The 56,842-nt window shown below is 56.6% G+C and carries 55 protein-coding genes (2 of these 55 running past the window's edge); 28 read left to right on the plus strand and 27 right to left on the minus strand.

Translation table 11 applies throughout. The features are described 5' to 3' along the window. The 3 genes in view from SK50_RS13595 to SK50_RS13605 are tightly spaced (at most 9 nt apart) and all read right to left on the minus strand, a layout consistent with a single transcriptional unit that may run on beyond the window. Positions 1-589: the 5' portion of a DUF2891 domain-containing protein gene (locus SK50_RS13595; RefSeq protein ID WP_045345181.1), read on the minus strand. It extends 407 nt beyond the left edge of the window; the window shows 589 of its 996 coding nt (coding positions 1-589); its start codon is at positions 587-589; its stop codon lies beyond the left edge, outside the window. Positions 590-598: 9 nt separating this feature from the next. Beyond that, positions 599-1,585, minus strand: coding sequence for a DUF979 domain-containing protein (locus SK50_RS13600; protein ID WP_017382341.1), 987 nt, complete (start codon positions 1,583-1,585; stop codon positions 599-601). Next, positions 1,582-2,304: a DUF969 domain-containing protein gene (locus SK50_RS13605; protein WP_003857121.1), complete on the minus strand. Its 723-nt coding sequence runs from the start codon at positions 2,302-2,304 to the stop codon at positions 1,582-1,584. The genes SK50_RS13600 and SK50_RS13605 overlap by 4 nt, the downstream gene beginning before the upstream one ends. Positions 2,305-2,528: 224 nt before the next feature. Between SK50_RS13605 and SK50_RS13610 the strand changes: the two genes are divergently transcribed. After that, positions 2,529-3,077 (plus strand): winged helix DNA-binding protein, encoded by a 549-nt coding sequence (locus SK50_RS13610; RefSeq protein ID WP_045345179.1) that lies wholly within the window; start codon positions 2,529-2,531, stop codon positions 3,075-3,077. Here SK50_RS13610 and glgX read toward each other — a convergent pair. From glgX to treZ, 3 genes are read right to left on the minus strand one after another with little or no spacing between them, the layout of a single operon-like run. Next, positions 3,074-5,149 carry a glycogen debranching protein GlgX gene (glgX, locus tag SK50_RS13615; protein ID WP_045345177.1) on the minus strand — a complete coding sequence of 692 codons (2,076 nt, stop codon included), beginning with the start codon at positions 5,147-5,149 and terminating at the stop codon, positions 3,074-3,076. The two genes, SK50_RS13610 and glgX, sit on opposite strands and share 4 nt — an antisense overlap. Positions 5,150-5,164: 15 nt before the next feature. Beyond that, positions 5,165-7,633, minus strand: a complete 2,469-nt coding sequence (treY, locus tag SK50_RS13620; RefSeq protein ID WP_045345175.1) for a malto-oligosyltrehalose synthase — start codon at positions 7,631-7,633, stop codon at positions 5,165-5,167. Then, positions 7,630-9,417, minus strand: coding sequence for a malto-oligosyltrehalose trehalohydrolase (treZ, locus tag SK50_RS13625; protein WP_045345171.1), 1,788 nt, complete (start codon positions 9,415-9,417; stop codon positions 7,630-7,632). The genes treY and treZ overlap by 4 nt, the downstream gene beginning before the upstream one ends. Before the next feature lie 131 nt (positions 9,418-9,548). Between treZ and SK50_RS13630 the strand changes: the two genes are divergently transcribed. From SK50_RS13630 to SK50_RS13640, 3 genes are all read left to right on the plus strand, one after another. After that, on the plus strand, positions 9,549-10,076 hold the full coding sequence (locus tag SK50_RS13630; protein ID WP_045345169.1) for a GNAT family N-acetyltransferase: 528 nt from the start codon (positions 9,549-9,551) through the stop codon (positions 10,074-10,076). A 111-nt stretch (positions 10,077-10,187) separates the two neighbouring features. Then, complete coding sequence (locus SK50_RS13635; RefSeq protein ID WP_017382335.1) at positions 10,188-11,072, plus strand: SDR family oxidoreductase; 885 nt, start codon at positions 10,188-10,190, stop codon at positions 11,070-11,072. Positions 11,073-11,179: 107 nt separating this feature from the next. Then, on the plus strand, positions 11,180-12,157 hold the full coding sequence (locus SK50_RS13640; protein WP_032653619.1) for an MBL fold metallo-hydrolase: 978 nt from the start codon (positions 11,180-11,182) through the stop codon (positions 12,155-12,157). Positions 12,158-12,274: 117 nt separating this feature from the next. On the opposite strand, the gene SK50_RS13645 is transcribed toward SK50_RS13640, so the two are convergent. After that, the gene (locus tag SK50_RS13645; protein ID WP_015570507.1) at positions 12,275-12,859 is read right to left on the minus strand and encodes a nuclear transport factor 2 family protein; all 585 of its coding nucleotides are present in this window, start codon (positions 12,857-12,859) and stop codon (positions 12,275-12,277) included. Between the two features lie 109 nt (positions 12,860-12,968). On the opposite strand from SK50_RS13645, the gene SK50_RS13650 reads away from it, so the two are divergent. Both SK50_RS13650 and SK50_RS13655 read left to right on the plus strand, forming a co-directional pair. Beyond that, positions 12,969-13,850, plus strand: a complete 882-nt coding sequence (locus SK50_RS13650) for a LysR substrate-binding domain-containing protein (protein ID WP_023303752.1) — start codon at positions 12,969-12,971, stop codon at positions 13,848-13,850. 16 nt (positions 13,851-13,866) lie between these two features. Continuing rightward, complete coding sequence (locus SK50_RS13655; RefSeq protein WP_023303753.1) at positions 13,867-14,790, plus strand: LysR family transcriptional regulator; 924 nt, start codon at positions 13,867-13,869, stop codon at positions 14,788-14,790. On the opposite strand, the gene SK50_RS13660 is transcribed toward SK50_RS13655, so the two are convergent. Next, positions 14,781-15,665, minus strand: coding sequence for a LysR substrate-binding domain-containing protein (locus SK50_RS13660; RefSeq protein WP_017382331.1), 885 nt, complete (start codon positions 15,663-15,665; stop codon positions 14,781-14,783). The genes SK50_RS13655 and SK50_RS13660 overlap by 10 nt on opposite strands. 111 nt (positions 15,666-15,776) lie before the next feature. On the opposite strand from SK50_RS13660, the gene SK50_RS13665 reads away from it, so the two are divergent. From SK50_RS13665 to SK50_RS13675, 3 genes are all read left to right on the plus strand, one after another. Beyond that, the gene (locus tag SK50_RS13665) at positions 15,777-17,258 is read left to right on the plus strand and encodes a UbiD family decarboxylase (protein ID WP_045345167.1); all 1,482 of its coding nucleotides are present in this window, start codon (positions 15,777-15,779) and stop codon (positions 17,256-17,258) included. Between the two features lie 324 nt (positions 17,259-17,582). Further along, the gene (locus SK50_RS13670; protein ID WP_003857097.1) at positions 17,583-17,870 is read left to right on the plus strand and encodes a VF530 family protein; all 288 of its coding nucleotides are present in this window, start codon (positions 17,583-17,585) and stop codon (positions 17,868-17,870) included. A 7-nt stretch (positions 17,871-17,877) separates the two neighbouring features. Then, a complete protein-coding gene (locus SK50_RS13675; RefSeq protein ID WP_033487785.1) occupies positions 17,878-19,167 on the plus strand; it encodes a glycoside hydrolase family 10-like protein in 1,290 nt (429 codons plus the stop codon). 38 nt (positions 19,168-19,205) lie between these two features. Here the strand turns inward: SK50_RS13675 and dsbG are convergent, their stop codons facing one another. From dsbG to SK50_RS13730, 11 genes are all read right to left on the minus strand, one after another. After that, positions 19,206-19,982, minus strand: a complete 777-nt coding sequence (gene dsbG, locus SK50_RS13680; protein ID WP_039270741.1) for a thiol:disulfide interchange protein DsbG — start codon at positions 19,980-19,982, stop codon at positions 19,206-19,208. A gap of 41 nt (positions 19,983-20,023) precedes the next feature. Beyond that, positions 20,024-20,590 (minus strand): RNA polymerase sigma factor, encoded by a 567-nt coding sequence (locus SK50_RS13685; protein ID WP_048229552.1) that lies wholly within the window; start codon positions 20,588-20,590, stop codon positions 20,024-20,026. Then, positions 20,587-21,000, minus strand: a complete 414-nt coding sequence (locus SK50_RS13690; protein ID WP_015570500.1) for a hypothetical protein — start codon at positions 20,998-21,000, stop codon at positions 20,587-20,589. The genes SK50_RS13685 and SK50_RS13690 overlap by 4 nt, the downstream gene beginning before the upstream one ends. A 189-nt stretch (positions 21,001-21,189) precedes the next feature. Next, a complete protein-coding gene (locus SK50_RS13695) occupies positions 21,190-22,740 on the minus strand; it encodes a methyl-accepting chemotaxis protein (RefSeq protein WP_039270730.1) in 1,551 nt (516 codons plus the stop codon). Positions 22,741-22,835: 95 nt separating this feature from the next. Then, complete coding sequence (locus SK50_RS13700) at positions 22,836-23,852, minus strand: LacI family DNA-binding transcriptional regulator (protein WP_017693400.1); 1,017 nt, start codon at positions 23,850-23,852, stop codon at positions 22,836-22,838. Between the two features lie 28 nt (positions 23,853-23,880). Beyond that, positions 23,881-25,287: a sucrose-6-phosphate hydrolase gene (locus SK50_RS13705; RefSeq protein WP_045345159.1), complete on the minus strand. Its 1,407-nt coding sequence runs from the start codon at positions 25,285-25,287 to the stop codon at positions 23,881-23,883. Next, positions 25,287-26,657 (minus strand): sucrose-specific PTS transporter subunit IIBC, encoded by a 1,371-nt coding sequence (locus tag SK50_RS13710; protein ID WP_017382323.1) that lies wholly within the window; start codon positions 26,655-26,657, stop codon positions 25,287-25,289. Before SK50_RS13710 ends, SK50_RS13705 begins: the two co-directional genes overlap by 1 nt. A 66-nt stretch (positions 26,658-26,723) precedes the next feature. Beyond that, complete coding sequence (locus SK50_RS13715) at positions 26,724-28,241, minus strand: carbohydrate porin (protein ID WP_045345157.1); 1,518 nt, start codon at positions 28,239-28,241, stop codon at positions 26,724-26,726. 171 nt (positions 28,242-28,412) lie between these two features. Continuing rightward, entirely contained in the window at positions 28,413-29,309 is an 897-nt protein-coding gene (locus SK50_RS13720; protein ID WP_032648360.1) for an aminoimidazole riboside kinase, read from the minus strand. Positions 29,310-29,397: 88 nt separating this feature from the next. After that, positions 29,398-30,609, minus strand: a complete 1,212-nt coding sequence (locus SK50_RS13725) for a diguanylate phosphodiesterase (RefSeq protein ID WP_048229553.1) — start codon at positions 30,607-30,609, stop codon at positions 29,398-29,400. 87 nt (positions 30,610-30,696) lie between these two features. Next, complete coding sequence (locus SK50_RS13730) at positions 30,697-32,172, minus strand: alpha/beta hydrolase (protein WP_045345155.1); 1,476 nt, start codon at positions 32,170-32,172, stop codon at positions 30,697-30,699. A 267-nt stretch (positions 32,173-32,439) separates the two neighbouring features. Between SK50_RS13730 and SK50_RS13735 the strand changes: the two genes are divergently transcribed. The 7 genes from SK50_RS13735 to SK50_RS13765 are packed head-to-tail and all read left to right on the plus strand — an operon-like array spanning position 32,440 to position 39,268. Further along, positions 32,440-33,294, plus strand: a complete 855-nt coding sequence (locus SK50_RS13735; RefSeq protein ID WP_048229555.1) for a MurR/RpiR family transcriptional regulator — start codon at positions 32,440-32,442, stop codon at positions 33,292-33,294. Between the two features lie 12 nt (positions 33,295-33,306). Continuing rightward, positions 33,307-33,879, plus strand: a complete 573-nt coding sequence (gene ddpX, locus SK50_RS13740; RefSeq protein WP_045345154.1) for a D-alanyl-D-alanine dipeptidase — start codon at positions 33,307-33,309, stop codon at positions 33,877-33,879. A gap of 15 nt (positions 33,880-33,894) precedes the next feature. Further along, positions 33,895-35,427 (plus strand): ABC transporter substrate-binding protein, encoded by a 1,533-nt coding sequence (locus tag SK50_RS13745; protein WP_015570494.1) that lies wholly within the window; start codon positions 33,895-33,897, stop codon positions 35,425-35,427. 23 nt (positions 35,428-35,450) lie between these two features. Further along, positions 35,451-36,473, plus strand: a complete 1,023-nt coding sequence (locus SK50_RS13750; protein ID WP_003857077.1) for an ABC transporter permease — start codon at positions 35,451-35,453, stop codon at positions 36,471-36,473. Then, positions 36,470-37,366: a D,D-dipeptide ABC transporter permease gene (gene ddpC / locus SK50_RS13755; protein ID WP_006810694.1), complete on the plus strand. Its 897-nt coding sequence runs from the start codon at positions 36,470-36,472 to the stop codon at positions 37,364-37,366. The genes SK50_RS13750 and ddpC overlap by 4 nt, the downstream gene beginning before the upstream one ends. After that, positions 37,363-38,349, plus strand: a complete 987-nt coding sequence (locus tag SK50_RS13760; protein WP_032669851.1) for an ABC transporter ATP-binding protein — start codon at positions 37,363-37,365, stop codon at positions 38,347-38,349. Before ddpC ends, SK50_RS13760 begins: the two co-directional genes overlap by 4 nt. Continuing rightward, positions 38,342-39,268, plus strand: a complete 927-nt coding sequence (locus SK50_RS13765; protein ID WP_045345153.1) for an oligopeptide/dipeptide ABC transporter ATP-binding protein — start codon at positions 38,342-38,344, stop codon at positions 39,266-39,268. The genes SK50_RS13760 and SK50_RS13765 overlap by 8 nt, the downstream gene beginning before the upstream one ends. Here the strand turns inward: SK50_RS13765 and SK50_RS13770 are convergent. Continuing rightward, positions 39,265-40,014 (minus strand): SDR family oxidoreductase, encoded by a 750-nt coding sequence (locus SK50_RS13770; protein WP_045345151.1) that lies wholly within the window; start codon positions 40,012-40,014, stop codon positions 39,265-39,267. The two genes, SK50_RS13765 and SK50_RS13770, sit on opposite strands and share 4 nt — an antisense overlap. Before the next feature lie 137 nt (positions 40,015-40,151). Here SK50_RS13770 and SK50_RS13775 point away from each other — a divergent pair, with 137 nt between their 5' ends. Beyond that, positions 40,152-41,057, plus strand: a complete 906-nt coding sequence (locus SK50_RS13775) for a LysR family transcriptional regulator (protein ID WP_017693392.1) — start codon at positions 40,152-40,154, stop codon at positions 41,055-41,057. A gap of 23 nt (positions 41,058-41,080) precedes the next feature. Here SK50_RS13775 and SK50_RS13780 read toward each other — a convergent pair whose 3' ends face one another. Together SK50_RS13780 and SK50_RS13785 are read right to left on the minus strand one after the other, a co-directional pair. After that, a complete protein-coding gene (locus SK50_RS13780) occupies positions 41,081-41,509 on the minus strand; it encodes an OsmC family protein (RefSeq protein WP_003857069.1) in 429 nt (142 codons plus the stop codon). A gap of 69 nt (positions 41,510-41,578) precedes the next feature. After that, complete coding sequence (locus SK50_RS13785) at positions 41,579-42,466, minus strand: LysR family transcriptional regulator (RefSeq protein WP_023303768.1); 888 nt, start codon at positions 42,464-42,466, stop codon at positions 41,579-41,581. 111 nt (positions 42,467-42,577) lie between these two features. Here SK50_RS13785 and SK50_RS13790 point away from each other — a divergent pair, with 111 nt between their 5' ends. The 7 genes from SK50_RS13790 to adhP all read left to right on the plus strand — a co-directional run bounded on the left by SK50_RS13790 (position 42,578) and on the right by adhP (position 49,773). Continuing rightward, positions 42,578-43,477 (plus strand): MBL fold metallo-hydrolase, encoded by a 900-nt coding sequence (locus SK50_RS13790; RefSeq protein WP_048229981.1) that lies wholly within the window; start codon positions 42,578-42,580, stop codon positions 43,475-43,477. Positions 43,478-43,528: 51 nt separating this feature from the next. Beyond that, complete coding sequence (locus SK50_RS13795) at positions 43,529-44,050, plus strand: VOC family protein (protein WP_017693390.1); 522 nt, start codon at positions 43,529-43,531, stop codon at positions 44,048-44,050. 141 nt (positions 44,051-44,191) lie between these two features. Next, positions 44,192-44,407 (plus strand): biofilm-dependent modulation protein, encoded by a 216-nt coding sequence (gene bdm / locus SK50_RS13800; RefSeq protein ID WP_015570485.1) that lies wholly within the window; start codon positions 44,192-44,194, stop codon positions 44,405-44,407. A 95-nt stretch (positions 44,408-44,502) separates the two neighbouring features. Further along, positions 44,503-44,640, plus strand: a complete 138-nt coding sequence (gene sra, locus SK50_RS13805) for a stationary-phase-induced ribosome-associated protein (protein WP_000841561.1) — start codon at positions 44,503-44,505, stop codon at positions 44,638-44,640. Positions 44,641-44,816: 176 nt separating this feature from the next. Next, positions 44,817-46,514, plus strand: a complete 1,698-nt coding sequence (locus SK50_RS13810; RefSeq protein WP_045345150.1) for an NAD-dependent malic enzyme — start codon at positions 44,817-44,819, stop codon at positions 46,512-46,514. Positions 46,515-46,856: 342 nt separating this feature from the next. Continuing rightward, positions 46,857-48,566 carry an ABC-F family ATP-binding cassette domain-containing protein gene (locus tag SK50_RS13815; RefSeq protein WP_045345147.1) on the plus strand — a complete coding sequence of 570 codons (1,710 nt, stop codon included), beginning with the start codon at positions 46,857-46,859 and terminating at the stop codon, positions 48,564-48,566. Positions 48,567-48,762: 196 nt separating this feature from the next. Further along, entirely contained in the window at positions 48,763-49,773 is a 1,011-nt protein-coding gene (gene adhP / locus SK50_RS13820) for an alcohol dehydrogenase AdhP (RefSeq protein ID WP_006810706.1), read from the plus strand. A 39-nt stretch (positions 49,774-49,812) separates the two neighbouring features. Here the strand turns inward: adhP and SK50_RS13825 are convergent, their stop codons facing one another. After that, entirely contained in the window at positions 49,813-50,322 is a 510-nt protein-coding gene (locus SK50_RS13825; protein WP_015570482.1) for an RrF2 family transcriptional regulator, read from the minus strand. Positions 50,323-50,452: 130 nt separating this feature from the next. On the opposite strand from SK50_RS13825, the gene SK50_RS13830 reads away from it, so the two are divergent. After that, complete coding sequence (locus tag SK50_RS13830; RefSeq protein ID WP_048229557.1) at positions 50,453-51,655, plus strand: NAD(P)/FAD-dependent oxidoreductase; 1,203 nt, start codon at positions 50,453-50,455, stop codon at positions 51,653-51,655. 39 nt (positions 51,656-51,694) lie between these two features. Here SK50_RS13830 and araJ read toward each other — a convergent pair whose 3' ends face one another. After that, positions 51,695-52,870, minus strand: coding sequence for an MFS transporter AraJ (gene araJ, locus SK50_RS13835; protein ID WP_045345142.1), 1,176 nt, complete (start codon positions 52,868-52,870; stop codon positions 51,695-51,697). Between the two features lie 161 nt (positions 52,871-53,031). Between araJ and ppk2 the strand changes: the two genes are divergently transcribed. The 3 genes from ppk2 to SK50_RS23320 all read left to right on the plus strand — a co-directional run bounded on the left by ppk2 (position 53,032) and on the right by SK50_RS23320 (position 54,463). Beyond that, positions 53,032-53,850 carry a polyphosphate kinase 2 gene (gene ppk2 / locus SK50_RS13840; protein ID WP_048229558.1) on the plus strand — a complete coding sequence of 273 codons (819 nt, stop codon included), beginning with the start codon at positions 53,032-53,034 and terminating at the stop codon, positions 53,848-53,850. Between the two features lie 101 nt (positions 53,851-53,951). Continuing rightward, positions 53,952-54,140 (plus strand): hypothetical protein, encoded by a 189-nt coding sequence (locus SK50_RS23315; protein ID WP_072021781.1) that lies wholly within the window; start codon positions 53,952-53,954, stop codon positions 54,138-54,140. After that, on the plus strand, positions 54,140-54,463 hold the full coding sequence (locus tag SK50_RS23320) for a CcdB family protein (RefSeq protein WP_017382305.1): 324 nt from the start codon (positions 54,140-54,142) through the stop codon (positions 54,461-54,463). The genes SK50_RS23315 and SK50_RS23320 overlap by 1 nt, the downstream gene beginning before the upstream one ends. A gap of 51 nt (positions 54,464-54,514) precedes the next feature. Here the strand turns inward: SK50_RS23320 and fdnI are convergent, their stop codons facing one another. The 3 genes in view from fdnI to fdnG are tightly spaced (at most 11 nt apart) and all read right to left on the minus strand, a layout consistent with a single transcriptional unit that may run on beyond the window. Continuing rightward, positions 54,515-55,171 carry a formate dehydrogenase-N subunit gamma gene (gene fdnI / locus SK50_RS13845; RefSeq protein ID WP_045345138.1) on the minus strand — a complete coding sequence of 219 codons (657 nt, stop codon included), beginning with the start codon at positions 55,169-55,171 and terminating at the stop codon, positions 54,515-54,517. Further along, positions 55,164-56,048, minus strand: a complete 885-nt coding sequence (gene fdxH / locus SK50_RS13850; protein ID WP_045345136.1) for a formate dehydrogenase subunit beta — start codon at positions 56,046-56,048, stop codon at positions 55,164-55,166. The genes fdnI and fdxH overlap by 8 nt, the downstream gene beginning before the upstream one ends. A gap of 11 nt (positions 56,049-56,059) precedes the next feature. Beyond that, positions 56,060-56,842 carry the 3' end of a formate dehydrogenase-N subunit alpha gene (fdnG, locus tag SK50_RS13855; RefSeq protein ID WP_100244796.1) on the minus strand. Its footprint extends 2,265 nt past the window's final position, so 783 of the gene's 3,048 nt are visible here — the last part of the coding sequence; the start codon falls outside the window, past its right edge; its stop codon occupies positions 56,060-56,062.

Genomic DNA, 56,842 nt, shown 5'->3' on the forward strand with positions numbered 1-56,842 from the left:
GCGTCGCCGCGTCCAGGATCGCCTGTTCAAGCCCGTCATCCGTCACCACCCGGGCATAATCCAGCCCCAGCGCGAGCGCAAACGCCGTGTTGTAATGTGTTCCGACGCGGATGGGATAGGTGAGCTTGCTGAGGTAATCCACCAGCCGCTGGCGAATATCCCGCGTTAACGGTTGCAGCGTCTGGTACCAGCGCTCCGCCTGTGGCAGTGACGACTGTTTCAGCTCCTGCGCCAGCGCCAGCAGCCAGCCGTAGCCATAAGGCCGCTCAAACGACGCGCGGAACGGCGCGGTAAAATAGGCCAGCTCCTTCGCCACCTTCTCGTCGGTCAGGTGTTCTTCGAACAGAGTGATGATCTCTTCCCGGCACGGCAGTTCGGGCCAGAGACGCAGGCAGCGCAGCAGCAGCCAGTAGCCGTGCACCGCAGAGTGCCAGTCAAAACAGCCGTAAAAGATCGGGTGCAGCTCGCGAGGCGGCAGAACGTCGCCGTCACCGTTGAGCAGATGCATAATGTGGTTCGGGTATTCCTGACGTAAATAGGTCAACGGCATTCTGGCGAAGGCGTCAGCCTGATGTTGCGTTAATTCCATTGCAGCTCCTTAGCGAAACACGAGGAAATACATTAAGAACACGTTCACCACCAGCAGGGTTAACGCGGTCGGGATCTGGATCTTGATAACCTGATATTTGTCTTTTAGCTCCAGCAGCGCGGCGGGCACAATGTTGAAGTTGGCGGCCATCGGCGTCATCAGCGTGCCGCAATAGCCTGCGTACATACCGATAGCCAGCAGCGGCGCCGGGTTACCGTGATGGACGTTAATCAGGAATGGCAGAGCGATACCGGCGCTTAACACCGGGAAGGCTGCGAAGGCATTACCCATGATCATGGTAAACAGCGCCATCCCCACGCAGTAAATGACCACCAGCATGAAGCGGCTGTCCGGGTTCACAAACAGGCTGACCACCTTTTGTACCGATTCGCCGGTATTCGCCACCACAAACACCCCGCCGAGCATGGCCAGCATCTGCGGCAGGATCACCGCCCAGCCAATGGTATCGACCAGCCGACGCGACTGACGCACCGCATGCAGCGGCGTACCTTTTGTTAGCCACCAGCCGGTAAGGATAGCCGCCACGCAGGCCACGCACAGCGCCGCCAGCGTAAGCTGTTTCTGGTCGAGCAGATAAACGCCGCCAATCGACACGCCTTTCAGAAACAGCGTCCCGATGACCGTTACCACGGGGATCATCAGTGCCGGTAAAAACAGCCAGTTTTTCAGCCGGTTCGACGAGGCAACACGCTCCTCCTCGGTGGACATTTTATAATGCCCCTTCCCGACCAGCCCGAAACCGGCCAGCAGCGCAATCACGATAACGGCGCCGCCAATAATGCGATACGCCAGCGACTTACCCAGCTCCTGCACCATCAGATCGCCAAACAGGAAGATCCCGCCGAACAGAAACCAGAACAGCGCCGTGGTATAGCGTTTCGGGTTAGCGCGGTCGCGAAGGGTCATCACAACCAGCAGCATTACGACGAAGCCGATCAGGTAATACACGCGGTTAATGGTGATGAGGGTCATCATGGTGCGATCTCCTGCGTACCCTGCTCTGCTTTCCAGGCCATCACGTCGCGACGAATGCTGGCGTCGAGGCGCAGCAGACGCGTCATATGGATGATCAGTGCCGCAATAGCGGTCGGAATGGCCCACAGGCCGATATGCAGCGGCTCGATCCCCTCGATCCCGTTCTCTTTCAGGAACGCATCAATCAGCAGTACCGCGCCAAAGGCGATAAAGATATCTTCCCCAAAGAAAACCGCGATATTGTCACACGCGGCGGCATGGGCTTTGATTTTGTCGCGGATAGTCTGCGGCAGTTCGCCGTATTCATTCAGGGCCGCCCCTTCCGCCATCGGCGCCAGCAGCGGACGCACCGTTTGCGCGTGGCCGCCAAGGGACATCAGGCCCAGCGCAGCCGTACCTTCGCGGGCGACAAAGTAGAGCATCAGGATACGCGCCGAGGTGGCGCTGGCGATCTTCGCGACCCAGGCCTGGGCGCGCTCTTTCAGCCCGTAATACTCCAGCAGGCCAATCACAGGCAGGATCAGAATGAAGGTGGCAAGCGATCGGCTATTCACGAACTTTTCGCCAAAGGTTTCCAGCAGCATACCGAAATCCATGCCAACCAGCAGGCCCGTCGCCAGCCCCGCCACCACGACAACCAGCAGCGGGTTGAAACGCAGTGCAAAACCAATAACCACCACCGGAATCCCGATAAGTGGCAACAGTGTAGAACTGTCCATAAACGTTACCCTATCCAAAGTGAGCGTTGCGCGCCGACGGCTATTTTTTATACTTCGCAGCAGAGCGAAGCCGGTGCATTACGGCGCGCGATGTTGTGTTTTGCGTCAGGCTCCACAGAACCTGCACTAAAAAGCTATATCTGAACGTCAAAAACATGTAAACAATTTATCAATAAAATGTTCTTATTTTATCGACGGGTTTACATTTCGGGGGAAGGATCGTTATGACAGTAGAGAAAAAGACGACAGCATTGAACCACGACGATATTGCGGACGGGCGAATCGTCTCCTCCCGTCATCTCGTCTCAGAGCGGTGTGCTGAATTATCAGAGCTGGAATATGCGCTGATCATGACCAGCAATGCGTTTAACAAATGGATGGTGCGCTGCATGACCGCAGCGGGTGAACCGGATATGGGGGCCTTTGACGTTTCGCTTCTGCACCACGTGAATCACCGCAACCGCAAGAAAAAGCTGGCCGACATCTGCTTTGTGCTGAACGTGGAAGATACCCACGTGGTGACGTATGCGCTGAAAAAGCTGGTTAAGGCGGGATATGTCACCAGCGAGAAAGCCGGAAAAGAGCTTTTTTTCTCCACCACGGAGGAGGGGAAAGCGCTGTGCATGAAGTACCGGGAGGTGCGGGAGGCCTGCCTGATCAACATTCATGCGGAAAGCGGCATTCCGGGAGCATCAATTGGCGAGACCGCGCAGTTACTCCGCGCGATCTCCTCCCTGTATGATACCGCCGCACGCGCGGCGGCCTCGCTTTAAGGACGGCGGAAAAGCGTCATACTCCGCCCGGCCAGTTCATAATCGACGGATTCCGTGATGATTTCCCCTGTGGGGGCATCATCCGCCGTCGAAAGCTCCAGAACCCAACCCCCTTCGCCAAACTGCGGGATCTGGAATGGCACCGTACCTTCAAACGGGTTAAACAGCATCAGCACGTCGTGCCAGACGCCCTCTTCCTGTTCAAGATCAGGACGGCTGATGGCAAGACCAAGGGTGGAACCCTCGTCCCACTGTTCCGACTGCTGAGGTCCGCCACCGGCGTTAAACCAGCGGATCTCCAGCCCGTCGCGCCAGTTCTCACGTCGCAGCAGCGGCTGCGTCGCGCGCAGGGCAATCAACCGACGGGTAAAGTCGCGCAGCTTCTCGTCGTTTTCAGAGAGCCCTTTCCAGTTTACCCAGGAGATCTCGCTGTCCTGACAATAGCCGTTATTATTGCCCTTTTGCGTCCGGCCAAACTCATCGCCTGCCAGCAGCATCGGCGTACCGTGCGAGAAGAAGAGCGTGGTGAGGAAGTTGCGCTTTTGCCGCTCGCGGGTGGCGATGATATCCGGGTTCTCCGTCGGCCCCTCTTCGCCATAGTTATACGACCGATTATCGTTATGTCCGTCGTTATTATCTTCCCCGTTATCGGCGTTATGTTTCTCGTTGTACGACACCAGGTCGTTCAGCGTGAAGCCGTCATGCGCGGTAATAAAATTGACGCTGGCCCACGGACGACGCCCGCGCAGATCGTACAAATCACCGGACCCTAACAGACGGGCGGCAAAATCGTTAGAGACGTTATCCCCCTTCCAGTATTCACGTACCGTATCGCGGTATTTGTCGTTCCACTCACCCCAGCCTGGCGGGAAGCCCCCCACCTGATACCCGCCGGGGCCGATATCCCACGGCTCACCGATGAGCTTCAGCTTCGACAGCACCGGATCCTGGGTCACGGCATCGAAGAAGCCGCCGCGCGGATCGAACCCCTCCGGCTCACGTCCGAGAATGGTCCCGAGGTCAAAGCGGAAACCGTCAATCTGCATCGATTCTGCCCAGTAACGCAGGGAGTCCATGACCATCTGCAATACGCGCGGGTGGGAAGTATTAACGGTGTTCCCGGTGCCGGTGTCGTTGATGTAATACCGGTGCTGATCCGGCATGGTGCGGTAATAACAGAAGTTATCAATTCCCTTAAACGACAGGGTTGGCCCCAGCTCGTTGCCCTCCGCCGTGTGGTTATAGACCACGTCGAGGATCACCTCGATGCCCGCGTCATGATAGGCACGCACCATGTCGCGGAAACCCTGGATCCCCGCCGGGCCGTAATAGCGTGACGCTGGCGCAAAGAAACCGAGCGAGTTATAGCCCCAGAAGTTTTTCAGACCGCGATCGAGCAGGTGCTGATCGTCAGGGAACCAGTGAACCGGCAGCAGCTCGACCGAGGTAATCCCGAGGCTTTTGATGTACTCCACCGACGCTTTATGCCCCATCCCCTCAAACGTACCGCGCAGTTCAGGCGGAATAGCCGGGTTAAGCTGGGTAAAGCCTTTTACGTGGCTCTCATAAACCACGGTATGCGGCCACGGGATATCGGGTCGGCGGGAGTCTTGCCAGTCGACGGCATTGGGGTCGATGACCTTACATTTGGGCGTAAACGGCGCGCTGTCTCGCGTATCAAAGCTGAGATCCAGCTCATCGTGTCCCAGCTCATAGCCGAAGTGGGCATCGTTCCACTCAATGTCACCCACCAGTTCACGGGCATAGGGGTCAATAAGCAGCTTATTGGGATTGAAGCGGTGACCGTTCTCCGGATCGTAAGGGCCATACACACGGTAACCATACAGCGCCCCCGGTTTCAGATCCGGCACATAGCCGTGCCAGACCTCATGGGTATATTCCGGCAGTTCCAGGCGGGCTATTTCTGTTTTTCCCGAAGGATCAAACAGACACAGCTCTACCCGCTCCGCGTGGGCGGAAAACAGAGCGAAGTTCACCCCTTTCCCGTCATAATTTGCGCCCAACTGCTGGCCATGACCGGCCCGAATTTCAAACGTTGTATCCTTTGGCATTTTTGTTCTCCTCGATTAGTCGCAGGTAAGCAGAACCAACAAACATCCCTTTTCAGACGTTAAATCCAGCGTCTCTGGCAGAAGGCGGCGCTCACCGGTAAACAGATCCCGGTAGTGCTTCCCGGCCAGCTCCTGGGGTATGGCCACCGTAGTATTGGCCCACAGCATCGCATTGTCGGTGACGTCAAACACCAGACGCGGCACGGCGACGATCAGCGCCTCGTCATCTTTTATGCGGGCATAAACGATCAGATTCTCTTCCCGCTCGCCGGTCACCTTCAGCGGCAGCCAGTCGCCGTAGCGGAAAAGCGCGGGGTAATGCGGCCGCAGCCGTAACAGCGTGGCGGTGACGTACTGCTTCACGCTGCCGTCTCGCCAGCGTTGCGCATCGTTAAAAATGGTTCCATCCGCTACGCTGAGGTTTTCCGCCAGCGCGGTGAAATCCGGTTCGCGGCGGTTATCCGGGTCGACCAGGCTGAAGTTAAGCCCTTCGCTGCCCTGGTAGATGTCCGGTACGCCTGGCGCAGTCAGCTTGATCACCGTCTGGCTCAGGCTGTTCATTAACCCAGCCCGAATAAACGGCTGGAGTGCGGCACTGAAATCACGCAGGAACAGGGTGTTATCCGGGGAGAGCAGATGGCGCACGTAGTCCAGCACCACGCTCTCGTACCCTTCGTTGCTGTCGATCCAGTCGGTACGCTGCTTGGCCTCGCGCAGGGCTTTCTCAATAAAGCCGAGGAAACGCTCTTCCAGTGACTTAAGACCATCACGATCGTCTGGCGACAGCGTGGCTGGCCAGACGCCCGCCAGCGCCTGGAAGATCATCCAGGTGTCGGCGGCGTTCGGCGCGGTGCCGTCGTTGAGGAATCGGACCTGCGTCTGGTTCATCTGCCGCCAGCGCGCCAGGTTTTCCCCCCACAGATCTGGCGCTTCCGTCAGCGTGTATAGTCGCGCTCGCGCATCCTCGCCGCGTTTGGTGTCGTGGGTGGAGGTTCCCAGCAGCGCATCGGGCTGGCGGGCAAGACGAATGCGCATCTCCTGATGAAAACGGGAAAGTGAAAATGCGCGCGGCGTCGGGTCAGCGCCGACTTCGTTCAGGGCCAGCTCCAGGTTATGGCGGAAGAACAGCGTATCCTCTACCGATTTCGCCATCAGCGGCCCGGTCAGTTGCTGAAAACGGGTGCGGAAAAGCGAGGCCAGCGCGTGGTCATCCTCAGGCAGATCGCCGGTAAGAATACGCACGATCAGGCTGAGAGCGGGTTCAGAGGCGTTGACGCTGGAGACCACGCGACTGAGCAGCGCCACATCCGGTGGCGTCAGCCCCTCTCCGGTGCCGTAGGTGCGATACACCGGAAACGCGATAAGCAGCTCGCGCAGGGCATGGCGGATATCCTCATGCTCCACTTCGGCGCCGTTATGCCCGGCCAGCTCGCTGGCGATTTTGAGCAGCGTGGTAAATTCACCTTCAAAATTACGATCGGTCATCAGCCCTTTGGCTTTGCGAAGTTCCGCCTGCCTGTCCACGGTCGTACCCAGCGTCTCGTCGTAGAGCGTCTCCAGTCGCGAGAGGTTGGTATCATCCACCAGCACTTCCGCCAGCGAGGCAATAAACTCATAGCCCGTAGTACCCGAGACCGGCCACTCCGGAGGAAGCTGTTCCCCTTTGGCGAGGATCTTCTCTACCGTGATGTAGCAATCCGGTCCGGTCGCCGCACGCAGGCGCTGCAAATAGCCCAGCGGATCGGCAAGCCCGTCCACATGGTCAATGCGCAGGCCGTCGACAACCCCGGCGTGAACAAGCTCAAGGATCAGGCGGTGCGTGTCTGCGAAGACCGCCTCATCCTCTACCCGCACGCCGACCAGCCCGGTGATTTCAAAAAAGCGCCGCCATGAAAGCTGTTTCGGCGCTTCCCGCCAGGACATCAGCCGCCAGCTTTGCGCCTCGTGGATCTCAGCGATGCTCTTGCCTTCGGCATACGTGCCGGGATTAAGCGGATAGGCGGTATCATAGTAAACCAGCGCCGCGCTGTTGGTGACACTGTCACGTTTTAAGGTGATAGCCCCCCGCTCCAGCTCGGCTTCAAAGGTGTCGCCAAGAAACGGCAACGTCAGCGGTCGGGACCAGTCGATATCAAAATACGCCGCATAGCGGCTCTGCCTGCCTTGTTCTATAACATCGCGCCACCAGCGGTTTTCCAGCGAGGTCGACATATGGTTAGGAACGATATCCAGAATCAGCCCCATCCCGGCCTGTTTCAGCGCTGCCGCCATGCGGTCAAACCCTTCCCGCCCGCCAATCGCCGGGTCGATTTCGTTGGGGTCGGTCACGTCATAGCCGTGGGTGGAATCCGTGGTTGCGGTGAAAACAGGCGACGCGTAAAGATGGCTAATTCCAAGGTCTTTCATATACGGAATCAGGTCCACCACGCGATCGAAGGTCATGCCGTTGCGAAACTGAATTCGGTAAGTAGAGGAAGGGATCATAGCGCTGCTTCTCCATCAGCTAAGCGAACAACAATGCTGTTTGGCGGCAGGTTATCGACTGCCTCCGGCCAGCTAAAGATCGTTTTTCCGGGCAGGTTCGGTAAGGCGAGCGGCTTTTTGCCGATATTCAGCGCCAGCGACAGCGTACCGGACGGGAAACGCCAGCTCACGGCAACCATGCCGAGCGCCGTATGCAGGACGTTACCCTCCGCGGCGCCCCGCTGTTTCAGTAGCGGGACGATAAAGCGCTGACGCAGCGCAATCAGTTCGCGCGTAGCGTGCAGCCACGCCCTGCCTTCCTCCGTGTCTGCCTTGTTCCAGTCAAGCTTCGACCGCATAAAGGTATTTACGTCATTGGGGTCCGGTACGGTTTCATCGTGCCCGGCATGGCCGGTGAACTCTTTCGCGCGCCCTTCCCGCACGGCTTTCGCCAGGTCGCCGTGGAAGTCGGTGAAAAAGAGGAACGGATGCGTTTCGCCATACTCCTCGCCCATAAACAGCAGCGGAATATGGGGCGACATAAGCAGCGCCGCGAACAGCACACGCGTTTTATCCGCGCCTGCCAGAGAGATAAGCCTCTCCCCCTGGGCACGGTTGCCGACCTGGTCGTGATTCTGAATAAAATCGACAAAAAACTGCGGAGGTTGCTCGCGACACTCTACCCCGCGCGATTTTCCGGTCTGAAGCGAGATTTCCCCCTGGTAGACAAAGCCCTCTGCCAGCGCCCGCGCCAGTTTTTTCTCCGGCTCAAAGGCAAAATCCTGATAATAGGCGTGTGATTCCCCTGTCGCGAAGACATGCGCGGCGTTGTGAAAATCATCATTCCATTCGGCGGTGAAAAGCGGCGTCTGACCATGCTCATCGCGCGGATGCAGGAAAATCACGTTGCGACTGTCTTCGGTGGTCAGATGGATATGCCGATCCGGAAATGCGTCGCGGATCCGTTGCGCTATCTCGGGAAGAATATGGGTCTCAGCGTCGTCATGGATCTGGTCGATGGCGTCGAAGCGCAGACCGTCAAGATGATACTCCGAGAGCCAGAATAACGGCGCCTCGGCGATGTATTGCCGGACGGCCTCAACCTCATAGGCAATACCGTTGCCCCACGGGGTCATACGATCCTGATGGAAAAACGCTGGCGAGAGCAACGGCAGGTAATTACCTTCCGGGCCAAAGTGGTTGAGTACGATATCCAGCACCACGGAAAGCCCGAGCGCGTGGGCGGCATCAATGAAGGCATGAAAATCATCCGGTGTGCCATAAGCCGAGTGCGGGGCATACAGCAGTACGCCGTCATACCCCCATCCGCGCGCGCCCCCGAACTGGGACACGGGCATCACTTCCAGTTGAGTAATACCCAGCCCGGCCAGATAAGGCAGTTTGTCGATGGACGCCCTGAAGGTTCCTTCCCCGGTGAAGGTGCCGATATGCAGCTCGTAGATCACCGTCTCTTCCCACGGTCGTCCTTGCCATTCCCGCTGAGTGGGCTGGCTGCGACGCGGGTCGATCACCACCGACGGGCCGTTGACGTCGGCCTGCTGCGCGCGTGAGGCCGGATCCGGCACCGCCATTCCATCCTGTAAAACAAACTGATAGGTCGTACCGTGCCTGACGCCGGGCACGTCAATCTGAAACCAACCGTCGCCCACCGCCGCCATGGGAATGTCGGTATCGGTTAAACGTAATGTGAGATCTTTCTGCCCTTCTGCCCAGACGCGAAAACGTACAACGTCATCGGAAATAAACTCAGCACCCCAGTGCCTGCGACATGTTCTGAATTCCATTCATTGTCCTCGAATGACCACCTTTTACGCGGAACGAAATACAAGCTTAGACCAGGATCTACAGAGTGTTATGCCAGCAGGGGATGCCGCTTCGTCTATTATCTATTTATAACTCCCACTTAAGGAATACTATGCATATTCGAAAAGGATTAAGTACAGACCTCGCCCGCCTTGAATGTTGTGATTTTTCTTTCAAGGTTGATGAGATTGCAAGAGAGCCATTTCTCAATGGTGATTTGCATATCGAGGCGCTGACCGAACCTTATCTTAAAACCTATGAACTTGATCTCCAGACGCTGGAAAATCATTGCGTTAATCCGGATTCAATATTTCTTATCGCCGAAACGGATGACGGTGAAATCGCCGGTTTTATTACCGCGTCCTGCAACTGGAATAAATTTATTTCGGTGGATTACATTGCCGTGGAGCGTACAAAACGCCGTACGGGCGCGGCACACAAGCTGATGTCCGCCACCCACGTCTGGGCGCGAAGCCTCAATGCGCCCGGGTTACGGCTGGAGACGCAGAACGTTAATGTTTCTGCCTGTCAGTTCTATCGTCACTATGGGTTTATTCTCGGCGGTTACGATCGCTACCTTTACAACGCCCTGCCGGAAAAAGATGAGGTCGCCCTTTTCTGGTATTACATGCTGACTTGAGAAAATATTTTATATCCGCTGCCAGAAGATAGATTTGTCTGAATTTGTCAATTTTGCCCGCTTACGTTTAATTAACGACTAATCTTGGAATTCACTATTAAGGAGGCCGGTATGTCTACAGGAAATAATCACACGCTGCATTACCCTCGTCCACCGTTTGCTGAACAACCGCAAAGGGCCCCCGGGCTGGCATCGGAAATGAAGCCAATACCGGATCACGGTGAAACAAGTTATATCGGATCAGGCAAACTGGCAGGAAAAAAAGCGCTGATTACCGGCGGTGATTCCGGAATTGGTCGCGCGGTAGCGATCGCCTATGCCCGTGAAGGTGCAGATGTGGCTATTGGCTATCTCCCGGAAGAGGAGTCCGATGCGGCATCGGTCATTGCGCTGATTCGGGCCGAAGGCCGTAAAGCGGTCGCCATTCCCGGCGACATTCGCGTGGAATCGTTCTGCGATACGCTGGTGGAAAAAGCCGTCGCGGAACTGGGTGGCCTGGATATCCTGGTGAACAACGCTGGACGCCAGCAGTACTGCGAATCGATCGACGATCTCACCACGGCAGATTTCGACGCGACGTTTAAAACCAACGTCTATGCCCCCTTCTGGATCACTAAAGCTGCGCTGCGCCATTTGCAGGAAGGCGCCGTGATCATTAACACCACTTCCGTTCAGGCGTTTAAACCGAGCGCGATCCTGGTGGACTATGCGCAGACCAAAGCCTGTAACGTGGCCTTTACCAAGTCTCTGGCTCAGCAGCTGGGGCCGCGTGGCATTCGGGTGAATGCCGTCGCGCCAGGTCCATACTGGACGCCTCTTCAGTCCAGCGGCGGTCAGCCGCAGTCCAAAGTTCAGAAGTTCGGGGAAGATACGCCCCTGGGCCGACCGGGCCAGCCGGTTGAAATCGCACCGCTGTATGTGCTGTTTGCCTCCGATACCTGCTCATACGCCTCCGGTCAAGTGTGGTGCTCTGACGGCGGCACCGGCGTGCTGTAAAGCATCCTCTCAGACCTATCCATTTCATGGATAGGTCACATTCACTCCCCTGCTGTTCTCAAAAATCTCAGTTGAACTATGATGAACTTACTATTGAGGAGCCCATCATGTTTACTGTGAAAAAACTTGCGATATCAACCCTGTTTACCGGTTCAGTTTTGTTCTTTCCCGCGATCCACGCGGTGGCCAGCGTTCCGCAGCATGTGGTGAAACAGCAGGCTGGCGGCTACAGCGTTCAGGTTGGCGATACGATTGTCACCGCCTTTACGGACGGCAGCGTGCCGCAGGATCTGCACGCCTTACTGCGCCGGACGACGGCAGAAAATACCGATGCGTTACTGGCTAAAAACTTCCAGGCCAATCCGGTGGAAGCGTCGATTAACGCGTTCTATATCGCCATCCCCGGCCACAAAATTCTGGTGGATACCGGTTCCGGTCAGCTCTTTGGCCCCGGCAAAGGCGGGCGGCTGATTGAAAGCCTGGCGACGCAGGGCATTACACCGCAGGATATTACCGATATCCTGATCACCCATGCGCACTCCGATCATGCTGGCGGCCTGGTTAAAGACGGTCAGCGCGTGTTTACCCGCGCGCAGGTGTATGTCGGCAAACCGGATATCGATTTCTTCTTTAACGACGAGAACCAGAAAAAGTCCGGCTATGACCAGAACTACTTCGACGTCGCGCGCAAGACCTTAAAGCCCTATCTTGACGCCGGAAAAGTGAAGACTTTCTCCGGGACGGAACAGCTTCTGCCGGGCATCAGCGGTACGGTACACCCGGGCCACACCCCAGGCTCCGCGTTCTACACGCTGGAGAGCAAAGGTGAAAAAATGACGTTTGTCGGCGACATCATTCACGTTGCCGCGGTTCAGTTCCCGCAGCCCAACGTGACGATTGCGTACGATGAGGATCAGGACGGCGCCGCCCGGGTACGCAACGCAGCTTTCGCTGAGTTTGTGAAAAACAAAGATCTGATTGCGGCGCCACATCTGCCTTTCCCCGGGATCGGCTATGTGACGAAAGGTGAGCGGGAAGGCTACGCGTGGGTTCCGGTGACCTATACCAACCGTGACGCCCAATAAGAGAGTCTCTGCGTCCCAGGCTAAATATTTCAGCCTGGGACCGCTATCTCACGCCCAGGGCCCCGCGGCCGGGTATTAACCAGCCGGCGAAATCTGTTCGGCCCTGCGCTCAACCTGTCAGACAGCCAGCCATTTTTTTGCGTTCGCTTTCATATTCGCTTCTAGTTCACTGTCACGCGTGGCAAATACGCGGCCGAGGGGGAAACCGCTTTGTTCCAGCAGATAAGCTAGCGCGGCATATTCCCGCGGATAGTTGGCAGCAATTTTTGAATCAATCTCAACCGGGCCCAGCGGAAAGGTGAAAATACCCATGTCGTAGATGCTCTGACGATGGAACAGCTTCCATACGCCCTCTCTCTTTTCTGCCAGATCGTAGAAACGATTGTGGCATTCGCATCCAATATTAAGTTTTATATTTTCAGCGATGATCATCGCATTGGTTTCAAGAATCGCTTTGTCGCCGCGGTCGTTAAAAGTGACGACGGGCGAGCCAATCATATGTTTTGTGCGCAAATCTGAAGCGCCCATACGCATGGAACCCTCGACAAAATCGCTCGCGAGCCCTTCGAACCACGTAATTTCGATTGTGCCGTCCGGATGAAAAAGATTACGCAGCTGCTCCCATTCGCCCAGGTCGCGGTGCATCCAGCCATTCATGAGGTCGTTAAGATCCTGACGGTCTTGCAGTTGGTGAGTTTGCATTGTTTGGTTCCTGTTTGAGTTGATGCGTTCAGTTTGGCCGTGAAGCGGTTTATACTCAAATATATATATTTTATTAAACAATCATTTTTAATGATGAATCAGGGTGGCAATGGAACTCCGGCACTTACGCTATTTTTTGGCTGTTGCAGAAGAAGAGCATTTTGGACGCGCGGCTGAGCGACTCAATATTGTTCAGCCTGCGCTCAGCATGCAGATTAAAGCCCTTGAAACTGAGTTAGGCGGTCCGCTGTTTATCCGCACCAGCCGTCGTGTGGAACTTACTGAGGCCGGATCGCTTCTTCTCAGCGAAGCCAGACTGATGCTGGAACAGATGGAACACACGCGTCTGGCAGTCCAGCGTGCGATACGGGGAGAGACAGGGCGTGTACGGGTCGGTTTTGCCGGTAACGCCATTTTTAGTGGCAAAATGATTACCGATGTACGTCGCTTCCGTAAAACCCATCCGGATGCAGAAGTCACCATTCAGGAAATCGCTCCCCAGAAACAGGTAGCTGCGATCCTCGCAGGGCATATTGATGTCGGTTATACACCGGATAACAGTACGACAGCCGATCCGCAGATCAGGGTGCAGAAAACCGGAAACTGGGAGATGATAATCGCAATGTGTGACGATCATCCCTTAGCCATCCATCCGCACCTCTCCGTTGAAATGCTCGCCGGTCATCCCCTGGTCCTGTACGACGCGCATGACGCCAATGAAAATCTGACTTTGCTGCTGGCGCAGCAGCTCGGGGATGGTTTTTGCGTGGCACATCGTTCAAACAGTACGCTAAGCGTTCTGGCATTTGCCGCAGCCGGGCTCGGTCTGGCGCTGGTTCCCGCCCCCCTGCAACAGGTGCAAATACCCGGACTGATTTACCGCAACCTGAATGCTCAGGCGTTGACCGCAAATCTGGTCATGATCAGCCGCATGCAGGAGCCAGGTAATGCAGTGACTGCTTTTCTGGCAATGGCTAACCTTCCCTGTTGAACAACGGCAGCAAGCTATGACGCACAATAAGATGCCCTCCTCCGATATGGATATGGACCTGATCCTGACGCTGGATGCGTTACTCAGGGATCAGAATATCACCCATGCGGCCGCGCGGCTGGGCATCAGCCAGCCGGCGATGTCTGCCCGCCTTGCGCGCCTGCGCGTCCTGTTCAATGAGCCGCTGTTTATCCCTTCCCCACACGGACGTGGGGTGTTACCTACGCCGCGCGCCGAGGCGCTAAGGCCGCAGGTCGCGACGGTTTTGCAGGGTATATCGGCGATGCTTGAACCCACCACGTTCAACGCGCATAACAGCACCCGCACCTTTGTGATTGCCCTGCACGAGAACCCGGCGCTGATGCTGGGGGCAGAGTTGCAGAATCAGATTAGCAGCGCAGCACCAGGCATCCGCCTGCGTTTTGCGCTCCCGGAAACCCCGCTGCTGCCAGCGCAGATGGAAAATGGCGATGTGGATATTTATGTCGGCGTTAATGCGGGGGCGCACGATGCATGGGTCAGACGCAAACTGTTTGACGATGAATATGCCACAGCCCAGCGAAAAGGCCATCCGCGCGGTACGGGACCGATGGATCTGGAAAGCTATTGCAGCCTTTCCCACCTGGTGGTTTCATCCGAGGGCGACCCGTTCGCAGGCTTTGTCGATCAGCATCTGGCGGGGCTTGGCCACCAGCGTAACGTGGTGATGTCGACGCAAAGCTATGCGATGGCGCCTGCGATTGTTGCCGGTACCGATTTGCTCTGCACCCTACCCAGACGCATGTTGCTACGGTTCACGCAAACGCTTGATATTTTTCCGCCGCCGCTGGATCTCCCGCCGATCGTCATCGGTATGTACTGGCACCCGAAAAACAGCCAGGATCCGGCTAACCGCTGGCTGCGAGAACAGCTTCTTCAGGCCGCCGGACGTCAGGTATGATCGAGGATGCTCATCAATTTTTTCAGGACCTCAGAGCGAATAATCCGGTGGCAAACCAGCGTCAGCTCGCTCTCCCGGAGTCGGTCAAGAATATCCACAAAGACGACGTTTTGTACGCATATCGCCTTCGCTGAAGCCGGCAGCATGGCGATGCCAAACCCTGCCGAGACGAGACTTATCACCGTGGGGACATCGGTGGCATTTTGCACAACGTCAGGCTGTATGCCCGCGCTGTGGCAGGCATCATAGAAATATTGCTCCAGCCCCATCCCCTCCGGGTCGCGCAGGGCGATCCACTTCTCCTCTTTCACCGACGCAAGCGTCAACGCGGCGGAGCCCGCCAGGCTATGTTGACGAGGTAAGGCCAGCACGGCCTTTTCCGTTGTAAATGGACGGCTTTGCAGATCGTCAGGCAATAGCGGTAACGGGGCACGAATAATGGCCACATCCAGCTGATTGCTTTGCACGCCGGTATAAAGGGTTTGCACGTTACCCGTCATCATGGAAAGGCTGATGGCGGGCCATTTCTCATGTAAAAGCCGCAGCGCGGCGGGTAGCTTACTGTCGAATATCGCACTTGAAACACATCCGAGATTCAGCACGCCCTGTTCCCCTCTGGCCGTCTGTCTGGCATCCAGAATCGCCTGATCGGTCATTAAAATCGCGACTCTGGCTTTACTGAGAAATGCCTCACCGGCTGGCGTCAGCGTCAGGCGACGATTCGCCCGGCTAAAGAGCAAGACCCCAAGACGATCTTCAAGCGTTTTTATCTGCTGGCTCAGCGCTGGCTGCGCCATGTTAAGGCGCTCCGCCGCCCGATGCATGTGAAGCTCTTCCGCCACCACGATGAAATTGCGCATCAGTCGAAACTGCATACCTTGCCTTTATTATTGATAATAAAATTCATATTAAAATAGCATAAATGATGCAATTGATAGCCCTCTTCGTCCGGTTAAGAATGGAAGCCTTCATCCGAGGAGGGAAATATGAAAAACCACATCAACGATCTCAGAAGTGCTATCGAACTGCTCAAACGCCATGAAGGTCAATACCTTGAAACCAGCCATCCGGTCGATCCTGACGCGGAGCTGGCGGGTGTGTACCGGCATATTGGTGCTGGCGGCACGGTAAAACGTCCGACGCGCATTGGCCCGGCGATGATGTTTAACGCTATTAAGGGATATCCCGACTCGCGTATTCTGGTCGGAATGCACGCCAGCCGCGAGCGGGCGGCGCTCCTGTTGGGCTGCGAGCCCTCTGAACTGGCAAAACATGTCGGCCAGGCCGTGAAAAACCCGATTGCTCCCGTTGTGGTTCCGGCGGCACAGGCGCCGTGTCAGGAACAGGTGTTTTATGCCGACGATCCGGACTTCGATCTGCGTAAATTGCTTCCGGCACCGACCAACACGCCGATAGATGCCGGTCCGTTCTTCTGTCTGGGGCTGGTGCTGGCAAGCGATCCGGAAGATGCCTCACTGACCGATATCACTATTCACCGTCTCTGCGTGCAGGAGCGCGATGAGCTCTCCATGTTCCTTGCCGCAGGCCGCCATATTGAAGTGTTCCGTAAGAAAGCCGAGGAGGCGGGCAAACCGTTGCCGGTCACGATCAATATGGGTCTCGATCCCGCTATCTATATTGGCGCCTGTTTCGAAGCCCCTACCACGCCCTTCGGCTACAACGAGCTGGGTGTCGCCGGCGCGTTACGTCAGACCCCCGTCGAGCTGGTGCAGGGTGTGGCCGTAAATGAAAAAGCGATAGCGCGTGCGGAAATTATCATCGAAGGCGAACTGCTGCCGGGCGTGCGTGTAGAAGAAGATCAGCATACCCACACCGGGCACGCGATGCCGGAATTTCCCGGCTACTGCGGGGAGGCTAACCCCTCCTTACCGATAATCAAAGTGAAGGCCGTCACGATGCGTCATCAGGCGATCCTGCAAACCCTGGTAGGACCGGGCGAGGAGCACACCACGCTGGCCGGTTTGCCAACGGAGGCCAGCATCCGTAATGCGGTCGAAGAAGCCATCCCCGGTTTTCTGCAAAACGTCTATGCGCATACCGCTGGCGGCGGCAAGTTCCTTGGCGTATTGCAGGTGAAAAAACGCCAGCCCTCTGACGAAGGGCGTCAGGGTCAGGCGGCACTCATCGCGTTAGCCACCTATTCCGAGCTTAAAAACATTATTCTCGTCGACGAAGATGTGGATATTTTCGACAGCGACGACATCCTGTGGGCGATGACCACCCGTATGCAGGGCGATGTCAGCATCACCCATCTGCCGGGGATCCGCGGACACCAGCTCGATCCGTCTCAGGCCCCGGACTACAGCCCCTCCATTCGTGGCAACGGGATCACCTGCAAAACGATTTTCGACTGTACGGTGCCCTGGGCGCTGAAGTCCCGCTTTGAGCGTGCGCCCTTTATGGAGGTAGACCCGACGCCGTGGGCGCCTGAACTGTTTAAAAAATAGCGTTAACCGGAAAATCTTCTTCACCCTTCACGGGCTGAGGATTCCCCACAAAATAATGCCTGCACAGACGGCCCCCTCTCCCTTGAGGGAGAGGGCTGGGGTGAGGGGGAACATACGGCTCTGGTGGTCATTCCGTTCACTTAGGGCATCGCTGAAAGCCCTCAGTTTTTCTGAGGCAACGTTAAAGCTTTTGCTTTCAAATTACTGGGTAACCCTCTCCTTCACGGGTGAAGAACCTCACGCTGAAATTGCCGCGTCCCCTGCTTTCTTGTAACCTTTGAGCGTTTATCACATCCCCATAAAAAATGAGACTACCGGACGCCTATGACAGCACATGTTTCCAACGATCCTTTGCATGGCGTAACCCTCGAAATGCAGGTTAACGCGCTGGTTGCGCGATATGGCTGGAATGAACTGGGCAACCGAATCAAAATCAACTGTTTTCGCAAGGACCCGAGTGTTAAATCGAGTCTGAAGTTCCTGCGCCGCACCCCATGGGCGCGGGCGGAAGTTGAAGCCCTCTACCTCGACTCTCTTCACGATGACGGTAACGGGGAACAGGACGAACCGGCGTTTAATCCCTGGACGGATAGCCGGACACCCAGGAGCTAACACGCAAATGATGCGACACGTAAAACGGACTGGCGCGCTGCTTGGCTGCGCGCTTTTACTGGTAAGTTGCACTTCCAAACCACCCAAATCACTCGTTACCCCGCTGCCGCAGGCGAAACCTCTACAGCAGACTAACGAACCCATGCGCGGGATCTGGCTGGCGACCGTCTCCCGTCTCGACTGGCCTCCTGTGTCATCGGTGAATGGCCGTAGCGCGGACCAGCGTATCGCCCAGCAACAGCGGGCGCTGACGGACAAGCTCGATAAGCTGAAAAAACTTGGGATCAACACCGTCTTCTTTCAGGTAAAACCGGACAGTACGGCGCTGTGGGCCTCTAAAATACTGCCCTGGTCAGATACCCTGACGGGGACTATCGGGGAAGATCCCGGTTACGATCCGCTTCAGTTTATGCTGGATGAAGCGCACAAGCGCGGGATGAAGGTTCATGCCTGGTTTAACCCGTACCGCGTTTCCACCAACACGAAGCCGTCGACCATCGCCGCGCTTAACCGCACCTCGTCGCTTCATCCTTCCAGCGTGTACGTCCAGCATCCGGAGTGGATCCGCACCTCGGGGGATCGTTTTGTTCTCGACCCGGGCATTCCCGACGTGCGGGACTGGATAACCCAGGTGGTGATGGAAGTGGTAAATCACTACCCTGTCGACGGCGTTCAGTTCGATGACTATTTTTACACCGAGACGCCGGGGTCCACCCTGAATGATGCCTGGACCTTCAGGCGCTATGGCGAAGGATTTGCGTCAAAAGCGGACTGGCGTCGACACAATACGCAGCAGTTGATTGTGCAGGTCTCAAGGGCGATCAAGCAGGCTAAACCTGAGGTCGAATTTGGCGTTAGCCCGGCGGGAGTCTGGCGCAATCGCTCCTTCGACCCGGCAGGCTCGGACACGCGCGGTGCCGCAGCCTATGATGAATCCTACGCTGACACGCGCAAATGGGTACAGCAGGGTTTACTGGATTACATTGCGCCGCAGATCTACTGGCCCTTCGCCCGCGACGCGGCACGTTACGATGTGCTGACAAAATGGTGGGCTGACGTGGTGAAACCGACCCATACCCGCCTGTATATCGGGATCGCGTTCTACAAAGTGGGCGCGCCTTCCAGAAACGAACCGGACTGGACGGTGAACGGCGGCGTACCGGAGCTGAAAAAACAGCTCGACCTCAACGATTCACTGCCAGACGTTAAGGGCACCATCCTGTTCCGTGAAGACTATCTTAACCAGCCTCAGACGCAGGAGGCAGTTAATTACCTCCGGGGACGCTGGGGTAGTTGACTGAAAAAAGGCAGAAACGTTCTGTTTCTGCCTTTCTTTTACGGCTTCGGCCCGAACATCGCCTCAAGCTGTTTTGCGTCTGGCATACCCACGACCTGTTGCAGTTCGTTTTGCTCATTCAGGTAATAAATAGCCGGTGTGGCATTCGCGCCGAGACTGTCCATTAGCGTCTGGTGATTTTGCAGGATCTCAACGGTTTCCCGGGAAGCCGCAGCTTCAGGTTTCGGCAGCTTTTTCCCGCCGGACAGCTCGTACGTTTTCCAGGCCGACACCGGATCTTTCGCATTCAGGATCGCGGAGGCGTTACGCCCGCTGTTCGGGTTAAGAAATGCAACCAGCAGCGTATTGAGCTGAACCTTGCCAGCCTTCACCCACGGCTGCGCTTCAGCCCAGAACTGCTTGCAGTACGGGCAGAACGGGTCGGCAAAGACGAAGACTTTGCGCGGGGCACTCTCCGCGCCCTCTTTCAGGGGATGCGCCGCATCGAGCTTTTTCCACATCTCGCGGCCCATCGGGGCGTAGATCTCTTTCTGGAAAAAGGCCTCGCTGAGGTTGGTTCCTTTCTCATCATAAAGATAACCAGACACGACGTGCTTTCCGTCAGGGGTCAGAAAGAGCGTCACGCCCATGTCCTGATATTTCCCCAGCCACGCTGGCGCGCCGCCGGGAGCGTCAATTTTCTTGATGATTTTGATGTCCTGCTGTTCACTGAAGTGCTTCACCACATCCGGAAGCGACTCCTCTGCCCTGACCAGCCCTGAAACCATCAGAGCAGAGAGTAACAGCACCTTTTTCTTTGCTAACCGTTGAAGCATAACGACCCCTCTAAGATATTGTTTTTCAGAGTGGTCGAAGTTTATTGTCCTGTCAACGCTTCATAAATATCCTTGAGGCGACTACGCAAAAATCGCACGGCTTTGTGTTTGCGGGATAATAACGCCTGCACACTGTCGCCTGTTTCCTCTGCCAGCATCTTCATGCTGTAGCCCTCAAATTCCGTTTTTTCAAACACCTCGCGCTGAGGTGGCGGCAGTTCCGACAGGGCTTGCCCCAACTCCTCCCATAGCAGCATGTTGAGATACTCCTCCTCCGGCGTTTGCGGTACGCCGAATAACGTTTCTGCAATCTCCTGCTCAGGAAAGTCTTCGTCATCTGCTGTCAGGTACCCCGGCAGTGAAACCTCGTGCTTTTTTCGCGCCCGGTCGATCATCTCATTTCGTGCGGCGCGAAACAGCCAGGCGGCGACGTTCTCGACCGGTTGTTCCACTTTCATCAACTGCCAGGTCACTTCCTGAAGAATATCATCGACATCATCACGAACCGCAGTCCGTCCGCGAATGAAGGCTTTTAGCCGCGCGCGGCAGGCATTGAGTGCCGAGATCAGTAATGATTCCCCCGCCTCACCGGCTTTCACATCGCTCACTCGGCTTCCGGCGCTTTCGCACCGTTATCGTCTCGCTTTTCATCCCGGCCATCGTGCCACCGGCAATGACCGTGGCGCCCAAATCCCGCCCGACGCTGCTGAATGAAGGCCTCACGTTGTTCGGGGCTCATATTCATCCATTGTTCGTGCATACGGCGGTGCGCACCGAACATACCAGGACGGAAACCCAGCCCACCGAAAAGAATGCGGCTCAGCAGCAGGATCCCCAGCGCCTGCCAGAAGCCAATGGCTTTAACCCCCAGGATGGCCGGGAGCAACGCGTTCCACAGGGACATGACCAGCAGGCCAAGCACCACGAACAGGACTGCGCCAATCACGATGCCCTTACCCATACGATGGCGGCCCAAACCACGCCCGTGACCTTTTCCGTGCATATCAAAATTTCTCATGTGTACCTCGTTTATGTTGAATGATTATGGTCTCTGATGAGGTAGACGGATGAGGAACAGAAATATTGCCGGGGAAAGATAAAATTTATGTGATAGCGGCTTTGTACGGATAACAGTAATGGCTGAAGGAGATTGTGCAGCGGCTACATGCAGACATTAAAAAGGCTCCCTCAGGAGCCTCTCTGAACATCACGCCGTAGCAGGCAAACTAAAGCTCGAGATACTCTGGGACAGCTGCTGCGCCTGCTCCTCCAGCGAGGCCGCGGCGGCGGCGGATTGCTGCACCAGCGCCGCGTTCTGCTGGGTCACACCGTCCATCTCCGTTACGGCCTGCCCAACCTGACCAATCCCGCGGCTCTGCTCTTCTGAGGCAACCGAAATCTGTTCCATCAGCGTATGCACTTTATTCACAGAGCTGATAATAGAATCAATCACCTCTCCCGAACGATTCACCAGTTGTGCACCGTTTTTCACGCTGGAAACAGACTGGGCGATAAGGCTTTCGATATCTTTCGCCGCCACCGCGCTTTTTTGTGCCAGGGTGCGCACTTCACTTGCTACCACGGCAAATCCTCGCCCCTGCGCGCCAGCACGCGCCGCTTCAACGGCCGCGTTTAGCGCCAGAATATTAGTCTGGAAAGCAATGCTGTTGATGACGCTGGTGATGTCCTCAATACGCTTCGAATTGGACGCGATAGTATTCATCGTTTCGATGACTTCACGGGTTACCGCTTCACCGGTATGGGCATTTTTCACGGCATCCTGCACCAGCTTACCGGCCTGGAAAACGTTGTCGGTGTTATTCGCCACCGTCGCGCTCAGCTCTTCCATGCTGGCGGCCGTCTGGGTCAGGGCCGAAGCCTGTTGCTCGGTACGGGAGGCCAGGTCGATATTGCCGGAGGCAATTTCCTGCGCCGCATGCGTCACAGTGTGGCTGGCATCGCGCACCTGAGAAATGGTGGAGAGCAGCGCCTGGCGCATCTGCTCCATCGAGGACATCAGGTGATTGATTTCATTCCCGGAATCACGCTTGATCGGTACCGGTACGTCCAGCTTCCCGGCCGCAATCTGGCGACAGTGCTCGCGCGCCAGGTTCACCGGCGCAAAGACCACGCGTTTCATCAGCAGGCTGACGGCGAAGATCACCACCACGAACAGCACCGCAATGCAGGCGATAATAACCAGACCCGACACGAAATTATGGCTCGCATCCTCGTTCAGCGTTTTGGCGTACTTCTGGTGAACGGAGAGAACCTGATCGAGCACAATTTCATATTGGCGATCGAGTTGAGACACCACGGGAATAAGAGCGTTGAACCGCGACACATCGTGAGCAGCGGCAGCGGCGATGAGAGGCGCCAGTCCCTGGTTACGGTAGTTTTGCCACGCCTCCTGGTAGGCAGTGACCAGCGGGGCTTCGTCCGGCAAACGCGGCGAGGCCATAAACGCCGAAAATGCACTATCGGCTTTGGTCAGCGCCTCTTTAACCGAGGCCAGTTTCGCAGACAGATCGGTAGCGTCCCCCGCTTCCACCATTTTCACATACTCCATAACCCTGACCCGCAGGGTTCGGCTGTGGTTAATGGGATCAATAATGGACAGAACCACCTGAATTTCTTTGTTCACATTATCCAGCGAAGTATTACTTTTAATGATGAGCCCAACGCTGGTGATAGTGCTGGCCACAAAGAAGAAAAGCAGGGAAAACAGGATAATCAGGGATGATTTTTTCAACGACATAACACACCTCAGGGATATAATTTCCCTTTGGTTATCGGCTGAATCCAATCTTTAATTAATTAAAGTTATTGATGTCACCCTCAGACGTTACCCAGTCACTCTACGGCCTTGTATCGCCGTTGCAGGGTGGCATCCAGCTTACGCTGGATCGGCTCCGGCGTTTCCCCTTCAATCAGTTTGCCAATCAGATCAAAGCAGTGCCAGGCGAGCTGGCGGTTATCCTGACGAACGGTATCGACAGGAATGGTCAGAGAATCATAGAGATAGTGATCGTCAAAGCTGGCCAGACGCATATCGCTTTGCAGCAGATTATGTTGCCCCATATAGCGCAACACCCCTTCCAGAAGACCGCAGGCGGCGGTAAAAAGGGCTTTTGGCGGGCGGCCCAGGCGTGCGCAAAGCTCGGCAAACATTTCGTAGCCGGAGCTCGGATGGTAATTACCATGAATGATCCACTCCGGACGTAACTCGACGCCAGCGTCACGCAGCCCCTGCTTAAACCCTTCAAGACGGTCACGCGTCGGGGAAAGCCGCGGCTGACCGCCGAGGAAGTAGAACTCATCCGGATGCTGGCGCGCGATGTCGGCCACCAGTGTGGCGGTTGGGGTAATTGAATCGGTGAGAACCAGCGGCAGAGAACTGTCGTTCATATGACGGTCAAAGAGTACAACGGGCAACTGTTCGCTCAGCTTTTGATAGTCCGCGTCGTTGAGCATGCTGGAGGCGACAATCAGCCCGTCCACCTGGCGGGCCACCATGTTATTGACCACCACAGTCTCCTGGCCCGGATTTTCATCGCTACAGGAGATCAGCAGCTGAACACCCGCCTCGCGGCAGAGGGTCTCCAGCTCATGAGAAAAAACGGCAAACCCGTAGTTGGTGATTTCCGGCACCACCAGACCAATGGTGTGGCTGCGGTTGTCCCGCAGCGAACGGGCGTGAATGCTGGGCTGATAATGATGTTCTTTGGCAATCGCCAGCACACGCTCGCGTGTCTCCTCCGCCACCCGAAGCTCTTTGCTGCGGCCGTTCAGAACCAGGCTGGCGGTGGCTTTTGATACCCCCGCCAGCTCCGCGATATCTTTAATGGTGACGCGTTTTGTTTTTCTCACAACGACTTAGATCCGGCTGCCAAAACCTCTATTCTATCATGCAGCTGCGCAGCGACCAGTAGCGTAATGTGATATCGGACGCACCTTCGAAGCGTACCTGGGCCGGATGGTCAGGAAAATAGCGGCTGCTCATGACGCCTTCACCGTGATTGATGAAAATTTCGGCGCTGGAACAGTCGCACAGCACGCGTAAATGATGAACATTGCCCTGCCAGTAGCGGGTCAGCGTGTCTGCGGTTTTCAGACTGGCGCGTTCCAGACGGATCCCCTCATCATCCACAATCAGCCGCAACGCGCCGGCAAAATCCACGTTCACGCTCGATGCGCTCAGTTCGAACTCAAGACGCGCTCCCGCCAGCACCGGGGCATCGCTGGCGCGTCCCTGCCAGAGATGTTCATCCTCGCGCAGCGTTTCCAGCTCACGGACGGGGGTTTGCCAGAGCTTACCGTCGCGGTAGCGCAGTTCGCGAGGACAGGTCATCTGGTGGATCCAGCCGTGCGCCCGCGTAGGCTGGAGCATCTCTTCGCCGTCCGGCACGCCCATCCAGCCGATGAGGATGCGGCGGCCATCTTTTGCCACCGTGGTTTGCGGCGCGTAAAATTCGAAACCGGCGTCAAGCTCATGCAGCTCGCCGTGCGCAAATGCAGGCGTTTGATAATCAAATGCCCCACGCATCCAGACGGCCGGATAGGTGTTGAGATAGCGATGCGGTTCGCGCGCCAGCCCCTGCGGGCAGCAGATCAAGACGTGTGTGCCATCAAGCTCAAACAGATCCGGGCACTCCCACATATAGCCCGCGTCCGTGAGTCCGTTGACGCCGTGACCGGCGATTTCGCCGCAGGACGCCCAGGTGTGTAAATCGGCTGACGTAAACAGCAGCACCTTGCCGCGCTGCTGTCGATCCTGCGCGCCGAGCACCATGTACCACAGCCCGTCATGCCACCATACTTTCGGATCGCGGACGTGCCCGGTGTACCCGTCCGGCAGGGGCAACACCGGTCCCAGTTTGGCAAACGTGCCATCGTCATTTTGCACCGCCAGACACTGCCAGGCGGTGCGGCCGCCATCGTCAAACTTAACGTTGCCGGTATAGCACAGGGTCAGCACGCCGTTGTTATCCACGGCGCTGCCGGAGTAACAGCCATTGCGGTCATACTCTTCGTCAGGCATCAGCGCCATTGGCTCGTGCTGCCAGTGCACCAGATCTGCTGAGCTCCAGTGCCCCCAACACTTGTAGCGATGATCGCAGCCCAGCGGGTTCCACTGATAAAACAGATGGTAGCGCCCGGCAAACCAGATAAACCCGTTCGGATCGTTCATCAGCCCTGTCACCGGTGCGGGATGCCACTGCGGATAGTGGCTGTCCGCCAGCGCACGCGGCTGGCCTTGCATAACGGCCTGCAACACGGCAGGCCAGCGGGAAGATAAGGTCATTATTCAGAGTCCGTTTTATATTTCAGCAGCAGAGAGACGGTGAACGCCACGCCAAAGGCAATCACCATGCCGATTATATAGTTGAGCAGCGAGCTGGCCTGGACAATCGCCATGCCGGGAAGCGCCGTCAGGCCAACGGCGGTCATGTAGACATGCACCGACACCACCCAGGCACCGCCCGCCGCACCACCGATCAGCGCCGCGATAAACGGCTTCACAAAACGCAGGTTGATGCCAAAAATTGCCGCTTCGGTGATGCCCAGCATCGCGGAAAACGCCGACGGTAAGGTAATGGCTTTGATTTTGGCATCGCGGGTTTTGAACCACACCGCCAGACACGCCCCGCCCTGCGCCACGTTCGCCATCGCCCAGATCGGCAGCAGGAAGTTAACGCCAATCGACGGATTACCCAGCAGCCCGGCCTCAATGGCGTGGAAGCTGTGGTGAATGCCGGTAATGACAATCACCGAATAGAGCCCACCAAACAGCAGCCCGGCCAGCCAGCCCGCGTGGGCAATCAGGGTGCTAAGAATGAAGGAGATCCCGTCGCCCAGCGCGCGTCCCGCCGGGCCAATAATCAATAGCGCAATGAAGCCGGAGATAATGACGGTCAGGAACGGCGTCAGGATCAGATCTAACGCATCCGGGATCGCCCGGCGCAGCTGTTTTTCCACAATGCTCATAAACCACACCGCCAGCAGCACCGGGAAGACGGTTCCCTGATAGCCAATCATGGCGATTTCAAGACCGAAGAAGTTCATGGTGTGGAAGCCGGACGCTACGCCCCAGGCGTTGGTCAGCGCCGGATGAGTCAGGATGCCGCCGAGCGTTGCCCCCAGATACGGGTTGCCGCCAAACTCCCGCGCGGCGGTGAAACCAATCAGGATCGGCAGAATAATAAACGCCGCCGAGCTGCACATATCCAGCATGATATAGAGCGCGTTATCCGGATTAACCCAGCCGTAGGTTTTAACCATCCCCAGCAGGCCCATCAGCAGACCCGAGGCCACGATCGCCGGGATAATCGGCACGAAGATGTTGGAGAGCAGACGCGCGATACGCTGGAACGGGTTCAGCTTGCGGGCCGCAATATCCGCCGCTTCCGATTTACTGGACTCGCTAATCTCTGCCGCCTGAATAAACGCGGCGTAAACCTTATTCACCACCCCGGTGCCGAAGATTACCTGCATCTGCCCGGCGTTTCGAAAACAGCCTTTCACGCCTTCAACCTTGCCGATAGCCTGCTGGTCGGCAAGCGCATCATCGACCAGCACCAGACGAAGGCGCGTGGCGCAATGTGCCGCGCTGGCAATGTTCTCTTTGCCACCGAGCAGCGGAATAAGCTCGCGCGCAATATGATTAAAATCCATAGATACCTCTTCCTGACCTCTTTTTATGGTGTTCGAAACGCCCCCGCGATGCGGGAGCGTGAAGGGTTAAAACCAGGTTTCCATCTGCACCCCAAAGTTCCATTCCCCGCCCGCGTTGAAGCCGCTGCTGCCAAAGGCGTCATCGCTGGCGTAGTTATCCAGCTTGCTGCTCCAGTCCATCCAGGTGGCGAACAGGCGCAGCTCCGGACGGCTGAAGAAATCGCCAATTTTGCCCGCCTTTAACGTCGGGGCGAAGGTCAGCTTGTAGAAGCTACCGTTAACCGCATTGCGATCCTTGTAGCCTTCCGGGCTTAAATCCATGTACTGATAGCTGCCTTCGAACGCGAGGGCGAAATTCTGGGTCACCTCTTTGATCAGACGCGTATTGAGCGTGACCCACTCATAGCTGTCGCCCTTCACGTAGCGGTCCTTACTGGTTTGCGCCAGCACGGCAGGCGCAATGTGCCAGCCACCGCCCAGCGGCGTGACACCGTAACTTGCAAAACGCCAGGTACCGGCTTCTGACAGCAGCGCGCCGTCTGAACCAATACTTTTCACCTCGGCGCCCAGACCGTGGCCGTAAAGCAGCGCCGTTTTGGCGGAACCTTCCCGCAGGCCGTAGAAGCTCTCGTTATGCAGACCAACCAGCGCATGTACCCCGTTATTGGCCGCGTCGGTTTTAATCGGATCGCCGTTGCTGTCCTTACGGTCGTCATTATCTTTTGCCCGTAAGCCGCTGACCATCATCTGTACCGGCCCGGCGAAGTGATTCATGCTGAGGATGTAGTTCTGAACGTTGTTGTCGATCTCCTCTTCGCTGCCGAAGTTACGGCCATAAAGGGAGAAGTTACTGCGCAGCGTATCGTTCCACTTCACGTCGTAGACGCCGCCGCCGGTCCCGGCGAGAAACACCACGTCGGAATCCAGCCAGTGAATGTCGAAGTTGTCGCGGTCAAAACGCTTACCCGCCCAGAAGGTACTGCCCTTCAGCGCACCGGTAAAGTCAGGCAAATTGCCCAGCTCGGCAAAGGCCTGACGAATGTTCAGGTCGCTGCTGTCTGCCGACCAGTCGTTATAGGTTTTCTGACCGTCGGCCAGCATCGCCTTAAAGCGCGTCGTCGCACCATTCTCCAGCGTCTGTTTGTGCTCAACATTCAGCTCAACGTAGGTATCCGCTTCGTTCCCCAGTCGCCCGATGGCCCCGCCCGTTTCCCCGGCGGGCGTCAGATAAGGGCCGCTTTTGCTGCTGGAGGCCGCGTCGTTCATCAGCAGGCCGGAACGGGCGTAACCGTGAAATTCAAAACCGCCTGTCCGGTCGGCTTTTTCTTCCAGCACCGTAGTACGTTGCGCCACCGCCTGTGTGGAGGTCTGCGCTTCCTGCTGCGCAGCCACCAGCTGCTGTGTTTTCTGTTCCGCTGCCGTTGCGCGCTTTTCAGCAACCTGCGCGCGGGTTTCCGCCTCCTGCAAACGCTGCTCCAGCGCCGCCAGGCGCGCTTCGATACGTGTCATATCCGTCTGGGCAAAAACAGAGGTACTCCCGGCCAGCATGCCTATCATCACGGCAAGTCTGCGTTTTTTATACATTTTGTCGCATCCCTAATAACTATCGGAGAAAGTGCTAAATTGCTAAACCGGTTTAGGCTGATGATAATAAACCGTTGAATTTTGGATCGGCAACGTTTTTTGCTAAACCGTTTTAGTAAGTGTGATCGAGGCGACAATTCAGGCCGCCGACCGGAGGCCTGGAGAGGTGAATTACAGTTCGTGATGATAAGGCAGCGCGGTCATTGCCCCTTTTGCGGTTGTCGCCAGCGCCCCACAGCGCTGCGCCAGCGTGATGACCTCTGAAAGACGGGCCTGGCCATCACGAGCCAGACCGAACAGCAGCCCGGCGACGAAAGCATCCCCCGCGCCGGTGGTATCAATGCATTCCACGGGTGATGCAGGATAGTGCGTCAACGCGCCTTTCTGCCAGGCGGTTACGCCCTCTTTTCCCTGCGTCACCAGCACCAGCCTGGCCGGACAGGTGCGCATCAGCGCCGCCAGCCCCTCATGGACCTGCGCATTTCCGGTTAAGAACGCCAGCTCTTCCACCGAGATTTTCACCACATCTGCACAGGCTAATGCCCGCTCAAGACACTGACGCAGCTCGACTTCATCGTGCCAGAGATCGGCGCGGATATTGGGGTCAAAGCTGACAAATCCCCCCGCCAGTCTGATAGCGGACATCGCCTGAAACGTCGCGGAACGGCTGGGTTCGGCGCTGAGCGCGATAGAGCAGACGTGCAGCCACTCCCCGGCGCGGAATGGCGGGAGATCGGCAGAGTCGAGGAATAAATCAGCGCTCGGGCGAACCATAAAGGTAAAGGAACGTTCACCGTCGTTATCGAGATCCACCACCACCGTGGAGGTGCGATGCTGCGGGTCCAGGCGCAGCCATTCTGTATTAACCTGCTCATCCGCAAGCGTTTTTTGCATAAAACGCCCGAAGGGGTCGTCGCCCACCCGGCCTATAAAGGCGCTTCTGCCGCCCAGACGCGCAACCCCTACCGCGACATTGGCCGGTGCGCCGCCAGGACATTGCAGCAGTTTGCCCTCTCCGTCGGGCAACAGATCCACCACTGCATCGCCAAGTACCCAGATCGTCTCCATATCACCTTCTTAGCTAAATCATGTTAAACCGGTTTAGCTATTTAAGCACAGGCAGGGTGTCGGGGAAATATGGCGAGGGACAATTTGCTTAACCCACCCGATGGGGCCAGTGAATATCACCCACGCCATTGAGCTGCGGGCGGGCGAACAAAAAGCCCTGGAAGCGGCGAATACCGGCGGATTCAAGCCAGCACCACTCTTCTATCTTCTCAATGCCTTCTGCGACCAGCGTAATCTCCAGATCGGTGCAGCAGCTGATTATCGACTTCACAATCGCCTGCTTGGGCCCGCTCAGGTGGATATCGCTGACGATCTCTCTGTCGATTTTGAGCTTATCCGGCTGAAACCGGGTGAGCAGTGAAAGACCAGCATAGCCGGAACCAAAATCATCTATCGCCAGCCCAACCCCTTCCGCGCGCAGCTGTTTAATGGCGCTGTTAAACTGGTTGAAGCCAGAGATCATCTCGTTCTCAGTGACTTCAATGATCACCTGCTCTGGCTGTAGATTGTGCTTTTTGATCTGCGTTACCAGGAACTCTACCGCGCCCGGCACGTTAACCAGCGACATTGGCAGCAGGTTCACCGCCAGTTTGTGGCTGCCGATGCCGAGCTTTTGCGCCAGCGCAAAGGTCCAGGCTTTGGTTTGCAGGTCGACTTCGTAAATCTGTTCACGATCGAGACTACGGAAGAAATGCTCCGGGCTGCCGCCGTCGTTTCCGCGTATAAGCGCTTCGAGAGAACTGATTTTGCCTTCGGACGGCTCGACAATGGGTTGCAGCGCAAACTGGCAGGGCTGTCCCGCCAGCAGACCTAACCCTTTACCAAACGGCGCGCGCTCTCGCGAAAGCGTCCATTTATCAGGCTCATAGTCCGAAGCGGGTGGGATAGCGGTTTTGCCGGTGATAAAGGTCTGAATAAATTTGAAGACCCGATCCTCAGAAGTCAGATAGCTTTCCAGCTTGCTGTAATGCAGAACCGACGCCAGAACCGCTTTCGGGGTCTGAACATCCAGGTCAAACAGCAGCATTCCCACGTCTTCGAAACGTCTGCGCGGGCCGTAATCGCGCATCAGCTCCACCACGCCGGTATGCCGGTCATCCGCACGGATGGTGTTAAAAAGCGCGACGACGCTCTGTTCCGTGCCTTCGAGAATTTGCAGAACGTCACGTCCACGGGAGAGAAGAATGCCTGAGATGCCCTGCTCCGTATTACGGATCCTGGCCTGTTCAACCAGCGCGCTTAACGCTGCGGAGGTGCAGGTTAAGCTCAGCTGGCTTCGATAAATGAGAGTTGTCAGCACAGAAACGGGGTCCGGTATGGGGTATACGCCTGAACGGTATTGTTTAACACAGTTCCCCGGTGTGACCTAATCTATTCCACGTCGGGCTTAATTCTCCCCGATACGGCTGTCGATCCGCGTCTGCATATAATCGTAGAACGGATTCGACGTCACGCGCATCAGCGCATCTTTGCCGACGCTCAGAACCGATGTTTCTCCCCACAGGGCTATCGTCCCGAGGCTGATACCGTAGTGGTTTTTCACCTCAGGATGGCGGCCATACAGATCGTCATCCGGCGGGAACGGAATGGCAACATGAGACAGGGAATAAACCTCCTGCGGATACGCCACTGACAGCGGCGCCACCGTTTCCCGGGTGCTGCCCGCTGGCGTTGTCTTTGCCACCATATCAAACCTGTCGGGGCTGGCATTGGTCACAATCGTGACACTGTAACGTCTTTTCGCCTCGGGCAGCAGGTCAGCCACCGCCGTCCACGATGACGGCCTGAACAGTGGACGGAAACTCCCGGCCTGGTTGATATCAAAAACCACCAGTTCGCTGCCGTTTGCCGGAAGCTGGTCAAACAGCCCGCTGACCACGGCGCGGGTACTGACCGTTGAATCCATGACCGACTGGAAAGCAAGTATCGGCGAGAGCTGCGCCAGTTTGTGATCATGAACATCGCGATTTATCTGCTCATGCAGCGCCTGGGTGAGTAGCCAGGACTGACGTGCCGCATTCACCGGGAACGAATTGTATTTATAAGGATTATATTCCGGCGAAATGTTGAGCCACGCGGCTTTGGCAAACGCCGGTAACATAGCCGGTAGCCCGGCGAATCCGGCAAAGCGCGCAAACGCCGTGACGCCAATCATCGGGGAGAGCAACACGATCTGCTGAGGTTTACGCAGTTCAGGCGCATCAAGGGCGTCGAGGGCGTATTTCATCGCCAGCGCCCCACCGTTGGAGTAGCCCACCAGATGCAGGGGGAGATCGTTCCCCGTCAGGCGTGTTGCTTCACGAACCGCAAGGCGCGTTGCCGCCAGCCACGCCTCCCAGTCAACGTCTGTCAGCGCGCCCGGCGCCGTGCCGTGTCCGGGCAAACGAGGCACTACGGCCACAAAGCCGTGCTTTTGATAATTCTCTGCCAGATGCCTGACGCTGTAGGGCGAATCCGTCAGACCGTGCAGCAATACCACCGCCCCGCGCGGCTTTCCGGCAGGCATCAGCACGAACGACCGGTTTGCATCCGGGGAAAAGTGTCCTGGCCATACCAGGCTCTGGCGGTAATAACGGTTCAGCGGCGTGCGCTCTGCGGGGGTGACTTTCGCCGTCACCTCAGCGTCGAGAGCGGTGAAGATGGCGTTTTCCCGCGCGACATACGCTGCGAAGGTCGCGTTATCCATCTCCTGCACGGACATTTCGTCAGCCCGCCAGGTGTGCCAGTGATGCAGGGCCGGCCCCTGCTGCGAAAGATAAACCCGCACCGCCAGCAGCACGAGCACAATGATCCCGATGACCATCGCTATTTTTTTTGCGAGAGCCATCAGGCGCACGCTGACCCGCCAGGGCAAATTCGCCATGTTAGGCTCCCTCCCTTATCCACAGAGCGTTTATCTTACCAAAAAATGTGAAGAGGCTGACGTATTCACCAAATAGATACCGCTCAGGCCGGACACTGCACCAAAAGTGAACTACGCTGCACAAATGTTGAGCATCTGTTAAACAAATATTGCATTAACTTTGCTGCACAGCGCGTTTTCGCCGCAATGTGAACATGGCACGCGTCCTGCATTGTTAATCCGGTAACAGAAACCCGGACTTTGACAGCCAGTTAACAGCGAGGCGGTATGACGACCAAACCTGAGGTGTTGAGCCGTATCGAAGCGACCTTTAGCCAGCTCACCCCGAGCGAAAAGCGGGTGGCAAGCTGGATGCTGGCGCACGTCGGGCAGATCCCCTTTGAAACGGCAGAGAGCGTGGCGCTGGCCACGGCCACCAGCGGGATCACCGTCGGACGTTTTCTGCGCAAGCTGGGCTATCGCAACCTGGACGACGCCAAAAAAAGCCTGCGCGATCCCCACCAGCCCTGGGGCATTAACGAGCGTCTCGACTCCTGGAAGCAGCAACAGCCGCTGTCGGATCGCCTTCAGCACTCCCTGTCGCTGGAGGTGGACGCCATTGCCCATGTCTACCAGCTGGCGCAAAGCGAAACGTTCAGGCAGGTGGTCCAGCAACTTACCCATGCCGACGCCGTCTTCGTGCTGGGGATCCAGTCCACGCGCGGGATCGCCAATGCGTTCTTCAGCCATCTGGAGTACCTGCGCCCGCGGGTGAGCTATTCCGAAGGGCTCTCCGGTAGCTGGGTGGAGTCGCTTAACTCCGGCTTTGCGAACCCGTATATCGTGCTGACGGATACCCGCGTCTACTCCGCCATTGCCCGCCAGTACTGCCGCGTGGCGAGCGAAAAAGGCCTGGCGATGGCGCTGATCACCGATATCTGGTGCCCGTGGGCGCGGGATTATCCGATTGATTTACTCCAGGTGAAGACCGATACCGGCCATTTCTGGGATTCGCTGGCGCCGGTGAGCTGTCTCTTCAACCTGCTGCTGTCGGGCGTTGTCGAGGCGCTGGGCGATGCGCTGCCGGAACGTCTGGCAATCAACCGACAACTACAACAAGAGTTTGGTCAATTTGAACGCTAAAGGAGCGGAGCTATGCCTGAAGAGAGTCAACTGATTGATGTGGCGAAAACCTTTCCCACGCTGCATATCGATCTGAAATACGCGACCGCCGATAACATCACTGGCCGCCCGATCTACCAGCACGCCGCGTGCCTGTTGCATACGGATGCCGCCACCGCGCTGGCGAAAGCGATCAGCATCGCCGCGCTGGCCGGTCTGAAGCTGGTGGTTTACGACGCCTACCGCCCCCAGCAGGCGCAGGCGCAACTCTGGGATGCCTGCCCCAATCCGGAATACGTGGTGGATGTCGCAATTGGCTCTAACCACAGCCGGGGCACCGCCATTGACGTCACGCTGATGGATGAACACGACAACGTGCTGGATATGGGCGCCGGGTTTGACGAAATGGACGACCGTTCTCATGCCTGGCACCCTTCCGTTCCGCCCGAGGCGCAGCGAAATCGTCTGCTCCTGAACGCCGTGATGTACGGCGGCGGTTTTGTGGGCATCAGCAGCGAGTGGTGGCATTTCGAACTGCCGAACGCCGCCAGCTACCCGCTGTTAGATGACCAGTTCGCCTGTTATCCGACCACACACTCACTCTAATTCTGGAGCCCGGCCATGAAAACTACGCTGCTTACAACCCTGATTGCCGCTACGCTCGCCCTGAGCGCCCCTCTCGCGCTGGCGGCGGTGCCAAAAGATATGCTGGTGATTGGGAAAGCTGCCGATCCGCAAACGCTGGATCCGGCGGTCACTATCGATAACAACGACTGGACGGTGACCTACCCCTCGTACCAGCGTCTGGTGAAATACAAGCCTGGCACCACGGAGGTGGAAGGCGATCTGTCGACGGGCTGGAAGGCGTCTGACGACCAGAAAGAGTGGACGTTCACCCTGGCAGATAATGCAAAATTTTCGGACGGCACGCCGGTGACCGCCGAAGCGGTCAAGCTGTCGTTTGAACGTCTGCTGAAAATTAATCAGGGACCTTCCGAAGCGTTCCCGAAAGATTTGAAAGTGGACGCGGTGGATGAGCATACGGTGAAATTCACCCTCAGCCAGCCGTTCGCCCCGTTCCTCTACACGCTGGCCAATGACGGCGCGTCGATCGTCAACCCGGCGGTCCTGAAAGCCAATGCCGCCGACGACGCGCGCGGTTTCCTGGCGCAAAACACCGCGGGTTCCGGACCGTTTATGCTGAAAAGCTGGCGGAAAGGTCAGCAGCTGGTGATGGTGCCCAACCCACACTGGCCGGGTGAAAAGCCGCACTTCAAGCGCGTCTCGGTGAAGATTATCGGTGAAAGCGCCTCGCGTCGCCTGCAACTTTCCCGTGGCGATCTGGATATCGCCGACGCCCTGCCGGTGGATCAGCTTGCCGCTCTGAAGCAGGAAGGCAAAGTGGCCGTGGCGGAATACCCGTCCCTGCGGGTGACCTACCTCTATCTGAACAACAGTAAGCCTCCGATGAATCAGGTGGATTTGCGCCGCGCGGTCTCCTGGGCCACCGATTATCAGGGGATGGTGAAAGGCATTCTCAGCGGGAACGGCAAGCAGATGCGCGGCCCGATCCCGGAGGGCATGTGGGGCTTCGATACGAACGCCATGCAGTACAGCTTTGACGAGGCTAAGGCCAAAGCGGCGCTGGAGAAAGTCAACGATAAACCGGCCAGCCTGACGTTCCTCTACTCCGATAACGACCCGAACTGGGAGCCTATCGCCCTCTCCACGCAGGCGAGCCTGGGCAAGCTGGGGATTAACGTCAAGCTCGAGAAACTGGCGAACGCCACCATGCGCGACCGCGTCGGCAAAGGTGATTATGACATTGCGATTGGTAACTGGAGCCCGGACTTCGCTGACCCGTACATGTTCATGAACTACTGGTTCGAATCGGACAAAAAAGGGCTGCCGGGTAACCGCTCATTCTATGAGAACAAAGAGGTCGATGCATTGTTGCAGGCGGCACTGAAAACCACCGATCAGGCGGAACGCACCAAAGATTACCAGCAGGCGCAGAAAGTGGTGATTGACGAGGCGGCTTACGTTTATCTGTTCCAGAAGAACTACCAGCTGGCGATGAACAAAGAGGTCAAAGGCTTCACCTTTAATCCGATGCTTGAGCAGGTCTTTAACATCGCCACCATGAGTAAGTAACGGCCCACGCCGGGGGGAAGTGTATGACGTTCTGGAGCATCGTGCGCCAGCGCTGCTGGGGGTTAATCCTGGTGGTGGCCGGTGTCTGTATTATTACTTTTATTATTTCACACCTGATCCCCGGCGATCCGGCCCGCCTGCTGGCCGGTGACCGCGCCAGCGATGAAATCGTGCAGGGCATCCGCCAGCAGCTGGGGCTGGATCAACCGCTCTATATTCAGTTTGGCCGCTATGTAGAGGCGCTGGCGCACGGCGATCTGGGCACCTCCATTCGTACCGGTCGCCCCGTTGCGGAAGATTTGAAAGCCTTTTTCCCCGCCACGCTGGAGCTGGCCTTCTGCTCTTTGCTGCTGGCGCTGGTGATTGGCGTACCGCTGGGCATTTTATCGGCGGTGTACCGTAACCGCTGGCTGGATCACCTGGTGCGACTGATGGCGATGACGGGCATCTCGACGCCTGCCTTCTGGCTGGGACTGGGGGTAATCGTTCTGTTCTACGGGCAACTGCAAATTCTGCCCGGCGGCGGCAGGCTGGACGACTGGCTCGATCCGCCTGCCCACGTTACCGGCTTTTATCTGCTGGACGCCCTGCTGGAAGGCAACGGCGAGGTGTTTTTCAACGCCCTACAGCACCTGATTCTACCCTCCCTGACCCTGGCCTTTGTGCATCTGGGTATTGTGGCGCGTCAGGTGCGTTCCGCGATGCTGGAGCAACTGAGCGAGGATTATATTCGTACCGCCCGCGCGAGCGGGTTGCCGGGCTGGTACATCGTGCTGCGCTACGCCTTACCCAACGCCATGATCCCCTCCATTACCGTGCTCGGGCTGGCGCTGGGCGATCTGCTGTATGGGGCAGTCCTTACCGAAACCGTGTTTGCCTGGCCGGGAATGGGAGCCTGGGTGGTGACCTCCATTCAGGCGCTGGACTTCCCTGCCGTCATGGGCTTCGCGGTCGTGGTATCGCTGGCCTATGTCTTCGTCAATCTGGTGGTGGATCTGCTGTATCTGTGGATCGACCCGCGAATCGGGCGCGGAGGTGCCGAATGATGTTAACTCAGGAAACGCCCGTCCCCGTCAGCACCGCCAAACAGCGCATCAACTGGGCAAAGCTGTTCTGGATGTTACGCAAAAGCCCGCTCACGCTGATCGGCGGGGTGATTATGATCGTGATGCTGCTGATGATGGTGGTCTCGCCGTGGATAGTCCCGCACGATCCGAACGCGCTGGATCTGACCGCGCGATTGCAGGCGCCTTCAGCCCAGCACTGGTTTGGCACCGATGAGGTGGGCCGGGATCTGTTCAGCCGCGTGCTGGTGGGCAGCCAGCAGTCCATCACGGCGGGGCTGGCGGTGGTGGTGATTGCGGGCGGCATCGGTTCTCTGCTCGGCTGTTTGTCCGGCGTACTCGGCGGACGCGGCGACGCCATCATTATGCGTATCATGGACATTATGCTCTCCATCCCCTCGCTGGTGCTGACGATGGCGCTGGCCGCCGCGCTCGGCCCAAGCCTGTTTAACGCGATGCTGGCGATTGCGATTGTACGCATTCCGTTTTACGTGCGGCTGGCACGCGGGCAAACGCTGGTTGTGCGCCAGTTCACCTACGTGCAGGCCGCCCGCACCTTTGGCGCGTCGCGCTGGCACCTGATCAGCTGGCATATCCTGCGTAACGCCCTGCCGCCGCTGATCGTACAGGCGTCGCTGGATATCGGCAGCGCCATTCTGATGGCCGCCACGCTGGGCTTTATTGGATTAGGCGCGCAGCAACCCACCGCCGAATGGGGCGCGATGGTGGCCGTGGGGCGTAACTACGTGCTTGACCAGTGGTGGTACTGCGCGTTTCCGGGGGCGGCAATTCTGATCACGGCAGTTGGGTTTAATCTGTTTGGCGATGGTCTTCGCGACCTGCTGGATCCCAAATCAGGAGGGAAGCAGTCATGAGTGATTCCGTATTATCAATTGAAGATTTGCACCTGAGCTTCCCCATTTTTCGCGGTGACGTCCACGCGCTCAACCACGTTTCGCTGGAGATTGGCCGGGGTGAAATTGTCGGCGTGGTGGGCGAATCCGGCTCGGGAAAATCGGTTACCGCGATGCTGGCGATGCGCCTGCTGCCGGAAGGCAGTTACCATATTCACCATGGACGGGTCACGCTGCTCGGTGAAGATGTCCTGAACGCGTCGGAAAAACAGCTTCGTCAGTGGCGCGGCGCCAGGGTGGCGATGATTTTTCAGGAGCCGATGACGGCGCTCAACCCCACGCGCCGGATTGGCAGGCAGATGGTGGAGGTGATCCGCCAGCATCAGTCGCTTTCCCGCCGCGACGCGCAGCAGAAGGCGATCGCCCTGCTGGGCGAGATGCAAATCCCGGATGCGGCACAGGTGATGGATCGCTATCCGTTTGAGCTTTCCGGCGGCATGCGCCAGCGGGTGATGATCGCCCTTGCCTTCTCCTGCGAGCCGGAGCTGATCATTGCCGATGAGCCGACCACCGCGCTGGACGTGACCGTTCAGCGTCAGGTGCTGCGTCTGCTGAAACACAAAGCGCGCGCCAGCGGGACGTCGGTGCTGTTTATCAGTCACGATATGGCGGTGGTATCGCAGCTTTGTGACCGGATGTACGTTATGTACGCGGGCAGCGTGATCGAAAGCGGCAGCACGCAGACCTTGATCCACCATCCTGTGCACCCCTATTCGATTGGCCTGCTGCGGTGTGCCCCGGAAAATGGTGAACCGCGCGAGATCCTCCCGGCCATTCCCGGCACGGTGCCTAACCTCAGCCACCTCCCGTGCGGATGTGCCTTTCGCGAACGCTGTTTTGCTGCCGGGGCGAAATGCAGCGAAACGCCGCGCTTAATTTCCACGGGCGCAGAAGGCCAGCAGGCTGCCTGCTGGTACCCACAACAGGAGAGACGCCATGTCTGAGGTACTGCTGGAACTGGATAGCGTGCATGTGAATTTTCCTGCGCGCAAAAACTGGCTGGGGCGCGTGACGGAGCAGGTACACGCCCTCAACGGCATGGATCTCCGGATCCATCGCGGCGAAACGCTGGGCGTTGTGGGGGAATCCGGCTGTGGAAAGAGCACGCTGGCGCAGCTGCTGATGGGCATGCTCAAACCGAGTACCGGTGCCTGTCAGCGCGCGAATGCGGCAGGCGGTATGCAGATGGTATTTCAGGACCCGCTCTCGTCCCTCGACCCGCGTTTACCCGTCTGGCGCATCATTACCGAGCCGGTGTGGATACAGCAACGCCGCAGCGAACGGGAGCGTCGTCAGCTGGCTGAGACGCTGGCGCAGCAGGTGGGCATTCGGGCGGAATATCTTGACCGCCTGCCGCATGCGTTTTCGGGTGGACAGCGCCAGCGCATCGCTATTGCCCGGGCGCTCTCTTCGGATCCGGACATCATCGTGCTGGATGAACCCACCAGCGCGCTGGATATTTCCGTCCAGGCGCAGATCCTCAATTTGCTGGTTGCCCTGCAACAGCAGCGAAATCTGACCTACGTGCTGATCTCGCACAACGTCTCGGTGGTCCGGCACATGAGCGACCGGGTGGCGGTAATGTATCTGGGGCAGATCGTGGAGCTGGGTCCGGCGGACCAGGTGCTGGGCAAGCCACGGCATCCGTATACGCAGCTGCTGCTTGACTCCGTTCCCCGTACCGGAGAACCGCTGGACGAAGATCTGGCATTACGCAAAACCGATCTCCCCGGTAATCGCCGCCTGCCCGATGGCTGCTACTTCCGCGACCGCTGCCCGCTGGCAGTTGAAGGATGCGAACGGCCGCAGCCGCTTCAGCCCGCAGCCGGAGACCGAAGCGTACGCTGCTGGCGTAACCGCTAGATTTGCGCCATCCCGCCATCGACAAACAGCTCCGTGGCGTTTATAAAGCTGGCGGCATCGGACGCCAGAAACGCCACGGCTTTTCCGACTTCGCCCGGCGCGCCCAGGCGACCCAGCGGCACCTGGGCCGCCAGCGCATCGTATAATCCCTGACGCTGTTCTTCGGGAACCAGATCGCCAAGACCGGGCGTTTTCACGGGGCCAGGGCTGACGACGTTGACGCGTATCCCGCGGCCCTGTAAGTCCAGCGCCCAGGAGCGGGCAAAGTTCCGCACGGCGGCTTTACTGGCGCTGTAGACGCTAAAATTCGCCGTCCCCTTAATTGAAACCGTCGATCCGGTGAGGATAATGGATGAACCAGAGGAGAGCAGCGGCAGCGCTTTCTGGACGGTAAACAGCACGCCGCGCACGTTGGTGGCAAAAATCCGGTCAAACTGCTCCTCGGTGATGGCGCCCAGCGGCAGCATGTCGCCGCCCCCGGCGTTGGCGAACAGAATATCGAGTCGTCCCTCTTCTTTAGCAATCTGCGCGTAAACCGCATCCAGATCGGCCATTCTGGAGACGTCCGCGCGGATAGCTACCGACGCGGCGCCAATGTCTGCCCGCGCGGCATCCAGTTCGGCCTGACGACGTCCGGTGATATAGACCTTCGCTCCCTGCGCCGCCAGCTCCTGTGCCGTTGCGAGACCAATACCGGTGCTGCCGCCGGTCACCAGAGCGATTTTTCCTGCAAGCGTTGTATTCATACTCATAACCTTCTGTTGTGATGTAAAAGAGGAGCGTTTGCCCGCGTCAGGCAGACTTTAGATCTTGCGGGATTCGTGATAAACGGGCAAAAATGAAAATGAATTTTCACAGCAGGAAATAATCAGAGGAGATCTGTGTGGATCAGCTAATGGCAATGCGCGCCTTTACGCGGGTGGTTGAATCCGGAAGCTTTACCCGAGCGGCAGACTCCCTGAACATGCCGATAGCTACGCTGAGTAAGCTGGTAAAATCACTTGAAGCGCACCTGGAAACACGGCTGCTGCATCGTACTACGCGCCGGGTGGTCACGACGGCAGAAGGCATGGAATACTACGAGAAAGCGCTGCGGGTATTAATTGATATAGAGGACATTGATACCGCCTTTCGCGCATCGTGCTGCACGCCTAAAGGCCATTTGCGTATCGACGTGGGGGGTTCAACCGCCCGGGACGTGTTGATCCCCCTGCTGCCGGATTTTTTTCAGCGCTACCCGGACCTGCGCATCAACCTGGGGGTAGCCGATCGTCCGGTAGACTTAATCAGTGGAAACGTAGACTGTGTGATCCGCGGCGGCCCGCTGGATGACTCTTCGCTTATCGCCCGGCATATCGGTGACGCCCGGATGATAGCCTGCGCGACGCCGGGCTATCTTAAGACTCACGGCATCCCTGCCTATCCGCAGGAGCTGCGCAACGGCCATAAGCTGATTAGCTACCTTTCCCCCGTTACCGGACGCGCATTCCCGTTTCGGTTCCTCGATCGGGGTGAACCGCTGGAGATCAGCGTTCCGCACCATCTTGGAGTCAATGAAAGCAACGCACACCTGGCCGCGGCGCTGGCGGGTTTAGGGATTATTCAGACGTTTGGCTATGCTGCGAGAGCGCATCTGGAAACGGGCGCGCTGGTAGAGATCCTGAGCGACTGGCGTCCTAAGGCGTATCCTTTTCACGTGGTCTATCCACAGAGTCGGCATTTAACACATCGCCTGAGAGTGTTTATTGCGTGGCTTGCCGAGGTCTTCCCTGCGGCGGTGAAAGGTTAGCCGGGCATTTGCCCGGCCAGATATCAGTTCAGTTTGTAATCCAGCGTAATTTCGGCTTTCAACAGCTGCGACACCGGACAACCCGCCTTCGCTTTCTGAATAATGCCGTCGAACTGCTGCGGATCGATACCCGGTACCGTCACCTTGCTTTGCAGCGCCACTTTGCTGATGGCAAAACCACTGTCGGTTTTATCCAGCGAGACATCCGCCGTGGTATCGATGGAATCGGCGGTATAACCCGCTTCGCCCAACATTAGCGACAGGGCCATAGAGAAACAGGCCGCGTGCGCTGCGCCAATCAGCTCTTCCGGGTTGGTCCCTTTTTCGCCCTCGAAGCGGGTGTTAAAGCCGTAAGGTTGCTGGTTAAGGACGCCACTTTCTGTTGAGACCGTCCCTTTGCCGCGTTTGATGTCGCCAGACCAGTGTGCTGAACCGTGCTTATGAATCGTCATTCTTGCTCTCCTTTTGGCTTACAAAGGGATAAGTATAGGACGCATAATCCATTTTGCAGGGAAGACAGATTAGTCCGAGCGCGTGGCAAGGTGGTTTGCCAGCGCGTCGAGGAACACACGCTGCGCCGCAGGCTGATAGTCTCGCGACTGATAAATACCAAAAATACCGATTGGTTTTGGCGTAAAGGCGCTGAGCACCGGCACCAGGCTGCCCTGCCTTAGCGCCGCGTCGGCCTCGCGCTCGGGCAGCATGGCAATACCACAGTGGTTTATCGCCGCCTCCATCAGCAGTGACGAGATGCTGGCGCTGAGATTGCCGCTGACCGCCGTCGTGATCGGCTCCCCTTCGGGCGTCAAAAAACGCCACGACTGACCGGCAAAAAAGCTGTAATGCAGGCAGTTGTGCCGTGCTAAGTCCTCCAGCTGCTCTGGAACGCCCCGGCTGGCAAGGTAGTGCGGCGAAGCGCAAAGTACGGACCGACACTCTCCCAGTCGGCGGGCGATCATGCCCGGTTCGGGGTTATCGGTGATGCGGATCGCCACGTCAATTCGCTCGCCCACCAGGCTTACCGGATGGTTGTTAACATCCAGCTCAATGCGCAGCTGAGGGTAACGCTGCAACAGATCGGGCAGCACCGGAGCGATAATCTGCATCGCGGTAAAATGCGCGCAGGCGACGCGAAGCGTGCCTGAGGGTAAATCCTTCACTGACTGATCTTCAATTTCCTGAGAAATTTGCGAGAGCGTTCGCGTCTTTTGCAGGACCTTCTCTCCCGCCGCCGTCAGCGTCAGCTTGCGGGTGGAGCGGTTCACCAGCCGCGCCCCGGCCCACTTCTCCATCTGCTCCAGATAACGGCTCACCATCGGACGGGAGATCCCCAGCGCCCGCGCCGCCGCGCTTAAACTCCCCAGCTCACAGATGCGGTTGTACACCTGGGCGGCAATAACGCGATCCATTTTGACCTCCATTTGCTCGATTTATGAAACTAAGCATCTCCTGTTTCAGGAATTCTGGCAAATGAAGAGATCCGTACAATAGAGACTTTCCTGAAGAACAGAGACATGACCATGACCATCGCCCGCCTTGCTTTGCTGACAACCCTTTTCACTCCGGCCGTCTTTGCCGCGCCGTTGACCGTTGATACGTACAACCCGCAGGAAAAAGGCATTTTTGCCGTTTCTTCCACCCTGGTGTCTGGCCCGAAAGAGGCGGTACTGTTTGACGCCCAGTTCAGCGTGAAAGATGGCGAAGCGCTGGTAGAAAAAATTCGCCACAGCGGTAAAACGCTGAACAAAATCGTGATCACTTCCGGCGATCCGGATTTCTATTTCGGCCTGCAACCGCTGGTGAAAGCCTTCCCTAATGCCAAAGTTGTCGCCACGCAACAGGTGGTGGACCATATCAAGGCCACAAAAGACGCGAAGCTCGCCTTCTGGGGGCCACAGATGAAAAAGGCCACAAAAGACGCGAAGCTCGCCTTCTGGGGACCACAGATGAAAGACGGCGCGCCGACGCAGCTCTACGTGCCGCAAGTGCTTGCCTCAACCACCTTTATGATTGACGGTGAGAGAGTGAATATTGAAGAGCCTGAGAGCTATGCGGCGTATGTCTGGATCCCATCCGCAAAAACCATCCTCGGCGGCACGGGCGTCTCATGGGGCATTCACGTCTGGACGGCAGATACCCAAACGCCGGAAAGCCGCAAACAGTGGCAGCAGACGCTGGATAGCATGGCAGCCCTTAAGCCCGAACACGTTATTCCGGGCCACTACCTGGGGACACCGCCAGCGGGTACCGGCGCTATCGACTTTACCCGTCGCTATCTACAGCAGTTTGAACAGGCCCTCACGGCAGATAAAGCGTCAACCGGCGTCATCAACACAATGAAAAAACAGTGGCCGAATCTGGCGGAAGCCAGTTCGCTGGAACTGAGTGCCAAAGTGAATACCGGCGAAATGAAGTGGTAGTAGCCTGATTATCTCCTGCTATATTTAAGTTTTTTATAGCAGGAGTTAACTATGCCATCGTCAGTAAGGGGCATCGACCATATCGGTATTACGGTGCCCGACATTGAAAAAGCCACCCTATTTTTTGAACGCGCTTTCGACGCCCAGGTTTTATATCATTCTGTCGATGCGCAAACCGATAATATTGATCAGCCCGCCCAGCAGCACACCTTAAAATTATTTCCCGGCACAAAAATTCACGCCATTCGCATGCTCGTCATGCCCCACGGACCCGGCATAGAACTTTTCGAAATGCATGGCCCTGAACAGGGAATGCCCGCCCGCGCCAGCGACTTTGGCCTCCAGCATTTTGCTGTTTATGTTGATGATTTTGATAAGGCGATAGCCGCTTTCACCGCTGCTGGCGGGGAGATGTTTACCGCGCCAAAGCCGCTCACGTTTCCGGATGAGCAAGGTGAAGGTAATGCTTTCTGCTATGGGCAAACCCCCTGGGGCAGCATTGTAGAATTGATTTCCTGGCCAACGCCCATGCCTTATGAAAAAACGACAAATTTACGCCGCTGGAAACCCTGAATTTTATTTCTGTGCTACGGGAGATGATATTTTTATTTCCAGGACGAATCTGAACCACAACGGCGAAAATATTTGCCAATCTGAATGCGAATTACGATTTTGCACGCCGTAACATTAAACAGACAACGACACGGAGGCAGCATGTTTACTTATTACCCGGCACATACCACAGCAGCACAACCCGAACTCGTTAACGCGATTGCGCAGGGTCTTCAGGCGGAGCACGGTGTTGTTACCGAAGATGACATTTTGATGGAACTGACCAGGTGGGTGGAAGCCACAGACAATGACATCCTCAGTGACATCTACCAGCAAACCATCAACTATGTCGTTAGCGGGCAAAATGCACCTTTGTAAAAACCTGCTAAGCTGGATCTGCAACCTAAGGGGTTACATTTCGTTTGCGTGAGCAAACTTGTCCTTAAAACTATCAACGGGATTGAGGAGTTAATATGAAATCGAACCGTCAGGCACGCCACATTCTGGGACTGAACTATAAACTCTCTAACCAGCGCAAAGTGGTTATTGAAGAGGGGAGCGAAACGCAAGTGACCCACGCCACCGGCAGGAAACGTCAGGCAGGCAAGTAAGTTCCAGTACGAAATCCACAACACCATCGGTTACCCCGGTGGTGTTTTTGTTTATGTGTTGCGGTAATTAATATTTAGCTCCTTTATAATACCGCCCGACCGCACCCCGTAGCACAGGCCAGAAAGATGACAAACAGCAGTGTCAGGGACGGATCTTCTTAAAAAGAGTGAGTGACATGGACAACAAACTGAAAAAACATCGTTCCCTTTATATTCCTTACGCCGGTCCGGTTTTACTGGAGTTTCCCCTTCTGAACAAAGGCAGCGCCTTTAGCATGGAAGAGCGCAGCAGCTTTAACCTGCTGGGTCTGCTGCCTGAAGTGGTTGAAACCATTGAAGAACAGGCGGAACGCGCCTGGATCCAGTATCAGGGCTTTAAAACCGAAATCGATAAGCACATCTACCTGCGTAATATCCAGGACACGAACGAAACCCTCTTCTACCGCCTGGTGCAGAACCATCTCGAAGAGATGATGCCCGTCATTTACACCCCAACCGTCGGCGCGGCGTGTGAACGCTTCTCAGAGATCTACCGACGTTCCCGCGGCGTGTTCATCTCCTATCAGAACCGTCACAACATGGACGACATTCTGCAAAACGTGCCTAATCACAACATCAAGGTGATCGTGGTAACCGATGGCGAACGTATTCTGGGCCTTGGCGACCAGGGCATTGGTGGGATGGGGATCCCCATCGGTAAGCTCTCGCTGTATACCGCCTGCGGTGGGATCAGCCCGGCCTACACCCTGCCGGTGGTGCTGGACGTGGGGACCAACAACCAGCAACTGCTGAACGATCCGCTGTACATGGGCTGGCGTCACCCGCGCATTACCGACGACGAGTACTATCAGTTTGTTGATGATTTCATCCAGGCCGTGAAGCACCGCTGGCCGGACGTGCTGTTGCAGTTCGAAGACTTCGCGCAGAAAAACGCCATGCCGCTGCTGAACCGCTACCGCGATGAGATCTGCTCGTTCAACGATGACATTCAGGGCACTGCGGCAGTGACAGTGGGGACGCTGATTGCCGCGAGCCGTGCGGCAGGCAGCCAGCTCAGCTATCAGAAAATTGTCTTCCTGGGTGCAGGCTCCGCGGGCTGCGGCATCGCCGAGCAAATTATTGCCCAGACCCAGCGCGAAGGCTTAAGCGAAGAGCTGGCTCGCTCCCGCGTCTTTATGGTGGACCGTTTTGGCCTGCTGACCGACGGTATGCCAAACCTGCTCCCGTTCCAGACCAAACTGGTGCAGAAGCGTGAAAACCTGAAAAACTGGGATACGGATAACGAAGTGCTCTCGCTTCTTGACGTGGTGCGCAACGTGAAGCCGGACATTCTGATCGGCGTATCCGGGCAGACCGGCCTCTTCACGGAAGAGATTATTCGCGAGATGCACAAGCACTGCGAACGCCCTATCGTGATGCCGCTGTCTAACCCGACTTCACGCGTGGAGGCAACGCCGCAGGATATCATCGCCTGGACAGAAAGTAAGGCACTGGTCGCGACCGGCAGCCCGTTTGATCCGGTGCTGTGGAAGGACAAACTCTATCCCATCGCACAGTGCAATAACTCCTATATCTTCCCGGGTATTGGTCTGGGGGTTATCGCCTCCGGCGCGTCACGCATCACCGACGAAATGCTGATGTCCGCGAGCGAAACGCTGGCAGGTCACTCACCGCTGGTGAATAACGGTGAAGGCCTGGTACTGCCGGAGCTGAAAGACATTCATAAAGTGTCCCGCGCAATTGCCTTCGCGGTAGGCAAAATGGCGCAGCAGCAAGGCGTCGCGGTGAAAACCTCTGCCGATGCGTTGCAGCAAGCGATTGACGATAACTTCTGGATGCCGGAATACCGTAGCTATCGTCGTACTTCTATTTAAGCATTGCCCCTCACCCAGCCCTCTCCTCAAAGGGGAGAGGGCTGGGTGAGGGGAATATACGGCACCTCCCACTAGCCAAACCCATTTTCCCCCGCTACACTCCCTTCATCCATTAACCTACTGAATATATAAGGAGGCCAATTATGCTGTACTGTGAAATTTTCAATGTTTCACATACATTTGGTGATCGCACCAGCTCAAGCGTTATCGGTATCGTGCTGCGATAACTTCCGCTTGAGCGAAGACACCAACCCCTGAAATCCCTTCTCTCGGGCTTACTGAGTTATCGTCAGCGATGTTTGACGAGGCATAAACATGCCTGTAACTCCTGGGTAAGCAACAATGAGCACTTTACTCACTGCACATTCTTTACGCGTTGATACGGCGTTCGGCACGCTCTTCGACTCTCTCTCCTTTACGTTGAAAAAAGGCGATCGCATCGGCCTGCTGGGTGATAACGGCTGCGGAAAAAGTACGCTGCTGAAAATCCTCGACGGGACGCAGTCCCCTGCTGCCGGAACCGTTTCACTGGCGGGGCATTGCCTGCTGGCGCGCGTGGAACAACATCTGCCGGAGGCCCTTTATCCCCTGACCATGCTGGATGCGGTGCTGGCGCAGCTGCCGATCGGTGAGCGCGACAGTTTGCGCTGGAAAGCCGAGTCGCTGCTGGCCGGAATGGGCTTCACGACGCAGGAAACGGCGTTAACCTCCGCCACGCTGAGCGGCGGCCAGCATACGCGGTTGCTGCTGGCACGAGCGTTGATAAGCGATCCGGATCTGCTGCTTCTGGACGAACCGAGCAACCACCTTGACCTGCCGACCCTGCTGTGGCTGGAGCAGTTTCTACAAAACTGGTCCGGCAGCTTTGTGCTGGTCTCACACGACAGGCAACTGCTGGACGCGGTAACCAACGGCAGCTGGATCCTGCGCGATAAAACGCTGCACGCCTTTGCCCTTCCCTGCACTGCCGCCCGTCTGGCGCTCGATGCAAAAGACGAAAGCGATGCGTTGCGCCATAAGGCAGAGCAAAAAGAGATCGACCGCGTCACGGCCAGCGCACGGCGTCTCGCGAACTGGGGCAAGGTCTATGACAACGAAGATCTCTCCCGTAAGGCTAAGCAGATGGAAAAACAGGTCGAACGCCTGAAAGAGACCCAGACGGAACTGACGGCGGGAAGCCCGTGGACCTTAACCCTGCGCGGGGACGCGCTTCGCGCCGACCGCCTGCTGGAAATGACTCACCTCGGCGTCCCCCCGGCGCCGGGTCTGCCAGATCTGTTTACTCTCGACAGCGCGCGGCTGAAGAGCGGCGATCGCGTGGCGATTGTGGGTCGTAACGGCTGCGGAAAATCGTCGCTGCTGAAGCTTATCTGGCGACATTTTCGCGACGAGATCGCGGACGAGCGGCTTAAGCGTCATCCGCGCGTCTCACCCGGCTACTACGACCAGACGCTGCACCAGTTGCCAGATGATGCGGCGCTGCTTGATGCGCTGGAGCCTTTCGCGCCAGATCCGCAGACCCGTAAAATGGCGCTCATCAGTGCCGGGTTCCCGTGGGCGCGTCACGGGCAAAAAGTCAGTACGCTGAGCGGCGGGGAACGTTCGCGCCTGCTGTTCGTCGGCCTGACGCTTGCCCGTTATAGCCTGCTGATGCTGGATGAACCGACCAATCATCTGGACATGGAAGGCAAAGAGGCGCTGGCGGAAACGCTGCAACAGTTTGAAGGCGGAGTGCTGCTGGTGAGCCACGATCGTCAGTTAATTAGCCAGAGCTGTAACCGCTTCTGGCTGATTGAGGACGGCAGGCTGAGCGAATGGCACGATGCGGAGGCGGTGTTTGAGCGTCTGCGTGAGGACACCGGTCCGGTTGTACCTGAAGCGTCGAAGGCCGCATCGAAGGCACCCTCTTCAGCGTCTGACGATCTGCTCGAACGCCTGGTTGCCCTGGAAACACTGCTGGAAGAGGATTTGGCGCGTAAGCCAAAACACCAAAAACCGCAGTTACAGGCGCAATGGCGAAAAGAGATTAAGGTCATAGAAGCGCAACTGTAAATCTGAGCCCGGCGGTGGCGTCGCCGGGCCAGTGTTTTTCACCCCAATTTATGAGGGGTACAGCCTTTTCTTAATCCGAAAATGCAGCAAATAATGACATTATGTTGCGGTTGCCTTGCATTACAGCGCCAAAGTATTAATCCTTAATGGGTAATCAGACCTGCTATGCAGATACTCATCATGAAAGGAGAAACACATGAAGGCTGCTGTTGTCACTCAGGATCATCAGGTTAATGTCACAGAAAAAACCTTACGCGCGCTCAAACATGGTGAAGCGCTGCTGAAGATGGAGTGCTGTGGCGTTTGCCATACCGATCTCCATGTTAAGAATGGCGATTTTGGCGACAAAACCGGGGTGATCCTCGGCCACGAAGGGATTGGTATCGTCAAAGAGATTGGTCCTGGCGTCACGTCGCTAAAAGTAGGCGATCGTGCAAGCGTGGCGTGGTTCTTCGAAGGCTGTGGCCACTGCGAATATTGTAATACCGGCAACGAAACGCTGTGCCGTGACGTGAAAAACGCGGGTTACTCCGTTGACGGCGGCATGGCGGAAGAGTGCATCGTAACCGCGGATTACGCGGTTAAAGTTCCGGACGGACTGGACTCTGCGGCGGCCAGCAGCATCACCTGCGCCGGGGTCACCACCTACAAAGCGGTAAAAGTCTCTGACATCAAACCCGGCCAGTGGATTGCGATCTATGGCCTGGGCGGTCTGGGCAACCTCGCGCTGCAATACGCCAAAAATGTCTTCAATGCGAAGGTTATCGCCATTGACGTGAATGACGAGCAGCTGAAGCTCGCTGCCAGCATGGGCGCAGACTTAACCGTGAACTCCCGCAGTGAAGATGCGGCAAAAGTGATTCAGGAGAAAACCGGCGGTGCGCATGCGGCGGTGGTGACGGCGGTAGCGAAAGCGGCCTTCAACTCTGCCGTTGACGCAGTTCGCGCCGGTGGCCGCGTGGTGGCTGTTGGCCTGCCGCCGGAAGCGATGAGCCTGGATATTCCACGTCTGGTCCTCGATGGGATTCAGGTAGTGGGTTCCCTGGTGGGTACCCGTCAGGATCTGCTCGAAGCCTTCCAGTTTGCAGCTGAAGGTAAGGTGAAACCGAAAGTTACAATGCGCCCACTGGAAGATATCAACGCCATCTTCAAAGAAATGGAACAGGGCCAGATCCGTGGCCGTATGGTGATTGATTTACGTTCTTAACCGCGGTGGCCGGGTAGCGGCTCTGCCCTGCCCGGCTTTTCACGTGGACGAACGGCGATCGGAAATCCATTCCTGAACCTCGATCTGGAACGTGTCCGGCGCTTTTCGATACATCTTCCGCGCCAGATCCAGGATGGTATGGCGCCCTAACTCCTCTTCCATCCGCTGCTGCGCGCTGTCCATGACCGAGCGCACCCCACACGGGCCGTCACAGACCCAGGCAGGTGGCGTTTCATCAAACACCGCCAGGCGCTGACGCACTTCCCGACACTCAAACATATTCTTCTCGCCGTCAATGGCATGCGCCACGTCCAGCACGCTGATCAGCTCGGCCGGACGCGCCAGCCGGAAGCCTCCCCCTTTGCCTTCGGTGCTGATGACCAGCCCCGCGCGTGATAAACGGGTGAAGATTTTTCCAAGATAGTCGTACGGCACGCCCTGCAAGGCCGCCATCTCCCGGACGCTCATCTCACGTTCATTGCCTTTTGCATCCACCATACACATCAGGCTATGAATGCCATATTCCACACCAGAACTGTAAAACGCCATGGCTCACTCCGGGTCATTGTTCGCTGCATTATAACGATTTTTAACTCAGAAAGAAGTTGTCGCAGTTAACTCCGACAAGTATAGTGGCAGTTATGTCAGACATACAGCCTGACGCACTAAAGGATCGAGTATGAAAAAGCAGATTTTAATTGTGGGTAGTGGGTTTTCCGGTATGTGGGCTGCGGTCAGCGCCGCGCGCCTTTCTGCTCTGGCGGGTAACAATAGCCTCAGCATTGCCGTGCTGGCCCCTGTTGCGGAGCTGCGCGTTCGCCCACGCTTTTATGAAGAGAACGTGTCGACGATGGTCGCGCCGCTGACCGAACTGTTTGCTGAGCTGGGTATCGCCTTTATTGCGGGCGAAGCACAACGTATTGATACCTCGTCTAAAACCGTTTTGTATCGCGATTCAAACGGCGCGATTGCTGACGTCGCCTGGGAACGTCTGATCCTCGCAACCGGTAGCCAGACTAAACGTCCTTCTGTTGCCGGTCTGGCTGAATACGCCTTTGATATCGACCAACTCGACTCCGCCAGCTTGTTCGAGCAGCATCTTGATTCGCTGGTTTCGCGCCCCTCCACCTCGGAGCGTAATACCGTGGTCGTGTGTGGCGGCGGCTTTACCGGCATCGAACTGGCAACGGAACTCCCTGCCCGACTCCGTACTCGCTTCGGCGCTGATACAAAGACTAAAGTAATCGTAGTTGAAAGAGGTACAACCATCGGCGGGCGTTATAGCGAGGCGCTGCGTAACACAATTGAAGAAGCAAGCAACGTGCTCGGCGTTGAATGGCGTTTAAACAGTGAAATTGAAGCCATCGATGCCAGCGGCGTAACGCTGAAAAACGGAGAGCGCATTGCCAGCGCCACTGTAGTGTGGACGGCAGGGGTAGAAGCTAACCTCCTCAGCCTGCAAATTGACGGGGAACGCGATACTCAGGGTCGGCTGATCGTCAACGACACGTTGCAGGTTCCTGCGCATCCTGAGGTTTACGCGACGGGTGATATGGCGCACGCCAAAACGGACGATGCGGGCAACACGGCGCTGATGACCTGCCAGCACGCGATCCAGCTTGGGAAATTCGCCGGACACAACGCGGCGGCCAGCCTGTTAAATCTGGAGCCGTACCCTTACCGTCAGGTGAACTACGTCACCTGTCTGGATTTAGGTGGCTGGGGCGCGGTATACACCGAGGGCTGGGAACAGCGCGTTAAATCCGTGCGCGAGGAAGGCAAAAAGATCAAAGTCGCCATCACCAACGAACTGATTTACCCGCCAGCAGCAGACAAAGCGGTCGCTTTTGCCGCCGCTGACCCGCTGGCGAAATTCGTTTAGTCCCCTCCTGCGCCCGCGACCAGCGGGCAACGTGTGGGATCAGGCCAGCGCACCTGCGTTGGCCTGACGTTTTTTGGCACATAAATAACCATACATCAGCAGAGAGGTCATCGCTGAGAAGGATAAGATCGCGGCCGGAAGCGTGACATAACTCCAGCTAAAGCCGAGCGTAATCATCAATCCACCGAAATAGGCGCCAATTGCGCTGCCGAGGTTAAACGCCATTTGCCCGCCTGCGGCCCCCAGCATCTCGCCGCCTTTCGCATTTTGCAGCAGCAGAATTTGCAGCGGCGCAGAGAGCGCAAACAGCCCGGCGCAGCAGACAAATCCCATTACCAGTGAAGCTGTTTTAAGCTCGCCAAAGGCAAACAACGCCAGCAGCGAAGCCACAATCACCAGGTCGGTGGTGGCAGCAATGCGCAGCGGGCTAAAGCGTGACGACAGCTTGCCGCTGAAGACATTTCCCAGCACCATGCCCAGCCCCATCAGCATCATGATCGCGGTCATGACGCCCTCAGAAAAGCCTGACACGTTGACCATAAACGGCTTCACGAAGCTAAACCAGGCAAACACCCCGGCATTGCCAAACATCGTAGCGGCAAAAATCAGCCACGGTTCCGGTTTCTTCAGGAAGTGGAATTGTTCTGTCAGCCGGGTGGTTGTCGTGTCGTGAATGTCTGGCACCCAAAGCAGAACAGACAGGATCACCAGCGCGTCAAAGACCGCAATCAAAAAGAAGGTGTAACGCCAGTTAAATTCATGTCCCAGCCACGTCCCGAGCGGCACGCCAAGCAGGTTGGCAACGGTCATCCCGGCAATCATCCCGGCCACAGCGACCGTCACTTTACCCGGCGGCGCGATTTTTGACAGGATTATCGCCCCCACTCCGAAAATCGCGCCATGCGGGAAACCAGAGATTAAGCGCCCCGCCGCCAGCCCCACGTAGGAGTCAGAGAAGGTAAAGAGCGCGTTACCGACGACGCACATCGCCACCAGAAACAGCAGCGTTGTTTTCAGCGAAAATTTGCTGGAGAACAGCGCCACAATCGGCGCGCCGATCACCACGCCAAAAGCGTAAAACGAAATCATATTTCCGGCGGAGGGAATCGAAATGCCCGTATCATGAGCCAGCTCGGTCAGCACGCCCATAATGCCAAACTCAGCCATCCCCAGGCCAAAGGTACCCAGTGCTAACGAAAAAATTGTCTTTTTCATACCGCGACCACTGTTAAAAAATATGCAGCGTGCATTATTGATTAAACTTGTATGGTGAACCAGTTCAAATCAGCTTTCTGACACATTAATCCATTCATTCAGGCCGATTACACTCTTAGTACGGCCTCGATCCCGCGACCGGATACAAAGGGAGACCCACCATGGTCAGTAAGAAGAAAACCTATGTTGTTGATGATGTCGTTAAAAACGCGCCGCTCAAAACTAAAGCGTACGAGCAAGAGCTTCGCCGCCTCCATGTTGAACTGGTTAAGCTCCAGCAATGGGTGGTCGCCAAAGGGTTAAAGGTCTGTATTGTTTTTGAAGGGCGAGACGGCGCCGGTAAAGGCGGCGCAATCAAAGCCATCACCGAACGCGTCAGCCCTCGGGTGTTTCGCGTTGTTGCGTTACCGGCCCCCACCGATAAAGAGAAAAGTCAGCTCTATTTTCAGCGTTACGTTCCCCATCTGCCCTCTGCCGGGGAAATCGTTATTTTTGACCGCAGCTGGTACAACCGCGCGGGCGTGGAAAGAGTCATGGGTTTCTGTACCGAAGAGCAGGCCGAAAAATTTCTTGATGGAACGCCGGTAATGGAAAAAGCGATGGTCGATGCCGGGATCATTTTGTTGAAATACTGGCTTGAAGTAACGCCAAAAGAGCAGGAGCGCCGCCTGCGCGATCGCATTAATGATGGTCGCAAGATCTGGAAGCTGTCTCCAATGGATATTAAATCTTTCAATCTGTGGGATGAGTATACCCTCGCCCGCGACGCGATGTTTAAAGCGACCGACACCGCCTGGGCGCCGTGGTTTGTGGCGCGCTCAGAAGATAAAAAAAGGGTGCGGCTGAATATTATTTCGCATCTGCTTTCCCAGATCCCCTATAAAGAAATTCACGTAGACAAGGTGGATTTACCGAAACGCAAGATCGGCAAAGTGAAGCCTACAAAATATCCCTTCCGGTATATTGCAGAGCAATTTTGATATTACTGGAAGACGGCTCGCATAATGTAGATTACCAGGGGAAACAGTATTGTTTTTTGTTGGCTGCGGTTGATAATGACCGCACCAACAAAGGAGAAAACATGAAATCGAACCGCACAGAAAGATGTGTTACAACAAAGCCTTTTACGGGGAAAAAGCCTCGCCCACTCTCTACAACAGCAGAGCACAAGCGACAGCATCAACAGGATCAGGGATTTATTAAAGCGATGAATGAATTAACGGCCAAAGCAGGGCTATTATCGGATGACCCTTATTTTGGAGGGCTTTGATGTGTTTTCAGTTTGACGTTTATCGCAACCCATCAGACAGAACGCGTGAATATCAGCCCTATTTTATGATTATTCAGCACGATTTTTATGACGACTTATCAACGAGACTTATTGTACCGTTAAGCTATCACAATCATTTAAGAGGACATTCAAACGCTGCAACGCCACTGGTGAACATTGAATTCCAGACATATTTCCTTAATACAGCCAACATCACACACGTGGAGACAAAGAAACTTAATAATAAGAATTATGTATGTAATCTGCGCAGTGCAAGAAGTAGTGTTCTTGCAGGAATTGATGCGTTAATTACCAATACGTAGCTCAGAGCCGCGCAAGTGCAGCGCCGCCGGACAATGCCGACGGCGCGAGGTTTACTTCAACCCTTCCGAACTCTCTTTTTGCGCTTCAAGACGCTCAACGTCCCGATACCAGCGCGGATGGTGTTTTTGCGCCCAGCGGCGGCTCACCTTCCCTTCAATCATGCCTTTAATCGATCCTTTCACCCAGAAGGCCATATACATATGGATCAGGATGGCGTGGATCAGAATAATGGCCGAGGTCGCGTGGATCAGCAGTGCGTAGCGCACCACCTGGATCGGGAAATATTGGGCAAAATACGGACGCCAGATAATCACTCCGGTTACCAGCAGCACGAAAATCATGCTCATGATGGTCCAGAACATCATCTTCTGCCCGGCGTTGTATTTGCCCACCTTCGCGACTTTATGCTCGTTGCCTTTCAGAACCTCAGCAATCCCTTTAATCCAGGGAATATCTTGCTTGTCAGGGATGTTGTGATGAACGAAACGCACGAACATAAACATCAGCACCACGAAAATCAGCACGCCGAAGAACGGATGCAGAATGCGCCCCATCTGCGGTGTCCCGAAGGTTTCCGTGAGCCACTGTAGCGTCGGGAAAAAGAACGAAATGCCGGATACCGCCACCAGGAAGAAGCAGATGACCACCGTCCAGTGACAGGCGCGATCGACAAATTTTGTGCGCACTATCATTTTCGACTTACTCATGATGCTCCTCCTCGTCGTCATCCACCTCTTTATTCGGCCCGATACCGATGTAGTGATAAATCAGCCCGGCAAAGGTGGCGATAAAGCCCGCCGCTGAGAGCGGCTTAAGCGCCCCTTTCCAGAGATTGATCGAGGTATCGATCGCCGGATCTTTCGGCAGATTGTGATACAGCTCCGGCTGGTCATTGTGGTGCAGAACATACATGACGTGCGTACCGCCGACGCCCTGCGGGTTATAAATCCCGGCCTTGTCATAGCCGCGCGCTTTGAGCTTATCCACCCGCTGCTGCGCCACTTCCAGCATCTCTTTTTTGGTACCGAAGTGGATCGCCCCGGTAGGACAGGTCTTCACGCAGGCAGGCTCCTGGCCGATGCTGACGCGATCGACGCACAGCGTGCATTTATAGACCCGGTTATCCTCTTTATTGAGGCGCGGGATATTAAACGGACAGCCCGCAATACAGTAACCGCAGCCGATGCAGTTATCCTGCTGGAAGTCGACGATCCCGTTGGCGTACTGAATGATTGCCCCGGCAGACGGGCATGCCTTCAGGCAGCCAGGATCTTCACAGTGCATACAGCCGTCCTTACGGATCAGCCACTCCAGCTTGCCGTTCTGGTCGGTTTCGCTAAAGCGCATCACCGTCCAGGACTTGGCGCTCAGATCAGCAGGATTGTCATAGACCCCAACGCAGTGCCCCACCTCGTCGCGAATATCGTTCCACTCCGAGCAGGCTACCTGGCAGGCCTTACAGCCCACGCAGGAGGAGACATCGATCAGCTTGGCGACTTCTGCCTTGTAATCCCGCGCACGAGGCGCGGGCGTTATCGGGTTGGTCGCGGAGCGTTTAATAATGTCTTGTGTTTCCATCGCCATTTAATCGCTCCTTACGCTTTCTCGATGTTGACCAGAAACGCTTTATACTCCGGCGTTTGCGAGTTGGAATCGCCGACGTTTGGCGTCAGGGTATTGGCGATGTAGCCTTTCTGCGCTACCCCTTCAAAACCCCAGTGCAGCGGTATACCGACGGTTTCCACCTGCTGGCCATGCACGTTCAGCGTTTGCAGACGACGGGTGACCACCGCCACCGCGCGAATAAAGCCGCGCTTGCTGCTGACCTTCACGCGATCGCCGTTGGCAATGCCTTTCGCCTTCGCCAGGGTTTCGCTTATCTCCACAAACTGTTCCGGCTGCGCGATGGCGTTAAGCCGCGCGTGCTTGGTCCAGGTATGGAAATGCTCGGTCAGGCGGTAGGTGGTTCCGACATACGGGAACTTGTCCTTTTTACCTAAACGCAGCACGTCGTCTTCATAGATGCGTACCACCGGACTGGAGACCACGTTCGGGTGCAGCGGGTTAGTGCCGAGCGGCGTTTCCATCGGCTCGTAGTGTTCCGGGAACGGCCCTTCCGCCAGTTTGTCGATAGCAAACAGACGTCCCAGCCCTTCCGGCTGCATGATAAACGGCCCGGTGTTGCTGCCCGGCGCGGCGGTGTTGAAGTCCGGGATATCGTTCCCCGTCCACTTCGTGCCGTTCCACTCGATCAGCATGCGTTTCGGATCCCACGGCTTACCGTTCACGTCTGCGGAGGCACGGTTGTACAGTACGCGGCGGTTCAACGGCCACGCCCATGCCCAGCCCAGGGTATTGCCCAGGCCTGACGGATCGGC

It is taken from the genome of Enterobacter sp. BWH64 (genome assembly GCF_001037645.1).
Taxonomy (GTDB): domain Bacteria; phylum Pseudomonadota; class Gammaproteobacteria; order Enterobacterales; family Enterobacteriaceae; genus Enterobacter; species Enterobacter hormaechei_C.

What these genes read in the sequence shown, in the direction of transcription:
- SK50_RS13600 (WP_017382341.1), bottom strand. Translation starts at nt 1,585, where the DNA reads ATGATGACCCTCATCACCATTAACCGCGTGTATTACCTGATCGGCTTC.
- SK50_RS13605 (WP_003857121.1), bottom strand. Translation starts at nt 2,304, where the DNA reads ATGGACAGTTCTACACTGTTGCCACTTATCGGGATTCCGGTGGTGGTT.
- SK50_RS13610 (WP_045345179.1), top strand. Translation starts at nt 2,529, where the DNA reads ATGACAGTAGAGAAAAAGACGACAGCATTGAACCACGACGATATTGCG.
- glgX (WP_045345177.1), bottom strand. Translation starts at nt 5,149, where the DNA reads ATGCCAAAGGATACAACGTTTGAAATTCGGGCCGGTCATGGCCAGCAG.
- treY (WP_045345175.1), bottom strand. Translation starts at nt 7,633, where the DNA reads ATGATCCCTTCCTCTACTTACCGAATTCAGTTTCGCAACGGCATGACC.
- treZ (WP_045345171.1), bottom strand. Translation starts at nt 9,417, where the DNA reads ATGGAATTCAGAACATGTCGCAGGCACTGGGGTGCTGAGTTTATTTCC.
- SK50_RS13630 (WP_045345169.1), top strand. Translation starts at nt 9,549, where the DNA reads ATGCATATTCGAAAAGGATTAAGTACAGACCTCGCCCGCCTTGAATGT.
- SK50_RS13635 (WP_017382335.1), top strand. Translation starts at nt 10,188, where the DNA reads ATGTCTACAGGAAATAATCACACGCTGCATTACCCTCGTCCACCGTTT.
- SK50_RS13640 (WP_032653619.1), top strand. Translation starts at nt 11,180, where the DNA reads ATGTTTACTGTGAAAAAACTTGCGATATCAACCCTGTTTACCGGTTCA.
- SK50_RS13645 (WP_015570507.1), bottom strand. Translation starts at nt 12,859, where the DNA reads ATGCAAACTCACCAACTGCAAGACCGTCAGGATCTTAACGACCTCATG.
- SK50_RS13650 (WP_023303752.1), top strand. Translation starts at nt 12,969, where the DNA reads ATGGAACTCCGGCACTTACGCTATTTTTTGGCTGTTGCAGAAGAAGAG.
- SK50_RS13655 (WP_023303753.1), top strand. Translation starts at nt 13,867, where the DNA reads ATGACGCACAATAAGATGCCCTCCTCCGATATGGATATGGACCTGATC.
- SK50_RS13660 (WP_017382331.1), bottom strand. Translation starts at nt 15,665, where the DNA reads ATGCAGTTTCGACTGATGCGCAATTTCATCGTGGTGGCGGAAGAGCTT.
- SK50_RS13665 (WP_045345167.1), top strand. Translation starts at nt 15,777, where the DNA reads ATGAAAAACCACATCAACGATCTCAGAAGTGCTATCGAACTGCTCAAA.
- SK50_RS13670 (WP_003857097.1), top strand. Translation starts at nt 17,583, where the DNA reads ATGACAGCACATGTTTCCAACGATCCTTTGCATGGCGTAACCCTCGAA.
- SK50_RS13675 (WP_033487785.1), top strand. Translation starts at nt 17,878, where the DNA reads ATGATGCGACACGTAAAACGGACTGGCGCGCTGCTTGGCTGCGCGCTT.
- dsbG (WP_039270741.1), bottom strand. Translation starts at nt 19,982, where the DNA reads ATGCTTCAACGGTTAGCAAAGAAAAAGGTGCTGTTACTCTCTGCTCTG.
- SK50_RS13690 (WP_015570500.1), bottom strand. Translation starts at nt 21,000, where the DNA reads ATGAGAAATTTTGATATGCACGGAAAAGGTCACGGGCGTGGTTTGGGC.
- SK50_RS13695 (WP_039270730.1), bottom strand. Translation starts at nt 22,740, where the DNA reads ATGTCGTTGAAAAAATCATCCCTGATTATCCTGTTTTCCCTGCTTTTC.
- SK50_RS13705 (WP_045345159.1), bottom strand. Translation starts at nt 25,287, where the DNA reads ATGACCTTATCTTCCCGCTGGCCTGCCGTGTTGCAGGCCGTTATGCAA.
- SK50_RS13710 (WP_017382323.1), bottom strand. Translation starts at nt 26,657, where the DNA reads ATGGATTTTAATCATATTGCGCGCGAGCTTATTCCGCTGCTCGGTGGC.
- SK50_RS13715 (WP_045345157.1), bottom strand. Translation starts at nt 28,241, where the DNA reads ATGTATAAAAAACGCAGACTTGCCGTGATGATAGGCATGCTGGCCGGG.
- SK50_RS13720 (WP_032648360.1), bottom strand. Translation starts at nt 29,309, where the DNA reads ATGGAGACGATCTGGGTACTTGGCGATGCAGTGGTGGATCTGTTGCCC.
- SK50_RS13730 (WP_045345155.1), bottom strand. Translation starts at nt 32,172, where the DNA reads ATGGCGAATTTGCCCTGGCGGGTCAGCGTGCGCCTGATGGCTCTCGCA.
- SK50_RS13735 (WP_048229555.1), top strand. Translation starts at nt 32,440, where the DNA reads ATGACGACCAAACCTGAGGTGTTGAGCCGTATCGAAGCGACCTTTAGC.
- ddpX (WP_045345154.1), top strand. Translation starts at nt 33,307, where the DNA reads ATGCCTGAAGAGAGTCAACTGATTGATGTGGCGAAAACCTTTCCCACG.
- SK50_RS13745 (WP_015570494.1), top strand. Translation starts at nt 33,895, where the DNA reads ATGAAAACTACGCTGCTTACAACCCTGATTGCCGCTACGCTCGCCCTG.
- SK50_RS13750 (WP_003857077.1), top strand. Translation starts at nt 35,451, where the DNA reads ATGACGTTCTGGAGCATCGTGCGCCAGCGCTGCTGGGGGTTAATCCTG.
- ddpC (WP_006810694.1), top strand. Translation starts at nt 36,470, where the DNA reads ATGATGTTAACTCAGGAAACGCCCGTCCCCGTCAGCACCGCCAAACAG.
- SK50_RS13760 (WP_032669851.1), top strand. Translation starts at nt 37,363, where the DNA reads ATGAGTGATTCCGTATTATCAATTGAAGATTTGCACCTGAGCTTCCCC.
- SK50_RS13765 (WP_045345153.1), top strand. Translation starts at nt 38,342, where the DNA reads ATGTCTGAGGTACTGCTGGAACTGGATAGCGTGCATGTGAATTTTCCT.
- SK50_RS13770 (WP_045345151.1), bottom strand. Translation starts at nt 40,014, where the DNA reads ATGAATACAACGCTTGCAGGAAAAATCGCTCTGGTGACCGGCGGCAGC.
- SK50_RS13780 (WP_003857069.1), bottom strand. Translation starts at nt 41,509, where the DNA reads ATGACGATTCATAAGCACGGTTCAGCACACTGGTCTGGCGACATCAAA.
- SK50_RS13785 (WP_023303768.1), bottom strand. Translation starts at nt 42,466, where the DNA reads ATGGATCGCGTTATTGCCGCCCAGGTGTACAACCGCATCTGTGAGCTG.
- SK50_RS13790 (WP_048229981.1), top strand. Translation starts at nt 42,578, where the DNA reads ATGACCATCGCCCGCCTTGCTTTGCTGACAACCCTTTTCACTCCGGCC.
- SK50_RS13795 (WP_017693390.1), top strand. Translation starts at nt 43,529, where the DNA reads ATGCCATCGTCAGTAAGGGGCATCGACCATATCGGTATTACGGTGCCC.
- bdm (WP_015570485.1), top strand. Translation starts at nt 44,192, where the DNA reads ATGTTTACTTATTACCCGGCACATACCACAGCAGCACAACCCGAACTC.
- sra (WP_000841561.1), top strand. Translation starts at nt 44,503, where the DNA reads ATGAAATCGAACCGTCAGGCACGCCACATTCTGGGACTGAACTATAAA.
- SK50_RS13810 (WP_045345150.1), top strand. Translation starts at nt 44,817, where the DNA reads ATGGACAACAAACTGAAAAAACATCGTTCCCTTTATATTCCTTACGCC.
- SK50_RS13815 (WP_045345147.1), top strand. Translation starts at nt 46,857, where the DNA reads ATGAGCACTTTACTCACTGCACATTCTTTACGCGTTGATACGGCGTTC.
- adhP (WP_006810706.1), top strand. Translation starts at nt 48,763, where the DNA reads ATGAAGGCTGCTGTTGTCACTCAGGATCATCAGGTTAATGTCACAGAA.
- SK50_RS13825 (WP_015570482.1), bottom strand. Translation starts at nt 50,322, where the DNA reads ATGGCGTTTTACAGTTCTGGTGTGGAATATGGCATTCATAGCCTGATG.
- SK50_RS13830 (WP_048229557.1), top strand. Translation starts at nt 50,453, where the DNA reads ATGAAAAAGCAGATTTTAATTGTGGGTAGTGGGTTTTCCGGTATGTGG.
- araJ (WP_045345142.1), bottom strand. Translation starts at nt 52,870, where the DNA reads ATGAAAAAGACAATTTTTTCGTTAGCACTGGGTACCTTTGGCCTGGGG.
- ppk2 (WP_048229558.1), top strand. Translation starts at nt 53,032, where the DNA reads ATGGTCAGTAAGAAGAAAACCTATGTTGTTGATGATGTCGTTAAAAAC.
- SK50_RS23315 (WP_072021781.1), top strand. Translation starts at nt 53,952, where the DNA reads ATGAAATCGAACCGCACAGAAAGATGTGTTACAACAAAGCCTTTTACG.
- SK50_RS23320 (WP_017382305.1), top strand. Translation starts at nt 54,140, where the DNA reads ATGTGTTTTCAGTTTGACGTTTATCGCAACCCATCAGACAGAACGCGT.
- fdnI (WP_045345138.1), bottom strand. Translation starts at nt 55,171, where the DNA reads ATGAGTAAGTCGAAAATGATAGTGCGCACAAAATTTGTCGATCGCGCC.
- fdxH (WP_045345136.1), bottom strand. Translation starts at nt 56,048, where the DNA reads ATGGCGATGGAAACACAAGACATTATTAAACGCTCCGCGACCAACCCG.